This window comes from Chromohalobacter sp. HP20-39, assembly GCF_033052815.1.
Lineage (GTDB): Bacteria > Pseudomonadota > Gammaproteobacteria > Pseudomonadales > Halomonadaceae > Chromohalobacter.
In genome coordinates this window covers 1-57,671 of sequence record NZ_JAWHTP010000007.1, presented here as the reverse complement: position 1 = coordinate 57,671, position 57,671 = coordinate 1, and the positions used below count along the sequence as shown (strand labels likewise).

Annotated in this window: 44 protein-coding genes and 1 pseudogene (1 of these 45 running past the window's edge); 21 read left to right on the top strand and 24 right to left on the bottom strand. The window is 60.4% G+C overall.

The genetic code is table 11. From position 1 onward, the window contains the following. The 3 genes in view from RVY79_RS13625 to RVY79_RS13615 are tightly spaced (at most 1 nt apart) and all read left to right on the top strand, a layout consistent with a single transcriptional unit that may run on beyond the window. Positions 1 to 1,493, top strand: the 3' portion of a protein-coding gene (locus RVY79_RS13625) for a tripartite tricarboxylate transporter permease (protein ID WP_317464845.1). 22 nt of this gene lie to the left of the window's left edge; 1,493 of the gene's 1,515 nt are visible here — the last part of the coding sequence; its start codon lies off the left edge, out of view; the stop codon is at positions 1,491 to 1,493. Next, positions 1,490 to 2,557, top strand: a complete 1,068-nt coding sequence (locus RVY79_RS13620; RefSeq protein WP_317464843.1) for an Ldh family oxidoreductase — start codon at positions 1,490 to 1,492, stop codon at positions 2,555 to 2,557. Before RVY79_RS13625 ends, RVY79_RS13620 begins: the two co-directional genes overlap by 4 nt. Position 2,558: 1 nt before the next feature. Further along, a complete protein-coding gene (locus RVY79_RS13615; RefSeq protein ID WP_317464842.1) occupies positions 2,559 to 3,467 on the top strand; it encodes an NAD(P)-dependent oxidoreductase in 909 nt (302 codons plus the stop codon). 107 nt (positions 3,468 to 3,574) lie between these two features. Here the strand turns inward: RVY79_RS13615 and RVY79_RS13610 are convergent, their stop codons facing one another. Next, the gene (locus RVY79_RS13610; protein WP_317464840.1) at positions 3,575 to 4,543 is read right to left on the bottom strand and encodes a GntR family transcriptional regulator; all 969 of its coding nucleotides are present in this window, start codon (positions 4,541 to 4,543) and stop codon (positions 3,575 to 3,577) included. Between the two features lie 48 nt (positions 4,544 to 4,591). Next, on the bottom strand, positions 4,592 to 6,121 hold the full coding sequence (locus RVY79_RS13605) for an altronate dehydratase family protein (RefSeq protein WP_317464838.1): 1,530 nt from the start codon (positions 6,119 to 6,121) through the stop codon (positions 4,592 to 4,594). Positions 6,122 to 6,495: 374 nt separating this feature from the next. Between RVY79_RS13605 and RVY79_RS13600 the strand changes: the two genes are divergently transcribed. The 5 genes from RVY79_RS13600 to RVY79_RS13580 all read left to right on the top strand — a co-directional run bounded on the left by RVY79_RS13600 (position 6,496) and on the right by RVY79_RS13580 (position 12,405). Further along, positions 6,496 to 7,812: an L-fuconate dehydratase gene (locus tag RVY79_RS13600; RefSeq protein ID WP_317464837.1), complete on the top strand. Its 1,317-nt coding sequence runs from the start codon at positions 6,496 to 6,498 to the stop codon at positions 7,810 to 7,812. 205 nt (positions 7,813 to 8,017) lie between these two features. Next, the gene (locus tag RVY79_RS13595) at positions 8,018 to 9,088 is read left to right on the top strand and encodes a TRAP transporter substrate-binding protein (protein ID WP_317464836.1); all 1,071 of its coding nucleotides are present in this window, start codon (positions 8,018 to 8,020) and stop codon (positions 9,086 to 9,088) included. Between the two features lie 100 nt (positions 9,089 to 9,188). Then, a complete protein-coding gene (locus RVY79_RS13590; RefSeq protein WP_317464835.1) occupies positions 9,189 to 9,671 on the top strand; it encodes a TRAP transporter small permease in 483 nt (160 codons plus the stop codon). Further along, positions 9,668 to 10,924: a TRAP transporter large permease gene (locus RVY79_RS13585; protein ID WP_317464834.1), complete on the top strand. Its 1,257-nt coding sequence runs from the start codon at positions 9,668 to 9,670 to the stop codon at positions 10,922 to 10,924. The genes RVY79_RS13590 and RVY79_RS13585 overlap by 4 nt, the downstream gene beginning before the upstream one ends. Positions 10,925 to 10,983: 59 nt before the next feature. Continuing rightward, a complete protein-coding gene (locus RVY79_RS13580; RefSeq protein WP_317464832.1) occupies positions 10,984 to 12,405 on the top strand; it encodes an FAD-binding oxidoreductase in 1,422 nt (473 codons plus the stop codon). A 30-nt stretch (positions 12,406 to 12,435) separates the two neighbouring features. On the opposite strand, the gene RVY79_RS13575 is transcribed toward RVY79_RS13580, so the two are convergent. Then, a complete protein-coding gene (locus RVY79_RS13575) occupies positions 12,436 to 13,191 on the bottom strand; it encodes a FadR/GntR family transcriptional regulator (RefSeq protein ID WP_317464831.1) in 756 nt (251 codons plus the stop codon). A gap of 161 nt (positions 13,192 to 13,352) precedes the next feature. Here RVY79_RS13575 and RVY79_RS13570 point away from each other — a divergent pair, with 161 nt between their 5' ends. From RVY79_RS13570 to RVY79_RS13535, 8 genes are all read left to right on the top strand, one after another. Further along, positions 13,353 to 14,093, top strand: coding sequence for an SDR family oxidoreductase (locus RVY79_RS13570; RefSeq protein ID WP_317464830.1), 741 nt, complete (start codon positions 13,353 to 13,355; stop codon positions 14,091 to 14,093). Between the two features lie 146 nt (positions 14,094 to 14,239). Continuing rightward, the gene (locus RVY79_RS13565; RefSeq protein ID WP_317464829.1) at positions 14,240 to 15,082 is read left to right on the top strand and encodes a fumarylacetoacetate hydrolase family protein; all 843 of its coding nucleotides are present in this window, start codon (positions 14,240 to 14,242) and stop codon (positions 15,080 to 15,082) included. Between the two features lie 219 nt (positions 15,083 to 15,301). Continuing rightward, positions 15,302 to 16,351 (top strand): zinc-binding alcohol dehydrogenase family protein, encoded by a 1,050-nt coding sequence (locus RVY79_RS13560; RefSeq protein ID WP_317464828.1) that lies wholly within the window; start codon positions 15,302 to 15,304, stop codon positions 16,349 to 16,351. Further along, entirely contained in the window at positions 16,348 to 17,988 is a 1,641-nt protein-coding gene (locus RVY79_RS13555; RefSeq protein WP_317464827.1) for an altronate dehydratase family protein, read from the top strand. Before RVY79_RS13560 ends, RVY79_RS13555 begins: the two co-directional genes overlap by 4 nt. Beyond that, on the top strand, positions 17,985 to 19,121 hold the full coding sequence (locus RVY79_RS13550; protein ID WP_317464826.1) for a mannitol dehydrogenase: 1,137 nt from the start codon (positions 17,985 to 17,987) through the stop codon (positions 19,119 to 19,121). Before RVY79_RS13555 ends, RVY79_RS13550 begins: the two co-directional genes overlap by 4 nt. A gap of 37 nt (positions 19,122 to 19,158) precedes the next feature. Continuing rightward, complete coding sequence (locus tag RVY79_RS13545; protein WP_317464825.1) at positions 19,159 to 20,145, top strand: C4-dicarboxylate TRAP transporter substrate-binding protein; 987 nt, start codon at positions 19,159 to 19,161, stop codon at positions 20,143 to 20,145. A 95-nt stretch (positions 20,146 to 20,240) separates the two neighbouring features. Continuing rightward, a complete protein-coding gene (locus RVY79_RS13540) occupies positions 20,241 to 20,708 on the top strand; it encodes a TRAP transporter small permease (protein WP_317464824.1) in 468 nt (155 codons plus the stop codon). Between the two features lie 12 nt (positions 20,709 to 20,720). After that, entirely contained in the window at positions 20,721 to 22,004 is a 1,284-nt protein-coding gene (locus tag RVY79_RS13535; protein WP_317464823.1) for a TRAP transporter large permease, read from the top strand. Positions 22,005 to 22,029: 25 nt separating this feature from the next. On the opposite strand, the gene RVY79_RS13530 is transcribed toward RVY79_RS13535, so the two are convergent. Beyond that, a complete protein-coding gene (locus RVY79_RS13530) occupies positions 22,030 to 23,220 on the bottom strand; it encodes an ROK family transcriptional regulator (RefSeq protein ID WP_317464822.1) in 1,191 nt (396 codons plus the stop codon). A gap of 190 nt (positions 23,221 to 23,410) precedes the next feature. Here RVY79_RS13530 and RVY79_RS13525 point away from each other — a divergent pair, with 190 nt between their 5' ends. The 4 genes from RVY79_RS13525 (at position 23,411) to RVY79_RS13510 (ending at position 28,611) form a co-directional block, all read left to right on the top strand. Beyond that, a complete protein-coding gene (locus RVY79_RS13525) occupies positions 23,411 to 25,258 on the top strand; it encodes a DUF3413 domain-containing protein (RefSeq protein ID WP_317464820.1) in 1,848 nt (615 codons plus the stop codon). A 220-nt stretch (positions 25,259 to 25,478) separates the two neighbouring features. Beyond that, positions 25,479 to 26,216: an SDR family oxidoreductase gene (locus RVY79_RS13520; RefSeq protein ID WP_317464818.1), complete on the top strand. Its 738-nt coding sequence runs from the start codon at positions 25,479 to 25,481 to the stop codon at positions 26,214 to 26,216. A gap of 44 nt (positions 26,217 to 26,260) precedes the next feature. Continuing rightward, positions 26,261 to 27,667, top strand: coding sequence for a sugar porter family MFS transporter (locus tag RVY79_RS13515; protein WP_317464816.1), 1,407 nt, complete (start codon positions 26,261 to 26,263; stop codon positions 27,665 to 27,667). Positions 27,668 to 27,720: 53 nt separating this feature from the next. Continuing rightward, complete coding sequence (locus tag RVY79_RS13510; RefSeq protein WP_317464815.1) at positions 27,721 to 28,611, top strand: SMP-30/gluconolactonase/LRE family protein; 891 nt, start codon at positions 27,721 to 27,723, stop codon at positions 28,609 to 28,611. Between the two features lie 98 nt (positions 28,612 to 28,709). Here RVY79_RS13510 and RVY79_RS13505 read toward each other — a convergent pair whose 3' ends face one another. The 16 genes from RVY79_RS13505 to RVY79_RS13430 form a co-directional block, all read right to left on the bottom strand. Then, the gene (locus tag RVY79_RS13505) at positions 28,710 to 30,830 is read right to left on the bottom strand and encodes a methyl-accepting chemotaxis protein (protein ID WP_317464814.1); all 2,121 of its coding nucleotides are present in this window, start codon (positions 30,828 to 30,830) and stop codon (positions 28,710 to 28,712) included. A 3-nt stretch (positions 30,831 to 30,833) separates the two neighbouring features. Further along, entirely contained in the window at positions 30,834 to 32,033 is a 1,200-nt protein-coding gene (locus RVY79_RS13500) for an ABC transporter substrate-binding protein (protein WP_317464811.1), read from the bottom strand. A 187-nt stretch (positions 32,034 to 32,220) separates the two neighbouring features. Continuing rightward, a complete protein-coding gene (locus tag RVY79_RS13495; RefSeq protein WP_317464809.1) occupies positions 32,221 to 33,465 on the bottom strand; it encodes an FAD-binding oxidoreductase in 1,245 nt (414 codons plus the stop codon). A gap of 32 nt (positions 33,466 to 33,497) precedes the next feature. Then, positions 33,498 to 35,507: a diguanylate cyclase gene (locus RVY79_RS13490; protein WP_317464807.1), complete on the bottom strand. Its 2,010-nt coding sequence runs from the start codon at positions 35,505 to 35,507 to the stop codon at positions 33,498 to 33,500. A gap of 266 nt (positions 35,508 to 35,773) precedes the next feature. Continuing rightward, the gene (gene galE / locus RVY79_RS13485; protein WP_317464936.1) at positions 35,774 to 36,895 is read right to left on the bottom strand and encodes a UDP-glucose 4-epimerase GalE; all 1,122 of its coding nucleotides are present in this window, start codon (positions 36,893 to 36,895) and stop codon (positions 35,774 to 35,776) included. Then, complete coding sequence (locus RVY79_RS13480) at positions 36,895 to 38,040, bottom strand: glycosyltransferase family 4 protein (protein WP_317464806.1); 1,146 nt, start codon at positions 38,038 to 38,040, stop codon at positions 36,895 to 36,897. Before RVY79_RS13480 ends, galE begins: the two co-directional genes overlap by 1 nt. 201 nt (positions 38,041 to 38,241) lie before the next feature. Beyond that, the gene (locus RVY79_RS13475) at positions 38,242 to 39,261 is read right to left on the bottom strand and encodes a polysaccharide deacetylase family protein (RefSeq protein ID WP_317464805.1); all 1,020 of its coding nucleotides are present in this window, start codon (positions 39,259 to 39,261) and stop codon (positions 38,242 to 38,244) included. An 11-nt stretch (positions 39,262 to 39,272) separates the two neighbouring features. Further along, complete coding sequence (locus tag RVY79_RS13470; RefSeq protein WP_317464803.1) at positions 39,273 to 40,421, bottom strand: glycosyltransferase; 1,149 nt, start codon at positions 40,419 to 40,421, stop codon at positions 39,273 to 39,275. A gap of 93 nt (positions 40,422 to 40,514) precedes the next feature. Beyond that, positions 40,515 to 41,477 carry an acyltransferase gene (locus RVY79_RS13465; RefSeq protein ID WP_317464801.1) on the bottom strand — a complete coding sequence of 321 codons (963 nt, stop codon included), beginning with the start codon at positions 41,475 to 41,477 and terminating at the stop codon, positions 40,515 to 40,517. A 72-nt stretch (positions 41,478 to 41,549) separates the two neighbouring features. Next, positions 41,550 to 42,539 carry a hypothetical protein gene (locus tag RVY79_RS13460; RefSeq protein ID WP_317464799.1) on the bottom strand — a complete coding sequence of 330 codons (990 nt, stop codon included), beginning with the start codon at positions 42,537 to 42,539 and terminating at the stop codon, positions 41,550 to 41,552. A 38-nt stretch (positions 42,540 to 42,577) separates the two neighbouring features. Further along, a complete protein-coding gene (locus RVY79_RS13455) occupies positions 42,578 to 43,714 on the bottom strand; it encodes a glycosyltransferase (RefSeq protein WP_317464798.1) in 1,137 nt (378 codons plus the stop codon). Positions 43,715 to 43,724: 10 nt separating this feature from the next. Then, positions 43,725 to 44,846, bottom strand: a complete 1,122-nt coding sequence (locus RVY79_RS13450; RefSeq protein ID WP_317464797.1) for a glycosyltransferase — start codon at positions 44,844 to 44,846, stop codon at positions 43,725 to 43,727. Continuing rightward, positions 44,843 to 46,267, bottom strand: a complete 1,425-nt coding sequence (locus RVY79_RS13445; protein ID WP_317464796.1) for an oligosaccharide flippase family protein — start codon at positions 46,265 to 46,267, stop codon at positions 44,843 to 44,845. The genes RVY79_RS13450 and RVY79_RS13445 overlap by 4 nt, the downstream gene beginning before the upstream one ends. A gap of 71 nt (positions 46,268 to 46,338) precedes the next feature. Further along, on the bottom strand, positions 46,339 to 48,534 hold the full coding sequence (locus RVY79_RS13440; protein ID WP_317464795.1) for a polysaccharide biosynthesis tyrosine autokinase: 2,196 nt from the start codon (positions 48,532 to 48,534) through the stop codon (positions 46,339 to 46,341). Positions 48,535 to 48,633: 99 nt separating this feature from the next. Continuing rightward, the gene (locus RVY79_RS13435; RefSeq protein ID WP_317464794.1) at positions 48,634 to 49,794 is read right to left on the bottom strand and encodes a polysaccharide export protein; all 1,161 of its coding nucleotides are present in this window, start codon (positions 49,792 to 49,794) and stop codon (positions 48,634 to 48,636) included. Between the two features lie 462 nt (positions 49,795 to 50,256). After that, positions 50,257 to 51,612 carry an exopolysaccharide biosynthesis polyprenyl glycosylphosphotransferase gene (locus RVY79_RS13430; RefSeq protein ID WP_317464793.1) on the bottom strand — a complete coding sequence of 452 codons (1,356 nt, stop codon included), beginning with the start codon at positions 51,610 to 51,612 and terminating at the stop codon, positions 50,257 to 50,259. A 544-nt stretch (positions 51,613 to 52,156) separates the two neighbouring features. On the opposite strand from RVY79_RS13430, the gene RVY79_RS13425 reads away from it, so the two are divergent. Next, positions 52,157 to 54,145 (top strand): right-handed parallel beta-helix repeat-containing protein, encoded by a 1,989-nt coding sequence (locus RVY79_RS13425; protein ID WP_317464792.1) that lies wholly within the window; start codon positions 52,157 to 52,159, stop codon positions 54,143 to 54,145. Between the two features lie 87 nt (positions 54,146 to 54,232). On the opposite strand, the gene RVY79_RS13420 is transcribed toward RVY79_RS13425, so the two are convergent. From RVY79_RS13420 to RVY79_RS13405, 4 genes and pseudogenes are all read right to left on the bottom strand, one after another. After that, positions 54,233 to 54,673 (bottom strand): low molecular weight protein-tyrosine-phosphatase, encoded by a 441-nt coding sequence (locus RVY79_RS13420; protein ID WP_317464791.1) that lies wholly within the window; start codon positions 54,671 to 54,673, stop codon positions 54,233 to 54,235. A gap of 400 nt (positions 54,674 to 55,073) precedes the next feature. After that, on the bottom strand, positions 55,074 to 55,796 hold the full coding sequence (locus tag RVY79_RS13415) for an Rpn family recombination-promoting nuclease/putative transposase (RefSeq protein WP_317464789.1): 723 nt from the start codon (positions 55,794 to 55,796) through the stop codon (positions 55,074 to 55,076). A gap of 118 nt (positions 55,797 to 55,914) precedes the next feature. Next, positions 55,915 to 56,097 (bottom strand): annotated as a pseudogene (locus tag RVY79_RS13410) (Rpn family recombination-promoting nuclease/putative transposase); the annotation flags it as partial. 240 nt (positions 56,098 to 56,337) lie between these two features. Continuing rightward, on the bottom strand, positions 56,338 to 57,312 hold the full coding sequence (locus RVY79_RS13405) for a glycine betaine ABC transporter substrate-binding protein (RefSeq protein ID WP_317464788.1): 975 nt from the start codon (positions 57,310 to 57,312) through the stop codon (positions 56,338 to 56,340). Positions 57,313 to 57,671 lie beyond the last annotated feature (359 nt).

The following is a 57,671-nucleotide window of genomic DNA, read 5'->3' as shown; positions in this document are numbered from 1 at the left end:
TGGCGTTGGTCTTCAATTTCCAGACACTACTCGTTATCGGCGCCGCCGCTATTTTCGGCGTATTCGTGGGGGCCGTCCCTGGACTAACCGCCACCATGGCCGTCGCGCTGCTGGTCCCCATCACCTTTTACATGGACCCGACACCGGCCATCGCCGCCATCGTGACCACCTCAGCAATGGCGATATTCGCCGGCGACATTCCCGGCACCTATCTCAATATTCCCGGCACACCCGCCTCGGCCGCCTATGTCGGCGAGTCGCACCAGTTGGCACGCCAAGGGCGCGCGCGCGAAACGCTAGGCACCAACCTGGTGTGCTCGATGTTCGGCGGTTTGTTCGGCACCCTGATACTGGTGTTCGTCTCGCCGTCGCTGGCCGAGGTCGCCCTTCAATTCAGCTCTTTCGAATATTTTTGGCTGGCATTGCTGGGTCTGAGTTGCTCGATCTTTATCTCCATCGGGTCGAAGACCAAGGCCTTTTTGTCCTTGCTGGTGGGTTTGCTGCTTTCCACCGTCGGTCTCGACATGATGAGCGGCGCCCCACGCTTCACTTTCGGCATCCCGGATCTGATGGCAGGCGTCAACTTCATCCCCGTGATGATCGGGATGTTCGCGCTCAATGAGCTAATGAGCTTTTATGGTTCTCGCAATGAAGGACGTAACGTCCCCGCCATGCACAAGGACAAGGTTTTCAGCCACGTTCCTCAGCATCTCGGACGTTATTGGCGCAATCTTTTGCGGGGAAGCTCGATCGGCACGCTGATCGGTGCCCTGCCCGGCGCAGGCGCGGATATCGCCGCCTGGATCTCCTATGCCATGGGCAAAAGCCGCTCGAAAGACCGGGACGCCTACGGCACCGGCCATATCGAAGGCATCGTCGATGCCAGCTCGGCCAACAATTCCGGTATCAGCGGTGCCTGGGTACCGGCACTGGTCTTCGGTATTCCCGGCGACTCGATTACCGCGATTGTCATCGGCGTGCTGTACATGAAAGGGATGAACCCCGGGCCTACCATCTTCATGGATGGCGGCGGCCTCATTTATGCCCTGTTCATCGTGTTTTTCATCGCCAACTTGATCATGTTGCCCATCGGCTATGTAGCCATTCGCTCGGCCAAGGTCTTCATCCTGACGCCGCGCAAGATACTCATGCCGATCATCCTATGCTTCTGCATCGTCGGTGCTTTTGCCATCAACAACACGATTACCGACGTCTGGATCATGCTGATCACTGGCTCGGCAGCGTTCATCCTGGCCCGCAACGGCTTCCCCATGGCGCCCGCTATCCTGGGGCTGGTGCTGGGCAGCACGCTGGAGAACAACTTCATGAGCTCAATGCTCAAGAGCAACGGCGACCTGCTCAGCTTCTTCTCGCGCCCGATTAGCGCCGGCCTGGGCATCATGGTCATCCTGATCTGGCTCCTGCCGCTGTTCATTCGCCTCTACCGCCGTTATCGCGGCACCTCCCAAGACCACTCCGCGAGGACGCCATGACGACCTATGCTGCCACCCCGTTGACCGATCTCTTGACGGCGCTATTTCAAGAGGCCGGTGCCACGGCAGAGGTTGCCGCCACCACCGCCGACGTACTGGTCGAAGGCGACCTTCTCGGCCACCACACACATGGCATCAAGCTCGCGCATGGCTATCTCAAGGACCTCAAGGCCGGCAAGGCGAGCGGCGATCCCGTTGCGCTCGAGATGACGGAAAGCAGCCCCGTGGCCGCCGTGATCGACGGGCATTATGTGTTGGGGCCGTACCTCGTCAGACGTGCGCTGGAACATGCGCGGCACGCAGCGGAAGGATTCGGCATCGGCATCGTCACGCTCAAGCGATCCCATCACATTGCCTGCCTAGCGGCCTATCTGCGCCCCCTCGTCGAACGTGACCTGGTACCCATCGTGCTCAGCTCGGACCCTGCCGTGGCCTCGGTCGCACCCTATGGCGGCGTAACGCCCGTATACACGCCGAATCCGCTGGCCATCGGTATCCCGGGTCGCGACAACCCCATGCTGATCGACGTCAGCATGTCGAGCATCACCAACGGCACCGTCAACAAGACACGCGCCGAGGGCGGCAAGCTCGCGCATCCGGCCATCCTCACCAATCGGGGAACGGTCAGCGACGACCCCGAAGATTTCTTCACCACCCCCCCCGGCAGCATCCTGCCACTCGGCGGCCAAGCCTACGGCCATAAAGGGTTCGCCCTGGGGCTGATGATCGAAGCATTGACCTCGGCGCTCGGCGGTTTCGGTCGCAAGAATGCCCCGACCCAATGGGGCGCCTCGGCCACAGTGATGGTCATCGATCCGGCGCGTTTCGGCGGCATTGATGCCTTCGTCGAGGAAACCGACTTCCTCACCCGGCGCTGCCTCGACGCCGAGCGCGCCGATCCCGATATTGCGGTGCGCCTCCCTGGCCAATCGGGGCTCGCCAAGCGTCAGCGATATCTACGCGAGGGCATCCCCTTGCCGGAGGACGTCGTCGCTTCATTACGTCAGGCCATCGCCGACTCGACGCTGGCAAGCGGGTCATTGAGTCGCGCACTAGGGTTATGACATGAAACAAGGCAAGCACATGCATGACATCCATACTATCGGCGTCATCGGCACCGGCCTCATGGGCGCGCCGATGGCGCGTCGTCTCATCGAGGCGGGCTATCGAGTCCGCGCCTGGAACCGCACCCCCGACAAGACAGAGACACTGCGCGAGTACGGTATCGAAATCGCCCATTCGGCGAACGACACCGCCACCGACGCCGACCTCATCATGGTCATGCTCAGCTCGGGGCCGGTATGCGACGACATCTTGCTAGGCGACGACGGTGTCATCGCCCACATGGCGCCGAGTGCGATTCTGGTGGTGATGAGCTCGATCCCGGTCGAGACCGCCAGGGGCCAGGCCCAGGCCGCCGAGGCAGCGGGCGTCGGCTATCTGGATGCACCGGTGTCCGGTGGCGAACGCGGCGCCATCGATGGCACGCTGGCGATCATGGTCGGCGGCGAAGCCCCCACGTTTGATCTCGTCGAGGCTGTATTCGCCCCGCTCGGGCGCGCCGTTCATGTCGGTCCCGCCGGTAGCGGCCAACTCGCCAAGCTGGCCAATCAGACGATCGTCGCCAACACCATCGCTACCGTCGCCGAGGCGTTGCTGCTCGCCGAACGCGGCGGCGCCGACCCCGGCAAGGTGCGCGAGGCCTTGCTGGGCGGCTTCGCCGACTCGACGATCCTTAACGTCCACGGCAAACGCATGCTCGAGGAAGACTTCCGCCCCGGCGGGCCCGCCAAATGGCAGTGGAAGGATACGCAAACCGCTCAAGCGCTCGCGGATGAACTATCGCTTGAGCTTCCGGTATCGCGCCTGGTGGATGGTTTGTTCGGTGATCTGGTCGCGCACGGCGACGGCGAGCTGGACCACAGCGCCCTGATCCGCGAGCTGCGCCGACGCAACGGCGAACGCCCGAGCTGATCGGCACCGAGTCTTCACGCCGGGACAGGATGTCAAAAGTAGCGCCCAGGGACGGGTTTATAGCGCCCTTGCGAGAACCTGCTCCCGGCGTTTGTTTTGTCGCGCACTCAGGAAGACGCGACCTCGCGCAGGTAATCCGGCACGTCAATCGTACCGGCATCACGAAAATCAGCCAGACGCGCCTGCACTTGGGCTTCGGAGCGTGCCAGATGTTCTTCGAGGGCACGCCCCGCCGCTTCGCCGTGACGGTCACGCGCTTTTTCGAACACATGCCGGTGCTCGTCGAAGAACGGCGCCACACTGGGCAGCTCGATCGACGAGCCCAGCAGATGCTTGCTGATCAATAGAATCGGCCGTGTGCGCTGCAGCATGCTCATGATCTCGGCGTTGTTACCACGCATCAGGGCCTCGTGATGCAGGTCATTCTCGAGGGCATCGAGCAACGCGCTGGGCACCCGGGGATAATCGCGCGCGGCATCGTCCAGACGCATGAGATAACGCTGTATGTCCGCGTCGCTCAACCTCTCGGCGGCACGGGTCATCATGAACGGCTCCAATTGACGCCGCGCCTGGTAAAGATCATGCAGACGCGTATCGTCCAGCGGCACCACCGTCCAACTGCTGTACTTGACCTTCTCGACCACACCGATGCTCTGCAGATATAGCAGGATGCGGTGCGTCAGGGTCCGGCTCACCGACAGCGAACGCGCCAGTTGCAGTTCATTGAGCTCGAAACGGCCTTTCATCGAACACAGCACCACGTCACGCTCTACACCCTCAGCATGCGTGCGCCACGTATCCGTGCGCTCGATATGCGAGGCACGGAAATCGCTCTTGCCAAGCGAGCGGCGCACCACCTCGCCGGGCTGCGCGCCCACCTGGTAGCCGCGCCCCTCGAAGCGACTGATCAAGCCTTCCTCATGGAGACGCGCCAGGGTCTGGCGCACCGGGGAACGGCTCATCGCGAAATGCTCGGCGAGATGTCCTTCCAGCAGCACCAACCCCGACTCGAGGCGCCCGTCCTCGATGGCCTGGCGGACGACCCGATAAAGTTGATCCTTCAGCGCTCTGGCCATGCAGTTATCCTGTCTTCCTTGATGACGCTATCAGGCAAGTGTCGGGGTTCAGGTGATCGCGCCGACCATCCAGGGCACGAATTCATTGCTGCCATAGCCCAACGATTCGCTGGCACTGGCGTCGCCGGAGGCGATGGCGATGATCCGCTCGAAGATCGCCTCGCCCATTTCCTCCACCGACACCTCGCCATCGATGATGGCCCCGCAGTTGAGGTCCATGTCCTCACTCATGGTCTCATACATGTGGGTATTGGTGGCCAGCTTGAGACATGGGGCCGGCTTGAAGCCGGACACCGAGCCACGCCCAGTGGTGAAGCACACCACGGTCGCTCCCGAGGCGATCTGTCCGGTGACCGAGACCGGGTCATAACCGGGACTGTCCATGAAATTGAAGCCCCTCACCTTGAGCGGCTCGGCGTATTCGAGCACATCGTTGAGGCTCGATGCCCCACCCTTGGCCACCGCGCCCAGGGATTTTTCCAGAATCGTCGACAGGCCTCCGGCCTTGTTGCCCGGCGAGGGGTTGTTGTTGAGTTCCGCACCGTTGATCTCGGTGTAATGCTTCCACCAGGCAATGCGTGCCAGCAGCTTACGCGCGACGTCCACGTTTACCGCACGATCCAACAGCAGATGCTCGGCGCCGTAGATCTCCGGCGTTTCGCTCAAAATCGCACTCCCCCCGTGACGCACGATCAGATCGGCGGCATGCCCCAGCGCCGGGTTAGCGGTGATGCCGGAGTACCCATCCGAACCGCCACATTGCAGCGCCACACTCAAGTGGTGAAGCGGCGCGGGGCGGCGCTCATCGCGTCCATGCCTGCGCGCCATGTCCAGCACCTTGTCGCAGGCCATCTGAATGCTCGCACGCGTACCGCCGACCTGCTGAATATTGAAGTAAGCCAGACGCGCACCATCTTCCAGCCCCGACTTCTCGACCAGTTGCTTGACCTGGTTGGTCTCACAGCCCAGCCCGATGATCACTACATGTGCAAAGTTGGGATGCCGCGCATAGCCCGCTATGACGCGCTCGAGAAAGGCAAATCCCTCGGACTCGGTATTCATCGCGCAGCCCGAGCCATGGGTGATCGCGACGACACCATCGAAGCCCAAAGACGCGATCTCCCCCTCTGCATTGAGCCGTTCGGCGGCGACCTTGGCCACGGTCGCCGAGCAGTTCACGGTTGACAGAATGCCAATGTAATTACGCGTGCCAACCTGCCCATTGGGGCGGTGATAACCCATGAAGGTGCGTTCCGACTCGTTCACGGGCGTGCGCGGAAAAGGCTCGAAGCCCTCCAGCGCCGTATCGCGCTCGAGCATGGCAACGTTGTGAGTATGTACGTGTTCGCCGACGGCAATATCGCGGCTCGCCCGACCGATGATCTGGCCGTACTTGATGACGTTTTCGCCCTCGGCGAGCGATGTCAGTGCCACCTTGTGCCCGGCATCGATATTGTGACGCGCCACACATTCGTCGACGCCGAGCGGCAAACCTTCCGGAACGGCACGCGCGGCGACGCCCACGTTATCGGCCGCATTGAGCCTGATGACCGGCGGTGTCGTATTGATGAGCTGCATGATGGACCTCGATAACAAGGACACGCCTCGCCGCCACGGTGGGACGCATCGATTTCGGGACATTGGTTCTAAGCCCTGTCTGAAAAATTGGCGAGCGCAGGCATTTTTCAGGCAAAACGTAGGACTTACTGTCAGGCGCCGTTCAGGAAACGTCGATTAGACCAACGTCACAATATTGAATATTGCACACAATGTTCAATTAGTAGTCTAACCTACCGAAAGCCTCGTCGCGAGCACTCGTATCACGCGATAACCAGAAGAAATCAGCACAATAAAATTGCGATTGGCCTGTTATTGACGGTCGGCCTTAGCCTAAGCCTGACACACCAATGCGCGGTGTAGGCCGCGTTACCTCAGGTTCAGGACGGTAGCCAATGACGACAATCACCCATCTTCAAGCTCGGGACATCCGCTTTCCCACTTCACGTCAGCTCGACGGGTCGGACGCCATGAACGCGGCGCCGGATTATTCGGCCACTTACGTGACCCTGACCACCGACGCCGACGATGCCCATCAAGGCCATGGCCTGAGCTTCACCATCGGACGCGGCAACGACGTCTGCGTCAAGGGCGTCGAGGCGCTGGCCTCGCGCATTGTGGGGCGCGACCTCGAGGCGATCACCGCTGACATGGGCACCTTCTGGCGCGATCTCACCAGCGGCGATAGCCAACTGCGCTGGCTGGGGCCGGAAAAAGGCGTCATGCACATGGCCGGGGCGGCGATCGTCAACGCCGTATGGGATCTGTGGGCCAAGCGCGAAGGCAAGCCGGTCTGGAAGCTGCTGGCGGATATGTCCCCCGAGCAGCTGGTCCAGTGCCTGGACTTTCGTTTCGTCACCGATGCGCTGACGCCGCAGGAAGCCATCGCCTTGCTCAAGCGCAAGGAAGCCGGCAAAAGCGAGCGTGAGGCGCACATGCGCGCCGAAGGCTATCCCGGCTATACCACTTCCGCCGGCTGGCTGGGTTACTCCGAGGACAAGATGCGGCGCCTGGCACGCGAAGCGTTGGCCGAAGGCTGGACGCATTTCAAGCAGAAGGTCGGCGGCAACCTCGAGGAGGATCGTCAGCGCGCCCGCATACTGCGCGAGGAAATCGGCTGGGACCGCGAACTGATGATGGACGCCAACCAGATGTGGGACGTGGACGAAGCCATCGCCAACATGCGCGACCTGGCGGAATTCGACCCACTGTGGATCGAGGAGCCGACCAGTCCCGACGACATTCTCGGCCATGCCGAAATCCGTCGCCGGCTCGACCCCATGGGCGTCGCTACCGGCGAGCACTGCCATAACCGCGTTATGTTCAAGCAGCTATTGCAGGCCGACGCCATCGACTATTGCCAGATCGATGCCGCGCGGCTGGGCGGACTCAACGAAGTGATCCTGGTGCTGCTGATGGCCGCCAAGTTTGACGTGCCGGTCTGCCCGCACGGCGGTGGCGTGGGGCTGTGCGAGTACACCCAGCACATTTCGCTGTTCGACTATATCGCCGTCTCCGGCTCGCTGGACGGCCGCATCCTCGAATACGTCGACCACCTTCATGAACATTTCGTCGATCCGGTGCGCATCCAGGGAGGCCGTTATCAGGTCCCCGAAGCCCCCGGTTACAGCATCACCATGCATGAGGCCTCGCTCGAGCGTCATCGCTACCCCGAGGGAGAAGCCTGGCAAGAATCTGCCAACGAAAATTAATTGGCTATCTACGACTAACGAAGAAGTCTCAAAGAGGGCATCTAGGTGTATGTTCAACATTCAGATAATCAAGAGCAGACACGCCCTCTGTCGAGGACATCACGCGACCCGTCAGAAGGCAGTACTTTCTGGTGAAAAGCGCGATGATACCGGTGTCATTCGTGACACACATGCCAGCACTAACCATCAGTTTCAGGAGAAAAAGATGACAACAACCACAACGACGCGCTTTGTTTCGGTCGTCGGCGGCGCCTTTCTCGGCTTGACCGCTCTGAGTGCCTCTGCGGCGACCGAAATGCCCCCGCTGCCCGATGTCACGGGTGCCAAGGTTGAAGCTGACGGCAACTTCAAGATCAAGTTCAGCATCGGCACCACGGAATCCGGCGCGCAATATCGCGGTCTTCAGTACTTCGAGAAGATCGTCGAGCAACGCAGCGGCGGAAATATCCAGGTGGATCTCTTCCCCGGTGCTCAGTTGGGCGATGACCGCCAGGCGACCAGTGCACTGCAGGCAGGCACGCTGGAAATGACCATGCCCTCGACCTCACCGCTGGTGAACATGTTCCCGCAGTTCGCCGTTTTCGACCTGCCGTTCCTGTTCCCCAAACCGGAAATGGCGGATGCCGTGCTTGACGGCGAGATCGGCCAGCAGATGCTCGAAGATGCCTCATCTCAAGGCTTGGTTGCCATCGGCTGGGGCGAGAACGGTTATCGCCAGTTGACCAACAGCCAGCATCCCGTCGAAAAGCCGGCGGACCTCGAAGGCCTGAAGATCCGCACCATGGAGAACGAGCTCCACCTGGATATCTGGCGGACCCTGGGCGCCAACCCCACGCCGATGTCCTTCGCCGAGCTTTTCACGGCGCTTGAGCAAGGGGTCGTCGATGGTCAGGAAAACCCCTGGATCACCATCGAATCATCCAAGTTCAACGAGGTGCAGGACTACGCCACCGAAACCAACCACGTCTATACGCCGTTCATCACGCTGGTCTCCAAGCGCTTCTGGGACCGTCTGCCGGAAGATTATCAGCACCTCCTGCGCGACGCGGCCACCAAGATGGGCGACTACCAGCGCCACGTGAGCCGTACCCTTAACGATCAGATCAAGCAGGACCTGAAAGAGTCAGGCATGCAGATCACCGAGCTGAGCCCCGAGCAGGTCAAGGTCTTCCAGGACAAGCTGGAGCCGGTCTATGCAGATTGGCGCGACAAGATCGGCGGTGAGCTGATCGACGATATCCGCGCACAGGTACAGCAGGCACAAACGCAAGAATAAGCACCCCACGCCTCGGTACCACAACTCAGCAGGGAAGGTCGGCCACGCCCTTCCCTGCTTTAGGCCTCAACACGACAAGCACCCCCTCCCTGGAGGCTTCATGAAGTCACGTTCGGGTAACGCCTACTTGAACAAGCTGATAAGTGGGCTGGACATCATCATCGGGCTCCTCGTCATTGGCGTGGTCATCACTGTCTCGATGAACGTCTTCGGTCGCTTTCTATTCAGCTACTCGTTTGCTTGGGCAGCGGAAATCTCACGCCTGTTCTTCATTTGGATGGTTCTGCTCGGCGCGGGTATCGCCAGCCTGACCAACGAACACGTCGCCGTGACCCTGTTCAAGGACAAGGCGTCGCCCGCACTGCAGAAGATATTCGCCTTGGTCTCGGCGACGATCATCTACGCGGTCTGCATCAGCATTTTCATCGGTTTCGACGGCATCATTTCAGGCTATGTGGGGACGACCCCCTTCCTGGGCATTTCCAAGACCGTGCTCTATAGCGCGATGGTGGTCATGGCCGTCCTGACCCTCATCGGGAACACCCTGTTTCTCTACAAAGTCTTCAAGCGAGGTGCGGCATGATCCTTTGGAGCATTCTCTTGGGGCTGTTCGCCTGCATCGTGATCGGCATGCCGATCTCGTTTGGTTTGGCTGCGATCTGCCTGTTCATCTTCTTCATCGCCGACTACGGTCTGACCACGTTGGTCTCGCAGGCCGTCAACGGGCTTGATTCCTTCCCACTACTCGCCATTCCCTTGTTCATTCTTATCGGCGAGGTCATGAGCTCGGGCGGCATCGCCAAGCGCCTGGTACGCCTGGCAAGCGCCCTGGTGGGCTTCGTCGCCGGCGGCCTGGGTCAGGTAACCGTACTGACCTCGATGTTCTTCGGCGGCATCAGCGGCTCCGCCGTAGCGGACGCCTCCGCGGTGGGCAGCATGATGATCAACCCGATGAAGGAGCACGGCTATTCAGGGCCACGCGCCACTGCCATCGTCGTCGCCGCCTCAGTGGTAGGCATCATCATTCCGCCATCGATTCCGATGATTCTCTTCGGCGTCGTGACCGGCACCTCGATTTCAGAACTGTTCATGGCCGGCATCGTACCGGGTGTTCTGATCACCCTGGGTCTCGCCCTGGCGACGTACTTCCAGTCCAAGAAGACCGGCGCCGCACAGCCGTTCGACTTTCAGGAACTGGTCGCCGCCCTCAAGGACTCGGTGCTTGCGTTGCTGCTGCCAGTCATCATCGTCGGCGGGATCTTGAGCGGTGTCTTCACGCCGACCGAAAGCGCCGCAGTCGCCCTGCTGTACGCCCTGGCGGTATCGATGTTCGTGTATCGCAGTCTCACCTTGAAGAGCTTCTTCTCCTTGTGTGTGACCACTGGCCGCTTGACCGGTGTTGTCTTGCTATTGTTGGCGTTTGCCAGCGTCCTGGCGTGGCTTCTGACCGCCAATCTGATCCCGCAGCAGATCGTCGTCATGCTCTCGGAACTGTCCCAGAACAAGTACGTCATCCTGGGCATCCTGGCGCTGTTCCTGCTGGTCGTAGGCTTCTTCATGGATCTCACGCCGGCGATGGTCATTCTGGCGCCGCTGATGACACCCGTCGTCGTCAAGCTCGGCATCGACCCGGTCTACTTCGGCGTCATGATGTCGTTCATCCTCGGCATCGGCCTGATCACGCCCCCCGTGGGCACCGTGCTCTATGTCGGCTGTGGGGTTGGCAAGGTCAAGCTCGAAGAACTGGTCAAGAGCCTGATGCCCTACTACTTCACGCTGATCGCTTTGCTCATTGCGTTCCTGGCCTTCCCCGGCCTGGTGCTTTGGTATAAGTAGCGTTCTGGTACAAGTAGTGTTCTGGTACAAGTGATATGACAGTGGAGCAAGAGATCACAATGCCCATCGACACGGCAGAACTGCATCGCTTTCTCAGCGACTTGCTGGGTAGCAGCGGGGTCATCGACGACCCCGCGGAGTTTGCTCGCTATACCACCGACTGGGCCGGCGACAAAGGTGGCGATCCCTGGATGATCGCCCGTCCCGCCACCCCCGAACAGGTCGCCGACATCGTCGCGTTCTGTCATCGTCATCAGATTCCCATGGTGGCGCAGGGAGGCCATTCAGGCCTCGTCGGCGGCGCGCAACCCGATCCCGAACGCGGCGAACTAATGATCAGCCTCGAGCGGCTGAACCGGATTCGCCATCTCGACCCCATCAATTTCAGCATGAGCGTGGATAGCGGCTGCATCCTGCAGAACATCAAGGACGCCGCCGAAGAGGCGGATTGCTACTTCCCGCTCGCCCTCGGCGCACAAGGGAGCTGCCAGATAGGCGGCAACGTCTCCACCAACGCTGGTGGGCTCAACGTGTTGCGCTACGGCATGATGCGCCAGCTGGTGCTTGGGCTCGAGGTCGTGCTGCCCGACGGTCGCCTGTGGAACGGCATGCACGCGTTGCACAAGGACAACCGCGGATATGATCTGAAGCAGTTGTTCATCGGTGCCGAAGGCACGCTGGGCATCGTCACCGGCGCCGTACTCAAGCTCGCCCCGCGTCCGCAGACCAGCCGCACCGCACTGATCGCCGTGCCCGATATCGCGTCGGCGTTGGCGCTTTACGCCCAGGCACGGCGCAGCTGTTGCGACCTGCTCTCGGCATTCGAGTTGATTCCTCGCGTGTGCATGGAATTGGCATTCGAAGCGGCGCCGGACCTCCCCGACCCGCTCGACGAAGCGCACCCGGTCTACGTCTTGATGGAAGTCTCGGCCAGCGGCCCGGCAGATCTCGACACGATGATCGAGCATCTCTTCGAGACGGGCTCGGAGCAAGGAAGTGTGCTGGATGGCGTACTCGCCAGCAGCGAAACGCAGGCAGCTCAGCTATGGCAGATTCGTGAAAGCATGCTGGAAGGTCAGCAGATGCGTGGCGAACACCTGCGCACCGATATCTCTCTGCCCATTTCGTCGTTGACGGCGTTCTGTGACGCTGCCAATCAGGCCATGGCCGAGCACTCGCCGGAGACGCAGGTCATCGCCTACGGCCACATCGGCGACGGCAACCTGCACTTCAACCTTCTACCGCCCGCGAATCTCGACCTCGAGGCCAAGAAGGTCCTGTTGCATGAACTGGAAGAAGTCTTGTTCGACCTCGTCGGCGCCCACCATGGCAGCATCAGCGCCGAGCACGGCATCGGACGCGTCAAGCAAGCGGCTTTCCTGGCGGATCTGGGCGAGACCGAATACACCCTCCTGAAAGGGCTCAAGCACCTCTTCGACCCGGAAGGACTGATGGCCGCCGGCCGCATCCTGCCGCGTTGATCTTAGGTGTCCATCCGGGAAAGATGACAGCTACTCTGCGAAAAATACGCGCAGCACATGATCGAGGTGGACTTCCATGGCCTGCCTTGCCGCTGCGGGGTCGCGCGCCTCGATCGCCGCCACCAGGCGCTCGTGGTCTTCCTGCGAGCGCTGCGGCATGCCGGTCTCCATGAACAGCTCCTGCAAGCGCCGGAACATGACCCCGTACTGGTGACCCAGCAGATGCTTGATCAATAGCGCATAAGCCGCATTGCCCGAAGCCTCGGCGATGCGAATGTGCAAAAGCCGGTCTCCCGCCAAATTGCCACCGCCATGATTGTTATCGTAGATGTTGCGCGTCAATGCCGCGCGAATAGCCGTCAGGTCTTCGTCACTGGCGTTCATCGCCGCTAACGCCGCATTCTCGGGCTCCAGATAACGTCGCGCTTGCAAGAGGGAAAACGGGGGGATTTCTTCGTCGAGATTGAGCTCGATCTCACTGGCGAACTCAGGGTCGAGCGCCCATGGCTCCTTGCGCGCTGCGGCTTGCATCACCGACCCCGGCGGCATGGCATCGATTTCCTTTACCAATACCCCGTGCCCCACGCGTACCTCGACGATGCCCACAACTTCCAGAGCAATCAGCGCCTCACGCACCGACGCGCGGCTGACACCTAATTGCTGTGCCAGATCCCGTTCGGGCGGTAATAGTGACCCCGGGGGGAACTCACCATCACGAATCAGTTGTTGCAACTGATCGGCGATCTGCCGGTACAGGCGTTGTGAGCGAATGGTTTGAATCGGCATCGCATCGTCTCTCCGCACCGCGTTGCGACTAAAGTTGATGGCAATTGACTTGCCGCCGAGACCTAGCCCAGTAGATGATGGCCTAATCATTGGTCAGGCCTCTGGATCTTCGAATGGCTGGCCGCGTCATGTTCCCACGTTCAGCAGGGATTCGCCACACCATGAAACTTCAAAACAAGACCGCACTGGTTACCGCTGCTGGCCAAGGCATCGGTCGCGCCACGGTGGAGCGCTTCCTCGCGGAAGGCGCCAACGTCATCGCCACCGATATCGATATCGGTCTTCTCGACGATCTCGAAGGCGCCCAAGTGTATCGGTTGGATGTCACGCAACGCACTGAAATCGACACCCTGGCAAGAGAACTGGGCGAACTCGACATTCTATTCAACTGTGCCGGCATGGTCCCTGGCGGCTCGATACTGGAATGCGACGACACCACCTGGGAGCGCAGCTTCGGCCTCAACGTGACCGCCATGTTCCATATGATCCAGGCCTTCCTTCCCGGCATGCTCAATCGAGGCGGCGGCAGTATCGTCAACATGGCTTCGCTGGCATCCAGCATCAAAGGCATCCCCAACCGCTTTGCCTACGGCACCACCAAAGCCGCCGTCATCGGCTTGACCAAGTCGGTCGCGGCCGACTACATGACGCAAGGCATCCGCTGCAATGCTATCTGCCCCGGCACCGTCGAGTCGCCCTCGTTGCATCAGCGCATCGAGGCCCAGGCCCAGCAACAGGGCCGCGATAAAGCGGCGGTCTTTCAGGATTTCATCGACCGCCAACCGATGGGCCGGCTCGGGCGACCGGAAGAAATCGCCGCGCTGGCGACTTTTCTCGCCTCGGACGAAGCAGCGTTCATTACCGGCACCGCGCAGTTAATCGACGGCGGCTGGGCCAACTGACCACGGCGCTATCGTTTACAGCGCCCCGAAACCGGCGCAACGCTCGTAGCTCGTAGCTCGTAGCTCGTAGCTCGTAGCTCGTAGCTCGTAGCTCGTAGCTGACCATAAGACTCAACTCACTCACGTGATACGTAAGAGGAAATCGCATGAAACTGCTACGTTTCGGCCCCCAGGGCCAGGAAAAGCCCGGCTTGCTGGATGCCAACGGCAAAATTCGCGATCTTTCGTCGCTCATCAAGGATGTCGCCGGCGAGTCGCTTTCCGATGCTGCCCTGGCCCACATCGCACAAGCCGATCCCGAAAGTCTGCCGGAGGTACCCGAGGGCACTCGTCTGGGGCCCTGCGTGGGCCAGGTCGGCAAGTTCATCTGCATCGGTCTCAACTATTCCGACCACGCCGCCGAAACCGGCGCCGAGGTGCCGCCGGAACCTGTGGTCTTCAACAAATGGACCAGTGCCATTTGCGGCCCGAACGATGACGTGGAAATCCCCCGCGACTCTCAGAAGACGGACTGGGAAGTCGAGCTCGGCGTGATCATCGGCAAGCCTGGACGCTATATCGACGAGGCCGACGCCATGGATCATGTCGCCGGCTACTGCGTGGTCAACGATGTCTCAGAGCGGGAATTCCAGCTCGAGCGCAGCGGTAGCTGGGATAAAGGCAAGGGCTGCGACACTTTTGGCCCGCTCGGCCCATGGCTAGTCACCCGCGACGAGATCGCCGACCCACAGGCACTCGACATGTGGCTGGAAGTCGACGGCAAGCGCTACCAGGACGGCAACAGCCGCACCATGGTTTACCAGATCCCCTATCTGGTGGCGTATCTTAGCCGCTTCATGAGCCTGCAGCCCGGCGATGTCATCTCTACCGGCACACCCCCAGGCGTGGGCGCCGGCCAGAAACCCCAGGTCTTCCTCAAGTCCGGTCAGACCATGCGTCTGGGCATCGCAGGTCTCGGCGAACAGTGCCAACGTACCAAGCAGGCTTGATCCGGCCAGAGACCGCCCATGCGGCGGTCTCGGCTTTCATGACGTGGTGTTAGACCAAAGACGACCACGACTTATGTCTAGACCTCGTTACCACTAAAACGCTTGAAGTCAGGTCCATCGCTTGGGCATCTTGTTAGCCAATTGGCCTGACCTCTAGATCAAAATACCGCTGAGCAACTGGCCTGACCATCTTGCCTGGCAATGCGCGAAGGAAGTCATATGCACACGATCGTCTGCACACAGCCTCACGACATGGAATTGCGCGACGTGCCCGATCCGCAATGTGCGCCGGGCGAGGCCATGCTCAAGATCCGTCGCGTGGGTATTTGCGGTACCGACATTCATGCCTACGGCGGAAATCAGCCCTATTTCACCTATCCCCGCGTATTGGGCCATGAGCTTTCCGGCGACATCGTCGGCGTCGGGGAAGACGTCGATGACGCGCTCGTCGGCCACAGCGCTTATGTCATTCCTTATCTACATTGCGGCAAATGTCGCGCTTGCCGGCAGGGACAAACCAACTGCTGCCAGCACATGCAGGTCATCGGCGTGCATCGCGATGGCGGCATGGCGGAGTATCTCAGTGTCCCCGTCGCGCACCTGGTTACCTCGAGCACCCTCGACGCTGAGCAACTGGCGTTGGTCGAGTGTCTGTCCATCGGCGCGCATGCCGTGCGTCGTAGCGGTACCGAGTCCGATGAGCTCGTCGTCGTGGTGGGCGCGGGACCGATCGGCATCGGTATCGTGCAAATCGCTCAGAGCCGTGGAGCCCGGGTGCTGGTGGTCGATACCAACCGCGAGCGCTTGGCCTTCTGTCGCGACACGTTAGGCGCGGATGGCGTGCTGCATGCGCTGGATGACGACGTGGAAGCAGCCATCGAGCGCCACAATGACGGCGCCCTGGCCGATGTCGTGTTCGACGCCACAGGCAACCCCAAGGCCATGAATCGAGGCTTCGACTTTGCAGGCCATGGCGGGCGCTACGTGCTGGTGAGCGTGGTCAAGGCCGACATCACCTTCAACGATCCCGACTTCCACAAGCGGGAGCTCAGCCTGTTGGGCAGCCGCAATGCCACGCGTGAAGACTTCGAGACGGTGGCCCGCCTGATGGAAGAAGGCCGTCTGCAATCAACGGCGATGATCACTCATCGCGGCCATTATGCCGACCTCCCCTCGTTGATGCCGCAGTGGTGCGACCCGGCAACTGGTGTCATCAAGGCAATGGTCACGTTCGATGACGCCACCACGCAGGGAGGCCAACCGGCATGACCCAGACCATCGCCTCCGACCAGCTTCAGCAGCCCAGCCTGCGTGTCCATGCCCACGACAACGTGCGTGTGGCACTGCGCGACCTGCCCGAAGGCTTGGAGATCGACGACAATGGCCATCGACTGCAGCTTTCCGAAGCCGTACAGCACAAGCACAAATTCACATTGCACGCCATGCAACCCGATGAACTCATCGTGATGTATGGCGTAACCGTGGGGCGCGTTATCCAGCCCATCGCCGCGGGCGCCGCCATCACAACATCCAACGTCGAGCATTCCACCGCCAATGCCAAGCCGCAAGGGCACCGCGAACATTGGGATGCCCCCGATGTCAGTGCCTTCACCGGAAAAACCTTCGATGGCTATCACCGCCCCGACGGCCGCGTGGGCACCGCCAACCATTGGTTGGTCATCCCCCTGGTATTCTGCGAGAACCGCAACATCGAGGTACTGCGCCAGTGCGTCGAAGACGCCATCGGCGACGACCCCTACCGGGATTACAAGCACATGGCACGCCGCATGCTGCACGGTGAAGCGCAGGCAACTCCGGCCCCGAGACCCGATGCATCGCTGTTTCCCAACGTCGACGGCGTGCGCTTTCTGACGCACACGCTGGGCTGCGGCGGCACCGACGATGACGCCCAGGCGCTTTGCCAATTGCTCGCCGGCTACATCTGCCACCCCAACGTGGCCGGCGCCACGGTCCTCAGTCTCGGGTGCCAGAAGGCCCAGATCGAGATGCTCAAATCGGCAGTGGCCAAGCGCGACCCCGAGGGGCTGCGCCCGGTCCACTATTTCGAGCAGCAGGCCACCGACACGGAACCCGAACTGATCCGCCAGTCACTAGGCAGCATCTTCGAAGGTCTCAAGGCCGCCAACACCGTCGAACGGCGTCCTGCGCCACTTTCAGAACTCACCATCGGCGTCGAATGCGGCGGCTCGGACGGATTCTCCGGGCTCTCGGCCAACCCCTTGGTGGGCGCCGTCATCGATCGGCTGGCGGCCTTGGGCGGCAGCGGCATCTTAAGCGAGTTCCCCGAACTATGCGGCGTCGAGCATGAGTTGCTGGCGCGCTGCCACGACGACACCACAGCCTCGCGTTTCCAGCAGCTCATGGAAGCCTACCAGCGGCACGCCGCCTCGGTGGGCGCGCACTTCTCGATGAACCCCTCGCCCGGCAACATTCGCGATGGCCTGATCACCGATGCCATGAAGTCTGCCGGCGCGGCCAAGAAAGGCGGCGATAGTCCCATCGTCGACGTGCTTGATTACACCGAGCCCCAGGTACGCAAGGGCCTCAACCTGCTCTGCTCACCGGGCAATGATGTCGAATCCACAACAGCCCTCGTCGGTTCCGGCGCCAACCTGGTGATGTTCACTACCGGGCTCGGCACGCCCACCGGCAATCCCATCGCGCCTGTCTTGAAGCTAGCCAGCAACAGCGAGCTCGCGCGGCGCATGCACGATGTCATCGACTTCGACGCCGGCCCCATCATTCGCGGCGAGGCGGAAATCGCCGAGCTCGCCGATGAACTCCTGCACCTGTGCATCGATACCGCCTCGGGGCGCTATCGCACCAAAGCCATGCGCCTATCGCAGCTCGATTTCATCCCCTGGAAACGTGGAGTCTCTCTGTGACAGCAACAACGCTCGCCGACGCCGGTATCGTGCAATTCGGCACCAGCCGCTTCTTGCTGGGGCATGTCGCAGCGTTCGTACATGCTTCCCGAGAAGCCGGCTACACGCGCGACAGGGTCCTCGTGGTACAAACCTCTCCGCGTGAGGCCGGCAAGCAAAAGGCGCGCGATCTCGATACGCACCGGCATTACCCACTGGTGATTCGCGGCCGACGCGACGGCCGCGACATCGACACCCGCGAGACAGTCACCAGCGTCGCCGGCTGTCTGATCGCCGACGAGCAGTGGGCCGCACTGCAGCGGCACTTCGTCGAGCATGCCCGCTTCGTGGTTTCCAATACCGGAGACAGTGGTTATCAAATCGACGATGACAGTGCACTCACAGACGTGCCGCAAAGTTTCCCGGCCAAGCTCACCAAGCTGCTGCACGCCCGCTACAAAGCGGGGCGCGATGGCCTCACCGTGCTGCCCTGCGAGCTGGTCAGCCGTAATGGTGAACAACTCAAGACCCTGGTGCTGGACCTGGCTCATCGCGACTACACGGATACCGACTTCAACGATTGGCTTGCAACACGCTGCCTATGGGCGAACACCCTCGTCGACCGCATCGTTTCGGCGGCGTTGGAGCCGGTCGGAGCCGTTGCCGAACCCTACGCGCTCTGGGCCATTGAAGATCAGCCCGGGCTCGAACTGCCCTGCCGACACCCAGACGTGCAGTGCGTCACATCCCTGGCGCCCTACGAAATGCGCAAGCTGCATATCCTCAACCTGGCGCACACTTATCTCGTCCACCGTTGGCAACGCGAGCCACACTCAGGCATTCGCTTCGTACGAGAAGCCATGGAAGCACCGGAATGGGCGGCTGACCTTCGCCGGGTACTCGACGACGAAGTGTTGCCCACCTTGGCGGAACACCTCGAGCGTGCCGAACTTGAGGCCTATCGCGACGCGACGCTCGAGCGTTTCACCAACCCTTATCTCGATCACGCCCTGCAGGACATCGCCCAGCACCACGCCATGAAGTGCCAGCGACGCCTGCAACCCGTGGTCGAATCGGCGCGCCGACGAGGCATCGCCACACCGCGACTCGATGACGCCATATCGAGCGCACAATCCACGACGCATTCCCGGTAACCCGACCGCACGATCGACAACAACCAAGGAGCACAACATGCGTTTCAAAAAACTCACATTAATCGCCACAAGCCTTTCCATTGTCGGCCTGAGCAGTATGACTCTCGCCCAAGCCGCCACCGAGATCCGCGTCGCCTACGGCAACCAGCCGGGCGAGCCGGTCGATGTCGCCGTCAAGGAATGGGCGGAAAACGTCAAGGAAGCGAGTGACGGCGAACTCACTCTCAGCGCGTTTCCCGCCAGTCAGCTAGGTTCCGAGACGGATGTCATGGAACAGGCGCGCTTCGGCGCACCGATCATCACCATCACGGCCTATAGTAACTTCATGAGCTCGGTGCCCGACCTTTCGGTTCTCGATGCGCCCTACCTCGCCGATAACTTCGACGACAAACTCAAGGTCTTCGACTCCGAGTGGTTTGCCAAACAAAGCACCAAGGTCGAAGAAGCCGGTTATCACATCGTCATCCCCAACACGGTGTACGGCACGCGCCACCTGCTCTCTCGAGCGCCCGCCACCACGCCCGAGGAACTCAACGGCGTGAAGATCCGCGTTCAGAACTCGCCGATGTACGTCGAAGCCATGCGGGCCATGGGCGCCACGCCGACACCCATGTCGCTGGGCGATGTCTACCCGGCACTTGCTCAAGGGATAGTCGATGGGGTCGAAAACCCCACACCGGTATTGTTCGGCGGTAAGTTCTATGAAGTCGTCAAACACCTCAACCTGACCGGCCACATGAACACGGTCGCCCCCTTTATCACCGGCAAGGCTTTCTGGGATCAACTCAGCGAGGAACATCAGCAGATCTTGACTGATACAGGCCAAGACATGGCCGCCCATTTGCGTGAACTGGTCGAGCAAAAAAGCGACATCGCTTTGCAGAAAATGCGTGACGCTGGCGTCCAAGTCCACGAAGTGGATACACAGCCATTCCGCGAACGCGCCGCAGAGCAGATCCCCGCCGCTTTCCCGCAGTGGAGCGATGGTCTGTATGAGCAGGTTCGCCAAATCATCAACGGATAAACGTTGAAAGACCGTCGGCGCCACGCAGCTCAGTGGCGCCGGCACGCGTATCACGGACGGCATCACAGTGAGTTGCCGTGCCCGAGGAGTATCAAATGAAACGCGTATTCCATTGGATCGACCGCATCATGCGACTCGATGAAGTGCTGGCCAGCACGGCCCTCTTCGCGATTTTTCTCGTCGCCATCAGCAACATCTTCATGCGTTATATCTTCAACACCCCGCTGGCCTGGACGGAGGAAGTCTTGCAGCTCTTGATGGTATGGGCCACGTTCCTCGGTGCTAGTGCCTTGGTCCGGCGCAACGAGCATGTGCTCATCGGCATACTATCGGAAAACCTTCCCGCGATGCTCGCACGCTGGAACGACCGCCTCTTCAATGTCGGCATGGTCTTGATCGCCGCCATCGTGCTCGGCTACTGGGGGCTGCAACTGTTGCCCTATTCCAATTTCCGCAGCACGCCCATGCTGCAGATTCCCTACATGTGGATTCACGCCGCCATCCCGGTCAGCGCCGTCGTCATGGCATATCACTGCCTCGTGCGCCTGGCTCGCGATACCTAAAGGATAATTTCCATGGCTGTAGGAATAGCACTCGCTGCACTATTGCTTCTTTTCGTGCTAGGCACGCCCGTCGCCTTCGCACTCTTCTTGTCGACGTTCTTGTATTTCCTGTTCGGCGCCGAGCAGCCCACCATGCTGCTCATCCAGCGCCTGGCCGGAGGACTGGAATCCATCTCGCTGCTGGCGATTCCGTTTTTCATCATGGCGGGGGTGTTCATGAACCACTCCGGTATTACCGACCGCCTGCTGAAACTGGCCGAGCTCATGACCCGGCGCCTGCATGGCGGCCTGGCTCAGGCCAACGTTCTGCTGAGCACCTTCATGGGTGGGCTCTCCGGCTCGAACATCGCCGATGCCGCCATGAACGCAAAGCTACTCGTGCCCAGCATGACGGCAAGCGGCTATCCCAAACCGTTTTCCACCGCCGTCACCGCCGCGTCCTCCTTGGTGACCTCGACCATTCCACCGGGGATCGCGTTGATCGTGTATGGCTACGTCAACAACGTATCGATCGGTCGTCTGTTTCTAGCAGGCGTGGTGCCAGGCATCTTGATGGCCCTCTGCATGATGCTGCTGGTATCGCGTCAATGCCGCCGGCTGGGTTATCAACCACCACGCAAGGAGCGAGTCTCGCGGTATGAATGGGTCAGCGTAACGCGTGCCGGCATCATCGCCTTGCTGCTTCCGGTGGTCGTCATTGGCGGTATTCGTATCGGCGTTTTCACACCGACCGAAGCCGGCGCCATGGCCGTGCTGTATGCCTTGATCGTGGGAATGTTCGTCTACAAGGAAATGAACGTTGGCAGCGTCGCAGTAGCCACGCGGGAATCGCTATTCGCGTCGGTCAATGTCTTGTTTATCATCGCGGTAGCGTCGGGCTTTGCTCGTGTGCTGACCTGGGAACAGATTCCCCAAGAGATTGCGCTCATGCTCTCATCCGGGGTCGGCAGCGCCATAGCATTTCTGCTAATCGCCAACGCCTTGCTACTGATCCTGGGCATGTTCCTGGAAGGTAATGCCATCCTCATCGTGCTATCGCCGCTGTTGGCCCCCGTGGCAGCTCAGTTCGGTATCGACCCGGTGCACTTCGGGATCATCTTCATCCTCAATGCGTCCATCGGTACGATCACGCCGCCCCTCGGCACGGTGATGTTTACCACCTGTAGTATCACCGGCGTCAGGGTGCCCGATTTCATCCGTGCCATCATGCCTTATTGGGTGTTACTGGTCGGTATACTATTGGTGGTGACCTTCGTGCCCGCCGTATCGTTGACGCTACCCAATTGGATTTTCTAGCCACATTTCTCTCCGCCCCTCACTATCACGCCTCCAGCGCCGCCTTGGCCATAACCTCGGCGGCGGCCCCACGGGCGGCGGTGAAGGTGCTATCGTGAATGACCTTGACGGGTACGCGCTGCGTCCCACGCAGCAAGTCATTCTGATGAGCTTCGAAGTAGGCCAGTGCCGGCGTCACCAGAGGAACCCCCAAGCGTATCAATGAACCTCCGAGCACGAGCATGGCGGGATTGAGCGTGTGATGCAGGTTGAGCATGAGGATGCCCAAGGCTTCACCGGCACGCTGCAGGACAGCATTGACCTCGGCGTCGTCGCCCCGCGCCGCGATCGCGGCTTCCAGGTTCTGGGTATCGTCGATGCCCAACGCGGCACGAATCGCCCAGCCACTGACCAGCGTCTCGGCGCAGCCACGGTTGCCACAGTGGCAATACGGTCCGTCAGGCTGCACGATGGTATGGCCGATCTCGCCCACCAGCCCCTGCATGCCACGCAGTACCAAGGGATAATTGTCGCCGGTCACCAGACCGCTGCCGATACCGCTGGCAGCGCTGATATAGACGATGGACTCGGGCGGAATGCCATCGTGAAAGTAAAATTCACCGAAGGCCGCCGCGTTGGCTTCGTTGTCCAGCAGCCAGATCCCGTCGATATCGGGCAAATGCCCGCGCAGCACCTCGAGCAACGCGACATCGACCCACCCCAGGTTCGGCGCCAAGCGCAAAATGGGCTGCTCCGGCGACACCGGCCCCGGTACCGTCACGCCCAACCCCAGGCAATGGCGGTCGGCAATCAGCGGATCATGCCGCATGGTGCGTATCAGATCGGCCAGATGTGCCGCCGTCTCGTCGGGTGTGGTAGGCGCTTGGGTGACATAACGCTGCAGAAGCACCTCGCCGCCCAGGGTACACGCCACGATACGCAACCCCCTCACGCCGACATCCGCCCCGAGCAGCACGTGATGCGCGTCATCCAGATACAACGCCCGCCCCGGACGTCCTCCGCCACGCGGCTGCAATTCACCTTCGCGCAGCCAGCCGCGCTCCAGAAGCGCCTGCACCACGCCCCCTACGGTCGCCTTGGTCAGTTGCGTGCGCGCCGCGATATCGGCACGCGTCGCGCCGGGGTAGCGCCGCACGGTACCCAGAATCGAACTGCGATTGAGCTTCTTGAGGAAGTTGAGATCACCGGCGGCTTGGGGGGCAAAGGTACTAACCATGGCAATACAAGGTGCCTCGCTGAAATGCTATTCGGAGTCACCAATATACCAAACATTATGCGGCCGGTTTCCTTCATCGAAGCGTAAAAGAGGATTATACTAAGCGCCCTAACGATAAAGCGATATTGCTGACCATTAACCTGCAGCAGCGCTTTCATGTCTACCCAATGACGCCAGCGATACACTTTCGATGTCCGTATTCCCTCGCACTATTCCTCAACGACTCAACTGGCTTTCCTGGTTTCTGTTCGCGAATGTCCCGCTGGCCTGCCTGCTGGCCACACGCTTCTTCGTCTGGATGCCCATCGACGGGACAGGCCCCGCCGCCTATATCACGCTGACCTATATCGGCCAATATGCGCTTTTGACTTGGCTCATCGGCCTGCCCTTGGTTCTCCTCGGGCTGATACTCAAGCAACGTTGGCTGATGTTAGCGGCGATTGTCATTGCCACACTGGGGCAATTCCTCCTAGTCATCGATATCGCGGTGTTCTCTCTTTACCGCTTCCATCTGTCGGGATTCGTGCTTAACACGCTCATCAAAGCAGGGGCGCATACGTTCGATTTTTCCTGGCTGGAATGGACACTCGCCGGTGGCGCGCTGATCGCCATGCTGTTGGTACAAGGCGCTATCGCCTGGCTGCTGACACGCTTTCGCCCCCGCGCACACTGGTTGGGTGTCGGCTTTGCCGTGCTGTTTGCCGCTCAGTTGGGTGCGCATGGCTGGCATGCCTGGGCCGATGCCACCTACAACACACGCATTACCTCGCTGACCCGTTATGTGCCCCTTTACTATGCAGCGACCGCCAAGCGCTTTTTCAAGGATCAGGGTTGGGTCGATGCCAGCGCCAATCGTGAGGCTCAGTCCATGACCAGACTGGAACATGCCAAGCGTTCCGGAAGGCTCGATTATCCCACCCAGCCGCTGAGCTGCCAGCCTCCCAAGACACGCCCCAACATCTTGATGATTGCCGTGGACGCCCTGCGTGCCGACATGCTCGATCCGCGCTGGATGCCGAATACAGCACGTTTCGCCAAACGCGAGGCCAAGACATTCACCCAACACTATAGCGGCGGTAACTCCACCAAGGCCGGTGGCTTCAGCATGTTCTACGGGCTTCCTTCGACCTACTGGGATGCCTTCGAGAGCAGTCAGACGGCGCCGGTATGGATACAACGTCTCCAGAAGCTCGATTACCAGACCGAAATCCTCTCGGCGGCAACGCTGATCAGCCCCGCGTTCGATCGCACCGCCTTTGCCGGTATCTCGGACATTCGCCTCAATCCCCCAGGGGACGAGGCCTGGCAACGTGATCGACTCATCACCAACGACTGGCTCGATTTCATGGAAAGTCGCCAACAAGAGGCTTCTCCTTTCTTCGGCTTCTTGTTCTACAAGTCGGTGCATGGATACGACGTACCGCCTGATTTTCCGCGCATCAAACCCTATTGGAAAACCATCAATCACCTAGCGCTGGATGACGACTTCGACCCCGAGCCGTACTTCAATCGCTACAAGACCGCGACACGCTATGTCGACCAGTTGATCGGTCGAGTCCTCGACGATCTCGAGCAACGCGGGCTCTTGAACGACACCATCGTCATGATCACCTCGGATCACGGTGAAGAATTCAACGACAACGGCCAAGGCTATTGGGGACATGGCAGCAATTACAGCGATGCTCAGCTCAAGGTGCCGATGGTGGTCCACTGGCCAGACAAGGGAGCGGGAAAAGTGTCCTATCACACTTCTCACGCCGACATTCCCGCAACGTTCATGCAAGCGCTGGGATGCCAAGCCACCCCACCCAAGACCTATGCCATGGGTAATGGCCTGTTATCCAAGCGAAAGCGTGACTGGATGATGGCGGGTAGCTACATGAACTACGCCATGGTCACCGACGACCATCTCGTAGTGACCTATCCCACAGGGCGCTTCGAGACCATGACGACGGAACTCGAGCCAGCCCCCGATTATCAGCCTCCCGCTGACATGCTCAATCAGGCACTCCAGGCCATGTCACGCTTTTATCGCTGAAAACCATCACCGGCACTGAAACACACGTCTTCGCCACATGGTCGCCATGTGGCGTTCCCCACACCTTTTCGAAGCCTCCCAACAACGTCGGCCTATGACCATGGTCGCATGGAAATCCTCTGGGCTCTGAACGATCATTTACTTAGTTAAATCTATTAACTAAAGAGTCGTCATACGACGGTCTGCCCCCAATGCAATCCCGATGCAATAGAGGTTCTGCATGAGTTCCGCGATTTACCCCAGCCTCAAGGACAAGACGGTCGTCATCACCGGTGGCGGTTCCGGCATCGGCGCCGGCTTGGTCGAGGCTTTCGTCAACCAGGGCGCGAACGTCCATTTCCTGGATGTCGCCGAGGCGCTCGCCAAAGAACTGGTCGAGAAATGCAATGGTGCGCCGCATTTCCACTACTGCGACCTGACTCAGCCCGACCAGCTCTGCGCCACGCTGAGCGACATCGATCACGTCGACGTGCTGATCAACAACGCCGCCAACGACGACCGCCATAAGCTCGAGGACGTCACGCCCGAATACTGGGAAGACCGCATGAACGTCAACCTGCGCCACCTGGTGCTCGCCGCGCGTGAGGTGGCGCCCGCCATGCGTCGTCAAGGCCAGGGGGCGATCATCAACCTGGGGTCGATCAGTTGGCACCTCGGGCAGTCCGACATGCTGCTCTACGAAACCGCCAAGGCCGGTATCGAAGGTCTGACCCGGGCCCTGGCGAGCGATCTGGGCAGCGACGGCATCCGTGTCAACTGCATCATCCCCGGCAACGTCAAGACACCACGCCAATCGCGCTGGTATAGCCCCGATGACGAGGAACAGATCGTCGCCGAGCAAAAGCTCAAGGTACGCATTCACCCTCATCACGTGGCCGCGATGGCGCTGTTCCTGGCGTCGGATGACGCCGCCGCCTGTACCGCTCACAACTACTGGGTCGATGCCGGCTGGCTGTAACCCCTAGCCCCTGGCAACCGCCACCAACAACAACGGAGCACATCATGCCAACATATAGTGATTCGCAACGTTCCCTGATTGTCTTTTTAACATGTTGTGTCGCCGCCATCGGCGGCTTTCTGTTCGGCTTCGACAGCGGGGTCATCAACGGCACCGTCGATGGCCTGCAATCCTCGTTCAATTCCGACAGCGTAGGCACCGGCTTCAACGTCGCTTCCATGCTGCTGGGGTGCGCGGTCGGCGCTTTCTTCGCCGGTCGTCTGGCGGACAAGTACGGTCGGCGTACTTTGCTGCTCGTCGCCGCCGTGTTCTTCATCGTCAGTGCCTGGGGATCGGGTGTTGCCGGCAGCTCGATGGAATTCGTCATTTATCGTATTCTCGGCGGCCTGGCCGTGGGCGCCGCAAGTGTCATGGCACCGGCATATATCAGCGAAATCGCCCCGGCGCACCTACGTGGGCGACTCGCCACCATTCAGCAGATCGCCATCATCGGTGGGTTGTTCGTCTCGTTTCTGAACAACTACATCCTCGCCGATATCGCAGGCTCCTCGACGACTGAGTTATGGTTCGGTTTCACCGCCTGGCGCTGGATGTTCTGGATGGAATTGATCCCCGCCACCATCTTCCTGGTCGCGCTTTTGTTCATTCCGGAAAGCCCCCGCTATCTGGTCAGCGCGCGTCGCGATGAACGTGCCGAACGCGTCCTGCACATGGTCTACAACGAAAGCGATGCCCAGGAGCGTCTGGCCCAGATTCGCGAATCGCTATCGCAGCAACGCAAGCCGCGCTTCAGCGACCTGATCAATCCCAAGACCGGAAAAGTGCTGAATCTGGTGTGGGCCGGGATCGGCCTCGCCGTGTTCCAGCAATTGGTGGGTATCAACGTCGTCTTCTACTACGGCGCCGTGTTGTGGCAGGCCGTCGGCTTCTCCGAAGGCGATGCCCTGCTGATCAATGTCATCAGTGGCGCGGTGAGTATCGCCGCCTGCTTGCTCGCCATCGCCCTGATCGACCGCATCGGCCGCAAGCCGTTGCTATGGGGCGGCTCCGTCGGCATGGCCATCACGCTGGCCATCCTCGTCTATGCCTTCTCCACCGCAGAGATGGTAGACGGTAGCCTGAATCTTTCACCAAGCAATGGCGTGCTCGCACTGATCGCCGCCAACGCCTATGTATTCTTCTTCAACAGCTCCTGGGGCCCGGTGATGTGGGTCATGCTCGGCGAGATGTTCCCCAACCAGGTACGTGGCTCGGGCCTTGCCATCGCGGGTCTGTTCCAGTGGGTCAGCAACTTCGCCATCACCATGACGTTCCCGATCATGCTGGCCTCCATCGGTCTGAGCGGCGCCTATAGCTTCTATGCTATCTGCGCGGTCATCTCGATCTTCTTCGTTATCAAGTGCATTCGCGAGACGAAGGGACGTGAGCTCGAGGACATGGCTTACGAATGATCGTCTGGGATGCCGGGCGTCTTGCTCGGCATCCCTTCCTAGGAGAAGAAACTATGTCTCTCTTGATTCCCGCCAACACAGCACCACGCGTCGTCCATCCGGCTCAGAATATCCTGGGTGAGGGGCCGCTATGGGACGTGGCGGAACAAGCGCTTTACTGGGTGGATATCAAAGGCCATCGCCTGCAGCGTCTCGACGCCGCAGGCGTTCGTCATTGGCAATTCGACGAGGAAATCACCAGTGTGCATCGTCACGCCGAAGGTGGCTTCCTCGTCACACTGCGACACGCCATCGCCCGTCTGCACCTGCCCGACGGCACGCCCGAAAAGTGGCTCACGCCCGAACCCGAGCTTTCCGGCAACCGCTTCAACGATGCCGTCGTCGATGCCAACGGCAATCTATGGTGCGGCACCATGGACGACGCCGAACACGACACCAGCGGTTCGCTCTATCGCGTGCGTCCTGACGGCGACTGCCAACGCCAGGACAGCGGTTACGTCGTCACCAACGGCCCGGTGCTCTCTCCCCAAGGCGATTGGCTCTACCACACCGACACGCTGGAACGCCGCATCTACCGGTTCGCCGTGGATGCACGCGGCCATCTCGGGGACCGCGAACCCTTCATTCGCATCCCGCAGGATCAGGGCTGCCCCGACGGCATGACTACCGACCGCGACGGCAACCTCTGGGTGTGCCAATTCGGCGGCTGGCGTATCAGCATATTCGACAGCCAAGGTCGGCTCCTCGAGGAAATCCCCATGCCCGTCGCCAACATCACCAGCTGCACCTTCGGCGGCCCCGACCTTTCCACCCTGTACATCACCACTGCCCGCAAGGGGCTCGACGACGCAGCGCTCGCAGCGCAACCCGATGCCGGTGCGCTGTTTGCCATCGACACGCAAGCACAAGGCCTGCCGGCCGTGGCTTTTGCAGCGCAGACGTAACACCCCCTCCCTGAAAGCAAAACGGCCCCACTGCCTTGGCAGCGGGGCCGTCGTTTGTCAGCCCGGGGAGCGACTTTTCAGCCCCCACGGACCTACGCTCAAGTGGCGGGTAGCGCCTTGGTCGAGGTGCTGTCGTCCGTGTCGTCGTCTTCCTCGTAGGCCGCGTTGCTGACCTTGAAGCGTCCCACCAGCACGTGCATGTCGTTGGCGCGTTCATCCAGCGACAGGCTGGCCGATGACGCTTCCTGCACCAGCGAAGCGTTTTGCTGCGTCACCTGGTCGAGCTGGGCAATCGCCTGATTGATCTGGTCGATCCCCGTCGACTGCTCTTGCGTCGCCTCGGCGATTTCGGAGACGAACTGCGACACCTTGTCGACGCTCTCGACGATCTCGCGCAGATGTCCGCCGGTTTCCTCGACCAGTTCAGCGCCCTCACCCACCTTGGTCACGCTATCCTTGACCAGGTGGCGAATCTGCTCGGCCTCGTCGGCACTGCGGCTGGCGAGACGGCGCACCTCGTCGGCGACGACGGCGAACCCCCGGCCGTGCTCGCCGGCACGCGCCGCTTCCACCGAGGCGTTCAAGGCCAGCAGGTTGGTCTGGAAGGCGATGGAATCGATCGCCTCGACGATCGTGGAAATCTTGGCGCTGGACTCGCGAATCTCCTGCATCGCGCGATGCGTCCGATCGCCCACATCACCCGCTTCACGCGCGCGCTGACCGACACCCTGGCTCATGTCACGCGCCTGGTGGGCATAATCGGCAGTCTGCTTCACGGTCGCGGTGATTTCCTCGAGGCTGGCTGCCGTTTCAGCCAACGACGACGACTGCTCGTCGGTGCGTTGCGCCAGGTCCTGATTGCCCGAGGCAATCTGACGGCTGCTGGAGGCCACCGACTCGGCCCCGTCGCGAATCCGCGCGATCAGGCGCTCGAAGGTCACCATCATCTGATTGAAGGCCTGCGCGGTATGCCCGATTTCATCGCCGTGACGCACTTTCAAGCGCATCGACAAGTCGCCGGTTTGGCCTGCCGCCCCGCTGATGCTTTCCATCTGGCGACGCATTTCACCGATGGGCTTGAGCACGCGAGTCATCACCCGCCAGCCCACGGCCGCCAGAATCACGATCACGATCAACAGTACCACTAGCTGCAATATACGTCCGGCCTGTGCCGTCGCAGCGGCTTGTTGGGCGACATCATCGGCACGCTGGGCGGCATAGGCTTCGACACGTTCGAGGCTTTCGCCCATGCCATCCATTGCCTGGGAAACGCCGGCCAGTGCTTGTTGAGAGCGCTCACGCAAGCCCAGCTGGCGATCCCGCAGCGCATACACGGCACCGTCGCCCGTCAACATCAACTCGTTGAGTTCGGTCACGACATCATCCAGCTGCGCGGCACTTTGCTGCTGGGCCGGGGTTGCGCCCACCGCGCCCTCGATACTCGCCAACGCCTGATGAATACGTGAAATCTGCTGGGCAATCTGGTTATAGCGCAGATCGACCAACGCATCGTGGCTATCGACCTGCATCAATTGACGCCCCTGATCGGCCAGTTGCGCCACCAGCATCTGTACGTCGCCGCTGAGCCCCGCAATGTCGGTGCGCTGCCCCATCAAGGAATCGAGCATCGCCATCGGCACCACCGACAGGCCCTGGTCCTGCAGGGTCTGGATACGCTGCGCCAGCGCGCGCTGCTGACGCACCTCGCCGAGCGTGGCGCGTCCGGCCATCGACTCGGCAGCGGTCAATACTTCGGCGATCTTGGCCTGCATTTCGACGATACGCGCCTGCATGGAGGCGGTCAGCGCGACGTCTTCGCGGCGGACTTCTTCCAGGGCCGCGTCGGCCTGCTGCAAATCGGCATAATCACTGTCCAGCGTCTCCAGCAACGCCTGTTTATCGGCCGTCATCAAGGACGCCAACCGTTCGCGGCCTGCCATGAAACGCTCATTGGCACTGGCTTGTGTCGGCGCCGCGTCGAGTGCTGCCTCGCTCTCGGCGGCAAGCAGATCCATCTGCCGCTCGCGATAACGTGTCAACGCATCGCTCATGTCACGACTGGCCGACTGCTGCGGCAGTATCTCATCGGTGAACAGGCTCTGTGCCTCAATCAACCGCTGGTTGGACAGAAACCCTGCCACTGCGGGGATCACGGCACCCAGTACGGCGGCCACGAACAACCCGATCAACATCGCCCGTAGGCTCAAGCTCTTCTTCATGGGTTACTCCTTGGCCGCGCCGTTATCGAGCAGGGTGAACCAATCGACCGGCACGAACTGGCCGTCGTCAATGCGCGTGGCCCACACGGCGTCGCTGGCTTGATGATCCTTGGGGCCCAACGTCAGCGATTTGCCGATGCCTAGCTCGACATCTCCCAGGCCTTCCAGACCATCGACGAGTGCCTCGCGGTCGGCATCGGCACCAGCCGCCTCGAGCCCCTTGATGAACAGCGACGCCGCCAGATAGCCCTCCAACGAGACGAAATCGCCGTTGGCGCTATCATTCTCGGCGCGAAGTGCCTCGCGGTAGGCCTTGACGCCCGGCAACTCGGCGTTGTAAGGCGGCACGACCTGGGTGACGATCACGCCCTCGGCCTCCTTGCCAAGCTCATCGAGCAGTGCCTGGCTACCCACGAAAGAGACGTTGAGAAACAACGCATCGGGTAGATCCTTGCGGGCTTCGCGGATGAAATCCGCCGCCGGCCCATAGGTACCCACAATGATCACCGCGCGGGGCGTGACAGGCGCCTGCAGAATGCTCGCGAGTCCGCGATGAACGTTGCGCGTGCCGCGCGTATAGCGGCCATGCGCCAAGCGTTCGGGGTGGGCATAACCGTGATTGGCCAACGCACGCAATGCCCCCTGATAACCGGCATCGCCGTAACCGTCGGCCTGGGTAAAGAAGGCGATCTCCTCGGGTTTGATGCCTGCCAGCAGCAACCCCTCGATCATCGTCGCGGTTTCCTGGGCGTAACTCGCGCGATAGTTGAAGACATAGCGGTCCGGCGGGGACTGACGCAGGACGCCGCTACCGGTGAACGCCCCGATCAAGGGCATTTCATGTTCCAGCAGGATCGGCAGATTGACGATGGCCGTCGGCGTGCCGACATTGCCCAGCATCGCCAATATATCGTCGTCTTCCAGCAGCTCACGAGTCGCCTTGGCCGAGCGCAACGGCTCGTAACCATCGTCACGTGCCACCAGCGTCAGCGTTTCGCCATGCACGCCGCCCGCCTCGTTGGCCTCGGCGAAACGCGCCTCGATGCCCTGTCGCATCCCCTCACCGAGCGATGACGCCGCGCCACTGAAGGGCGCGACCATCCCGACCTTGACCTCCGCCATGGCCGGCGTCGCCATCAACGCGAGCGACACGACACTCACCAGCGACCCTAAGCCCGCCAGCCACCTGTATTGAACCTTCATGTATCCCTGCCTCTTGATAGTGATGCGTGCTATCGCGGGAGCTTATCGGTTCACCCGCGATGCTGATGCAGTCACTATCGGCAGAGGATCAGAAAAGTTGAATGCAGTAATTTAGCCCGTCGGAGATTTGTTCGAAACATCGGCAGGCGTAGACGCTTCTCGAGACACGACAACCCACGCGCCACGCTTACAGGAAGCGCTCGGCGCGGAAGGGCGCCATCTCGATGGCCGGCACCTCGCCTTCCATCATCGATGCAAGGAGCTGTCCGGTCGCCGGCCCCAGCGTAAAGCCTTGATGGGCGTGACCGAGGGCGAACCACAGTCCCTTGTGACGCGGCGCCGGACCGATGATGGGCTTCATATCCGGCGTGCATGGACGCGCGCCCTTCCAGGGGCGTGACTCGAGACGCTCCCCTAGCGGGAACAACCCCCGCGCCGCCGTCTCTGCATCTTCGAGCTGGGCATACCCTGGCGGCGCATCGCGCGGCGCCAGCTCCGCACCGGTGGTCAGGCGAATGCCCGCGCGCATCGGCGACAACAGATAACCGGTATCGGCATCCAGCACCCAATGGTGCAACGTCGCCTCGCCTCGCGCAGCGTAATGCATGTGATAGCCGCGCTTGACGAACAGCGGCAAGCGATAGCCCAGCGTCGCCAGCCAGTCATCCGCCCAGGGTCCCAGCGCGAGCACGATATCGCGGGCCTCGAAGGCGCCGGCGTCCGTGGTCACACGCCAGCCCTCACCATGGCGTGAGATCGCCTGAATTTCGCCGCGCAGGCATGCTCCCCCTTCGGCTTCAAAAGCCTCCGCGTAGGCCGCCACCAAGGCGCCGGGGTCGGCCGCGCTCCAAGGGTCGCGCCAATGCACGGCGCCGATGGCCTGAGCATCCAGATCGGGCTCCCGCTCGCGCAAGGCGCGCGCATCCAGGGCCTCATACGCCAGGCCGAAACGCTCGCCCAGGTCACGGACCTCGCCGAGACGAGCCTCCAGCGTTTGCGGGGTGCGAAAGACTTCCATCCAGCCGTCGCGACGTATCAGTCCCTCGGCCCCCGCCGCCGCGATCATTTGCGCATGCGTGGTGATCGAGAGTTCGATCAACGCAGCATATTCGGGGACGATCCGCGCATAGGCCTCCGGCGCGCTGTGCTGCCAGTACTGCCACAAGGCACGCCCCGCCTGCATCACGCCACGCGGCGTGTAACGAATATCCACGCCCTGGTTGCCCAGCACACGCCACAGAGTGCGCATGTCACGCGGAAAGGCATGCGGCGCCACCGCCTCGCGCTGGATGATGCCGGCATTACCATAGGAGGTCTCACTCCCCGGCGCGCGACGATCCACCAGCCCCACTCGGCGCCCGCACCGCGCGAGATGGTACGCCACGCCGACGCCCACCATGCCCGCACCCAACACCAGGGTATCGTGCTTCATCGTGGTTCCTCTTCATTCGCAACGCGCATCGTTTATTCGCAACGCGCGTCGTTCATCATGCGATTCTTGCCCTGCGCCTTGGCGTCATAACTCGCGGCATCGGCGCGTTTCACCATTGCTTGCGCATCGCTGTCATCGGCACCCAAGCACGAAATACCCAGGCTCACGGTGACACGGTAGCGCTTATCCTGGCGCAGCACCGACAACTCGCTTACGGCATGACGCACCTCTTCGGCGATACGTATGGCTTGTGGGTTGGCACAGCCTGGCAACAAGATGGCGAATTCATCGCCGCCCAGGCGCGCCAGGTGGTCGTCACGGCGCACGCAACCTTCCAGACACCGAGCGATCGCCCGCAGCATCTCATCGCCCAGGGCATGGCCGCCCTCGTCGTTGATCGGTTTGAAACTGTCCAGGTCGAAGAGGATCAACGACGCCGTTTCGCCATGTTCGCGAAAGCGCTGGAAGGTCTCTTCGAGACGCCGCTCGAAACCGCGCCGGTTGAGGAGTCCGCTCAGCGGATCGTGCTCGGCCTCCCAGAGCTGGCGCTTCTGTTGCTCGCGCAGATGGGTAATATCCTTGACGAAACCGACCACGCCTTGCGGCTGTTCACCGTTCATCACCTGACTGGTGTAAAGCTCCAGCCACATCATTCCGCCATCGCCACACTCAAAGCGTAACTGACGATGCAGCTCGTGGCCGCCGTCTACCGCATCGCGCCATAATGCGAACAGCAAGGGGCGATCCTCGGGATGCAGCCGACGTAGCCAGGCGCGATGCCGGAACGATGCCGCCGACAGCCCCGTCAGGGATTCCAGGGCCGGATTGACGTAGCTGATACGCCCCTCGATATCAGCCAGGAACATCGGCAGTGGCGACGAATTCAATACCGCGTCGAGATAGGCCTGGCGGCGGCGGCGTTCCGTACGCTCCCGGCTACGCTCGAACTCCACCGTATTGAAGGTCTGCGCGATGCGTTGCAATTCCTCCAGCGGGGTATCCAGGGAGATGCGCGCGATATCGCCTTGCCCTACCTGCGCGATCTGTCGCGCCAGGCGCCGCAGCGGGGAAAGCCCCATGCGCAGCAGCCACCACAACAAGGGCAGCATCGACAGCACCACGACCACCGCCACCCACCACTGGCGACGCACGTAGTCGACGATGGGTTGATGGATTTGGCTCTGCGGCACGAAAACGCCCACGATCCACCCCGGCCGCCAGACCTGATGGTAACTCATCAACGCTTGCTCACCGTCGAGAACGCGTCCGGTGCCGGTCCCCTGCCAACCGTCCAGCGCCTGTTCGAGCAACGGGCTATCCAATTGGGTCGAAATGTCCTGCATGACCAGCGAATGGTCGGGATGGCTGAGTACCGTACCGTCACTGTCCATCAATACCGCATAGCCCTCTTCACCGATGCGCAGGCTGCGCAAGTCAAGGAAAAAGCGCCCATCGCGCAGGTTGACCACGCCACCCAGCATGCCCGCGAACTTCCCCTGCTCATCATGCAGTGGCACACCCATCACCACCACGGGGCGGTTATCGTAAAGCTGGCTGACGATCGGACGGCCCACGAAGGGGCGCCCAACCTGGCGAATGAAATGAAAATAATCGCGACCCGCCACATTAAGCCCCACGGCGCCAGGTAACCGCGGTGAAAAAGCCATGACGTCACCCTGGGCATTGGTGACGAAGGCCGAATCGAACAGTGTCATCAACGCCGAATGCGCATTCAGGCGTGCCTGGATGTCGGCGGTGTCTTGCTCCTCCAGCGGTTTGCCCGCTTGTAATGCACTGACAGGCGAGTCGGCGATGCTCTCGAGCGTCTCGAGCCGCAACGAAATGGCTTGCTGAATATTGCGCGCAATCAGCTCCGCCTCGTAATCCAGATGCGCTCGATTGATCTCCTCGGCAAGACCACTACCGCCACGCAACGACACCCACAGGATGGCGATGACCAACACACTCCACCCCACGCCGATGCCGAGAATCAAACGTCCCAGCAGTGTCTTGGGCAGCAGTGTCTTGAATAGTCGTTTCATGCGATTTGACCATATTCGCATCATGCCCCGCCGAACCCGTGTCATTATTTAGTGGTAGTGACAAGCGTATCCCAGCGGCTTCAGCGAGCAAACCCTGCGCGCCTCACAGCCCTTTGCGCGTCGTTGTTGTCCTCTCACTTTTCAGCACACACCATTTTCAGCACGCCACATAAATAAAAAACGCTGGTGCACGAGGCACCAGCGTCAAGGCCAAACACGATCGAACGCTTTTTCGAATCAAACCATTATGTTCTCTGTTCGAATCATCACGATGCCACTCGGTTGGTACGTGTGGTGTCGATGAGGTAGATCTTCGGCAAGGCGTTGGCCATACCGCCGGGCTTACCAAGGCTGTCGCGTCGCACCACGCGTTTACTTGGGTACCCTTCAGGATTATGCGATTGCCAGCGCCAGGTATCGGCAATCATGTCGGTCAAGCCGCGCTTGGCTTTCCAGCCCAACTCCTGCGCGGCCAGCGATGCATCGGCCCAGCATTCAGCGATGTCTCCGTCGCGGCGCGGCACGATGCGATACGCCACGTCGCGCTGCGAGACTATCTCGAAGGCACGGACCATTTCGAGCACGGAATAGCCCTGTCCGGTGCCCAGGTTCCAGACATTCACCCCCGGACGATCCGCCAGCACCCGCATCGCCGCCAGATGCCCCTCGACCAGATCCATGACATGGATATAGTCGCGCACCCCCGTCCCGTCCGGCGTGGGGTAGTCGTTGCCGAAGACCGATAACGCCGGCAGACGTCCGATCGCCACCTGGGAGATAAACGGCAGCAGGTTATTGGGCGTGCCCGACGGGTCCTCACCGATGAGCCCACTGGGATGCGCGCCCACGGGATTGAAGTAGCGCAGCAGTGCGATCGACCAGCGCGGGTCGGACCGCGACAGCTTGCGCAACACCTCTTCGACCATCAGCTTGGAATGCCCGTAGGCATTGGTCGGCTGTCCGGTCGGCGCGTTCTCGCTCAACGGCATGCGCGTGGCATCGCCGTACACCGTCGCCGAGGAGCTGAACACCAGACGGAAGACCCCCGCCGCTATCATGGCCTGACACAGCGTAATGGTCCCCGCGACGTTGTTCTCGAAATACGCCAACGGCTCGTTGACGCTTTCCCCCACGGACTTGAGCCCGGCAAAGTGCAACACGTCGCTGATCGCGAAGTCCGTGAACACGTAATCCAGCAGCGAACGATCGCGGATATCACCCTCGATGAACGTCACTTCCTTACCGGTCAACTGTGAGACGCGCTCCAGCGACTCGCGCGAAGCATTGCAGAGGTTATCGATCACGACCACGTCGTGGCCAGCCTCCATGAGTCGCAGCACCATATGCGAGCCGATGTAACCGGCGCCGCCCGTCACTAATATCGTCATCATGCCTCCATTTTCACGCGTTGGTGATTCATCAGGCCGGCCTCCAGGCAGGCCAGATATCCCGCCACGACGATGTCCTGCGAGAATTCCTTTTCGGCGCGTCGACGTGCCGCCACGCCCACCCGGGAGAGCGCCCAGGGCGTCATTACCAGGCACGCGCGCATACGAGCTGCCAGCGACTCCACGTCCTTGACACGACACAGCCAACCGGTTTGGCCATCGGCCACGGCATGGCGGCACCCCGGCACATCGGTGGCGATGGTCGGCCGTCCCATCGCGCCCGCTTCCAATACGGTGGTCGGCAAGCCCTCGCGATAGGACGGCAGCACCAGCACATGGGATTGCGCGAGCCAAGGACGCACGTCGTCCTGAGCGCCGACGTATTCGACGACGCCCCGCTCGTGCCAGGCCTCGATCTCGTCATCCTCGATCGCCGTGCGGTTGCTGATCCCCTTGGGTCCGACGATCAAGAAGCGCGTCTCGGGATTATCAACAATCACTTGCTCGGCTGCCGCGACGTACTCGCGCACGCCCTTGTCGCCCAGCAGCCGCGCGATCAATACAAAGGTGAAAGGGTCGTTCTGTGGCAACGGCGTGAACGCAAAGCGCGCCACATCAACCCCGGCGCCGGGTAGCATGTCCCAGTCGACTTTTTGCAACATGCCTTGGCGCTCGAAGACCTCTCGGTCATCGGGGTTAAGAAAAAACACTCGCCTCGCCCCGGCGTTGGCGAAGCCGTAAAGGCGTCGCACCTGACGAAACAAGTGGCTTTCATGCAGGAACGCCGTCCCCAGACCGGTGACGGTATTGGCATACGGAATTCGCAGGGCACGGCATGCCAGGCCCGAATAGATGTTGGCCTTGACCGTGAAATTGAATACGAAGGCGGGACGCAGCCCGCGCAACTGCCCGTACAGCCAGAACAAGCACTTCCCCTCCCGCGTGGGCGCGGTGCTCTTGCCATCCATGGGCATGGTGCGCAGGGTCACGCCGAACTCTTCGTGCAAGCGTTGCGAATAGTCGTCATGGGGCACCAGGCACACCACACGAAAGCCGCGTTGCTTGAGTACCCTCAAAAACCCCTGGCAGAAGTTGTAGAGAGACCAAGACGTGTTGGAGACCAGCACAATCGTTTTATCGTTCATGGAAACAACTCCTCTGCAATGGCGATCGCATATGGCGCAGCGTTCTTCGGCGGCACGTTCTTGAAGACGCTCTTGAAGACGGTTTTGAAGACACAGGGGCCCCCACCCCTCACGCGAAAGCGCGTGGGAAAGCAATTGATCAAGCGTTATAAAGGCGCCGGACACGTGTGCGGCTAGCGCCCATGGGCTAGGGACGAGAGGCTAGGTCGATGATGGGGCCGTCATGGCCTGCTCATGACGCGCCAGCACATCGCTCATCGACATCGAGCGCATGCCGTATTCGATGGAAAGCACCTGGAAATAGCCGATGATGGCGGCCAAATCACGCAGGTGAGCATCGGTAGCCTCACCGAAGTTGTGCGGATGCCACCACAGATGGAAGATCTCGCCACGCTTGGCGGCACGTCGCATGGCCTGCTTGATGCGTCGTAGCCGCAATGCATCGAACTGCGGTATCCCACGGCGCGGGCGCAGAAACATGCTGGCCGGAATATTCAGCGGGTCGCCCTTGAGGTCGCGCCACTTGATGCCGTGATGGCCGGTCAAGTTGATGTAGCTGTCCAGAAAGCGCAATGCACGCCGGGCGGTCGCATCGCGTTGATGACGCGAGAATCCCGCGCGACGCGGATTGCCGCGATAACAATGAAAGCCGACGTCACGCATCGGCGCCAGATAGGCATCGTCGATCTGATTGCGTGGCAGGACCAACGAACGGGGGTGATGCCCGGTATGCTCGGCGATGGCCATCGCCGCCGCGAGATCGGCCTTGAAGTCCGCCGGCGTCTGGCCCTCTTCATGGCAGTAGTAATGCGAAAAGGTATGCGAGGCGATCTCCTGGCCTGGCGTCTGCGCGATCAGATCGACCAGGGAACGCGCGTAATGCAGTGGATCGCTGGCCTCATCGTCTCCGATCTCCTGCCGATAGTTATCACGCGCCGGATTGGCATAGCGCGGACGCCGCACGGGCGAGAAACGCGTCAACGTTTCGCGGTCCTCGGCGAATAGATAACCCACCGTGGCCCAGGTCGCGCGGATATGGCGTTCACGAAAGAGATCGAGCATCGCCGGTACCGCACGGCGCGCACCGAGCAATTGCCGCATATACGGATGCTCAGGCGTGGTCACGATATCGGACATACCCCAGTGCAATTCGAAGTCCAGCGAAATCACAAAGGCCGGCGGACGCAGCGGCTCGCCTTCGGAGCGGGCTAAATAACTCATCCAGTTAGCATTCATACGTGGCACGCCTGATGCCAGGAAGCGCTGTAACCGTCGATCATGCGTTGCACACTGAAGGAATCGACGACCCGTTGATGCGCGCGCTGCTTACGCGCTTGCCACGCCAGCGCATCCGCGTGTTCATCGAGCGCCAGGGCGAGATGATCCGCCAGCGCGCGAGGGTCGCCAGGAGGCACGATCCAACCGGTATCGCCAACGATGAAAGCCGCGTCGCCGACATCGGTCGACACGCACGGCGTGCCGCAGGCCATGGCCTCGGAGAGCACGTTGGGAAAGGCCTCGCCGAAACGCGACGACAGCACATGCACATCGAGTGCGTTCATCACCGCCGGAATATCGCTACGTCGCCCAACCAGCAGTACCCGGTCACGCACACCGTGGTCTTCCAGCAGTTGGACCAACTCCTCGTTATCGGCATCTAACCCCGCGCCGATCAGCGCACAGCGAAAGTCCCAGCCCAGGCCCTTGAGCTGTGTCAGAGCCGCGATCAGATTGGCATGATCCTTTTGTGGGTCGAAGCGGGCCACCATCCCGAACAGCGGCATGTCAGCGTCGAGTCCCCATCCGGCACGCACCCGTTCCCGCGCTTCGGCGTCAGGGGTGAGCAGCGACAGATTGTAGCCATTGGGCACGACCACGAACTTCATAGCCGCATAACGCAGCTTGCGATGCACCTCGACCGCATGTTGCGAACAACTCACGATGCGACTCGGCACTACGCGCGACAAAGCCCCGCACGCCTTGGCCACCCAGATCGTGCTGCGTTTGGTGACGCCCGGCATCAAATTACTGTTGTGAATCCCCCAGCAGATGGCCTTGACGCCTGCCAGCCTCGCCATGACACCCCCCACCAGGTTGGCGTGATACATCCACGTCTGCACCACATCCGGCCGGAGCGTGCGAATGGTCCGCCACAGCCGCCACAAGCCCGCGAAGGTCACGCGGCCAGGCGACATGTGCAGGTACACGACCTCGATACCGGCCTCGTCGAATCGCGGGCCGTATTGCCCGGCATCCATCAGGCACACCACGCGATGCACGTTGTGACGATCGTTATTGCAAAGTTGGTAAAGCGAATCCTCGGCACCGCCATCGGTCAAGCCGGTGATGACATGCAGGACATTCAGTGGTTTGGCTAGCATAAGAGATTGCATCCTCTCGATTGGCCGACGCCCGACAACAACTGGGCACGGCGGATATGATCTTGAGCAAGCGTCGGTGGTCCGGTGACTTCCTTATCCCCCGAACGCAAACCCCAAACGCTTACGGCTCCCTTTGAGCAACACCACCGCCAGCAGCGACGACGCCAGCGCCAACAGCGCCAGCGTGTTGCCCGGCCGATACGAAAGCGCCTCGAATAGCGAAATGAAAAGCGGGTGGATGAAGTACAACGCGGTCGCGTAATACGCCAGGGACGTGCTGTCGCCGGGGACGTGCATCGACGACACCCACAGAAAAAGTCCCGGGCAAAAGATCAGCAGACTCAAGTACATATCGAACGCCGGCTGGCCTTCGAGCCCGATATAATTGAGGTACGACTCCCCCAGCAGCAGCAACGCGCCGCCCAGGCTCCATAGCATGAAATAGCGACGATCCCACTGGCGCAGCCCTTCACAACGGCGCAGCAGGTAGCCGGTGCAAAAGAAAGGAAAGCCGAAGAACAGGAAGTTGCGGTAAAACCATATCTCGTTGAAGAGCGCATCCAGCGGCGTGCCGGCAAACAGGTGATAATGACCGGCATAAATGAAGAAGGTGCCCATCCCATAAAGCGTCAACGCCAGCACCAACAACGCTTTCAAGGGCAGGTTGCGCAGCATGTACAGCATAATGGCGGCGCCGATCAGCGCGGATAGAAACCATAGATGGTGGTATCCCATGACGGCCACGCGCAGTAACTTCAACAGCTCATAAGGCGTCATCGCCGGAATATCCAACCAAAAATACAAATAAACCAGCATCCAAAAGGCGTACATCGCCACGACCTTCTTGAGCCACGCGACCAGTGACCGTGAGCGAATCACGCTAATGAAGAAATACCCGCTGGCCATCATGAAAATCGGCACTACGATGCGAAACAGACCCTGCACCGTCAGCTGATACCCCAGGTCGCTATACCCCATTAAAACCTGGGCATGTGAAATCACTACAATAACGGCCAATGTCAGCTTAAGCACATCCAACGAAACATTGCGCTGCATTTTTACCTCCCCCTCGTTTCCCCTCGCCCCGAATAAAAATGCTGACGCATCTTCATCTCTCATAAAGCACTTTTACATGGTTCCGTCGGCAGCCCAGCCGTAACCAGGAACCCCCAGCACCGGGTACCACTGCATGCAGAAATAGAAGGCATATAGCGCATAGACCGCATAACGTCGCCAGTCACTTAACCCCAAGGATGCCAACAGCACCACCAACATGCCGCTCTCGAAAACACGCGCAGTCACGGGCAACAGAAAGTAGGTCGACAAATAAAAGACCAGAATGGTCGCCGCAAAAAAATTGTTTTTAAGAAACTCCTTGCCCTCCATAAAGAAAATCACGGTAAACATGGCCCAGAATACAAATGCCAACCCCGACCCGTCGGAACCCATGGCACTATACTCGGCACTCTCGCCTTGCCGTGCCCCAAGTGCACCGGCCAGCCACATCCCCAACGCCCCCAGCACGATGCCCATGCCCAAGGTGTACGCCACGCGCCATACCGTCGAAATTCTGAATGTCGAAAAGGCGATATTGAGAAGAAGCAAGGCATCAATGAAGAAAAAAGAGGCATGCACTAACGGCGCCAACCCGATGAAGAAGATACGCAGAGGCAAGTAACGACACCACCAACCGATAAAGAACACCGTAATCCCCAAGCCCTGGCGCAAATGAATGATGTGGTTTTTCAAAACCTGAGGCATCAGGATAAAAAGTATCAACAAGAATGCGTATTTTGGATAGCTTCGCAACACCAGAAACGAGACCCAAAACGAAGAAAAGAAAATTATCAAGCGTAAAGTATCTTCCGGCGTAAAATGTCTTGACGCCCAGATATTCAACAACAGCCATATCGGCTCGTTAGTAATAATCGTCTTGAGGCTACTAGCGGCATACATCACGAATATTTCATCGGAGTGCTTGGCGTAGATGAGATAATTGGCACGATCGATATAGCCGTCGATATCCAATCCCATCAGAAACCAGGCATAAAAACCGGCCAGGGCCAAACACATGACCTTGTAACCGAACGAGCCATTGGTGGGTATCAGTAATTTCATCATTTGCCTCGACGTACGGGGCGCTTGCGCGCCTGAACTCAAATGGACTGACGCTGCATGACGTGTAAATAGGCCTGAACGGCCTGACCGAGATCGAATTGCTGCGCGCGTCGCTCGACATCGGGACGGGGGTTACCGCTGAGGCCCGCCAACATCGCCTCATGTAACGCCACCGAATCTCCCACCGGCACCAACTGTCCCCAGGCACCGTCTTCCAGAATTTCCGCCGGTCCGCAGGGGCAATCGGTACTCACCACAGCTGTTCCACAGGCCATGGCCTCAGCCAGTACATTGCCGAAACCTTCCCAGGCCGAAGACAATACGAATAGCGAGGCTTGGCGCATCCAGGCATAGGGATTGTCGACGAAGCCCATAAAGGCGACGTCATCACTCAACCTGAGCGACGCCACCATTGCCTCAAGGCTCTCGCGAAGCTCTCCCTCGCCGAGGATCACCAACCGCGCTTCGCGGTGGGCACGCAAAGCAGCAAAGGCCTTGATCAAGGTGGGATAATCCTTTTGCGCGGCGAGTCGCCCCACCGCCAGAATCACCGGCGGCTCGTCGGGTGCGAGCCAGGGATGCGTCACCGTGAGCATGCTCAGTTCGCGCAGACGCTCTGTGACCGCCGGGTTGTAGATCACATCGATACGCTCGCGCGGCAACCCCAAAGCCTTGGATAGTTCATCGGCCACCCCGCTGGAAACAGCGACGATGCCGTTCGCCCAGGGATAGCAACGACGCATCAATAACGGGATGAGCCACGAGCGCCCCATGGGCTCGGCGCGCATATCACGCGTCACGTTGTTGTGCTCGGAGATCACCACCCGCGTGCCCACGTTCGCCAGCCGGCTGGCCCACAACGCCACTACGTTGGCGTAATTGAGCGCCGACAACAGCACCGGCGGCTGCTCACGACGCAAGTAACGTACCAGCACCGGTACGCTGTAGAGCACCCGAGCAGCCCGCAAGTCGATCAAGCGCACCGCCGACGAGACATTCTTCACGTAAGCCCCGGTGGCATGTGCAACGACAAGATCCACCCGCCAGCCTTGCGCAGCGAGCCCATTGGCCAGAGTCACCATCACCATTTCGGCGCCGCCGCCTTCCAACGAAGGCAAGAACAGCGCAATCGCCACGCCGCTCGTCTCACCCAACGGGGATTCGGCAGTCGCCATGCATTGAACGCTACCCAAAACGTCGCTCCTTCGGCATGGTCACGCGTAGTGCATGCAGATAGCCATGCAGTGCCTGATGAAGGTCGAAACTAAGCGCCCGGTGGCGAACATCGGGATGCGTTTCATCGTTGAGCGTCGCAGCGATGGCCCGCGCCAACGCCGGAGCATCGCCCACCGGCACCAGCCGCCCCCACTTGCCATCTTCGAGGATCTCCGCCGAACCACTGGGACAATCGGTACTCACCACCGGCGTACCGCAGGCCATGGCCTCGGCCAGCACGTTGCAAAAACCTTCCCACGCCGACGACAACACGAACAGCGACGCCTGACGCATCCACGGATAGGGGTTATCGACAAAGCCCGGCAACGCCACGTCATCGCCGATACCCAATTCGGCGATGCGCGCCTCCAGCACCGAGCGCAGTTCGCCCTCGCCGAGAATCACCAGCCGCGCCGTATGTGTCTTGCGTACTTCGGCGAAGGCCTCGATCAGGGTCGCGAAATCCTTCTGCACAGTCAGCCGCCCCGCCGCGACGATGACCGGTGGCTCGCCATCGGCCAGCCAAGGATGCACGACCGGCGCCTCGCTAAGTTGAGGTAGATTCGAATTGATAGGGTTATAGACGACATCGATGCGCTCACGGGGCAAGCGCACCGTCTGCGCCAGATCATCCGCCACCCCACCAGAAACCGCGACGATAGCGTCCGCCGAGGGATAGCTCAGGCGCATCAACCACGGCACCAGCCGCTCGAAGCGATCACTCGACATATCGTGCGACAGCGTATTGCGCTCCGAGACCACCAGCCGAGTCTTGGCCCCCGACAGCTTGCGCGCCCACAGCGCAATAATGTTGGCGTGGTTGAGTGCCGAGAGTAAGGCGTGCGGGCGTTCGCGACGCAGGTAGCGCACCAGCGCCGGCAAGCTGAACAGCACGCGCGAAGCACCGAGCTCCACCAAACGCACTTGTGGCGAGACATCCGCCAGATACGCACCCTTGGCCGCAACCACGACGAGATCCACCGGCACACCGCGTGCAGCGAACCCATTGGCGAGCGTCACCATCACCCGTTCCGCGCCCCCTCCCACTAACGAAGGCAAAAACACCGCAATGCGCTTATCGTCATCTTTCATTTGGCCGTCCATCGCTTGGCGAACACCCACTCGCGTACATTCGCCACGTTCATCGAAAATGCGCTAACGGTATAAACTGCCGCTCCCCACAGCACTTGCTCGGCCAGGGCCAGCGCCCCACTCGCCTCACGCAGTGGCCACAGGCACGCCACCATGATGGCGCCGCATAATAGAATCTTGAGGTTGTCCCGCGTGACCAGGGAGATCGCGAACAAACGTCGCCCCAGCAATATGCTCAGCGCCAGCGCCACGCCATACGCGATTAGCGTGGCGTACGCCGCGCCCACCAGGCCTAAGGCCGGAATGAACAGCAGATTGAGCGCCACATTGACCAACGCCGCACCACCGTTGATCCACACTTGATAAAGCGTCTTTTCGCTTAGCTGAAAGGCCAGATCGAAGTGAAAGGCACGGATGCAGCACATGAAGATGGCCAAGGCGACCCACGGCACCAGCTGCGTCGCGCCAGCATGGAACGCCTCGCCCAACATCAACGCGACGATCTGCGGCGCCAGCACGATAAAGCCCAGCGTCACCGGTATCGCAATCAAGAGCAGCATGCTGCCGTTGCGGTCCAACTGTTCCCGCGCCGCCTCGCGACCGTGATGCTCGAGCGCGCGCACCACCAAGGGATACGCCGCCAGATTGACCGTCACCAGCAGGAGGTTGATGACATGCGCGACCAGATCGTAGCCCGCCGTATAGATGCCCACCGCGTCGTTGCCCAGCATCCACGCCAGCAGAAAGCGATCGGAACTCGAGACCACGAACTCCAGGGCGAAGGTCGCAGTTAACGGCAACCCATAGACCAGCAATGGCTTCAACGCCGGCACTAGTGCCAGCGACGGGCGTGCCTCCCGCCACAGCGACGCCCCCAGCACCAGCACGGCCGCGAGCATCCCCACCAGCATTGCCAACAGGGGCCCAAAAGACCCAAAGCCCCAGGTGATCAACAGCACGCCGAGTCCCAACGCGATGACCGCCCGCACCCCTGCCATCAAGCCATAACGCAACGGATTGAGCTGGCTGCGCATCAGCTCCAGGCTCAGTTCGAACCCGGCCTGCACCCAGATCAACGGCACGGCGATCAGCACCAACGACTGCAGCGCGGGGTCGCTCACCGCCAGCAACACCCCCACGCCCACCACGCCAGTGATGAGCGCCACGCTGGTATACGCCAGCAACAGCGTGCTCAATAGGCGCCGTGGATCGTCCATGTTGGCCGGAAAGAACCGCAACAATGAGAGGCGAATCCACTGGAAGCACACCACATTGACCAACCCCACCCAGACCACCACCAAGGCGTAGATCCCGTAGTCGCTGGGCGACAACATCCGGGTATAGATCGCGATGGCCAGGAAGTTCAGTAGCCCCGGCACACCGCGCGCCAAGCCGTAATAAGCGGTATAGCGAATCAGCAAGGTTCACTCCTCGAACGCGTCTAGCGCGCGCTATGGCGACGTAAGACCGGTTAACGGTACGCATGGTGAGGTCAGTGATAGGAATAGTTGTAATAACCATAGGTGTACGCCGTGGCCGCCTTGCGCTCCAAGCCGTTGAGAATCGCGCCCTTGACGCGTACCCCACCGGTATCCAGGCGACGCATGGCCAGCTCGACTTCCTTGGGCGGGTTGACCTGGAAGCGTGCCACCATCAGCGTCGTGCCCACGCGCTTACCGATGACCGTGGCATCGGTCACCGCCAGCACCGGCGGCGAGTCGACGATCACCAGGTCGTAACGCTCGCTGGCCGTGGCCAGCAACTCGGTGAAACGCGACGACGCCAACAGTTCCGAAGCATTGGGCGGCACCACGCCGCGCGCCAAGTACTCGAGGCCATCGACACTCTCTACCACGCGCACCATCTCTGCCAGGCTATGGCGGCCGGCCAGCACTTCGCTCAAGCCATCCTCGGAGGACCCCTTGAAGATCTTGTGCATCTGCCCCTTGCGCATGTCGCCGTCGATCACCAACACGCGCTGTCCGTTCTGGGCACACACCGCCGCCAGGTTGGCCGCAATGAAGCTCTTGCCCACCCCGGGGCTCGGCCCGGTGATCATCAAGCGATTGTCGGTGCTATCGAGCATCGCGAAATGCAGGCTGGTACGCAGGCTGCGCAACGCTTCGATAGACACATCCAGTGGCCGATGCCAGGCCAGCAACCCCGCCGGCACGCTCTGCGAACGGCTGCCACGACGAATACGCCGATTGAGTTTGTTCTGGTCATCCGACTTGGGCACGATGGCATAGACAGGCAGGCCCAGTTGTTCGAGCTGATCGGGGCTTTCCAGGCCGCGATTGAACATTGCCCGCAGCATCACCACCGCCACCGCGAATACGGCGCCCAGTATCGTCGCCAGAGCGATGATCATGAGCTTGTTGGGCGCCACCGGGCGCGGAAACGCAGCCGCCTCATCGAGTACCCGCACGTTGCCTACCGTGCTCGCCTCGGCGATCTGCATCTCCTGCACCTTGTTACGCAGTTGCACATAGATTTCCTGGTTGACCGAGACATCACGCTGCATGCGCAAGACCTCCTGCTGGGTCTCCGGCATACCGTTGATACGCTCTTCCAGGGCGCTCAACTCGTTCTTGAGCTGCGCTTTCTTCTCCAGCAAGGCGGCATAGGTCGGGTGGCTCGGCGTGAAACGACGAGAAATCTCCGCTTCGGAAAACTCGAGTTCATTAAGCTGGCTTTCCAGATTGACCACGCGGTCTAGCACCGACTTGGTTTCCATGGAAATATCCACGCTATCGTGTTCCGAGCGATAGGCGTTGAGTTGCTGCTCGGCATCGACAAGTTTATCCCGCACGGCGGGGACCTGCTTATTTAGAAACTCAAGGCTCTTGCGCGCCTCTTCGGACTGACGCTGGATATTCTGCGTGACGTAGATATCGCCGATGGTCGTCAATATCCGCGCAGCCAATGCAGGCGAAGGATCGGTCAGGCTCCAGGCAATAATGCCCGTGCCGTTGCCTTGTTCAGCCACGCCGAAGTTGTCGCGCAGCATGTCGACAGCGACCACGCGTTGCTCATGCGCTAGCTCGAAGGTCGCGCCCGGCGAAGCCGAGATCGATGCCACTTCGACGCCCACCGCTTTACCCAGGAAATAAGACACCTCACCGACGCGCCCCTCACCCAGACGCTCGCCGCGATAGTGCAAGGCATAGCGCTGCTCATCGAGTACCTCGAGGATGAACGTGTGGCCAAGATAAGCATCGTCGACCGGCATCGACGCCAACTCGATACTGTCGTCCGCCCAGGCATAGCCCCAGTCCTGCGCGAACGCGGGCGCAGCGATGTGATGACGTTTCAGAAAGTTGCCGATGACCGGCAGGCGCACCGGCTCAACACGAAGATCCAGATTGAGAATGCCCACCGCTTGCCCCAGTACCATGCGCGATTGCATGATCTGCATTTCGGCACGCGACGGCGGTAACTGCGGCATCATGGCGGCGGCTGTCGCATCCGCCAATGGATTCTGAGGGGTCTTGGTTTCCACCTGCACCAGCGAATCGGCCCGGAATATCGGCGTCGCGAAGTAGGCATACGCCGTCCCCACGAGCGCGAACAGCACGATCAAACTGATCATTAACCCCTTGGCATCGAACAATAAACCCAGAATGCGACCCAACTCCATATCATCGGAGGTTTTAGTCGCTTGCGGGGCCGGTACATTGAGATTCATAGAATTCCCACTCCATGAGAATGTGGGTCCAAGACCCGGCACCGTATCGAGCCAATTGTATTGGTCGGCAGCGGTGTCGGGGCTCGAGACAATGACGGCTTATAAGTTGTCGTCGATGTCCTGGATGTCACGCGTGGCCTGCGTCAGCTCGTAGATCGCCGTCACACTCGGCAGAATCTGGCTGATGACGCGGTTCCAGCGCGCGATCGGGGCGGCAGTGACATACACCACATCGGTAGGCTGCAGGATGAACTCCGCCCCCAGCGCGAAGGAGATCGCGTTATTGGCGTTGAGCTGATAGACGGTGGCGAAGGTATCGCTATCGACATCGTGGTTGCGGCGAATCACGAAGATACCCGAGGCATCGGCGCTGTTCTCGTTGATACCGCCGGCCTGGGCCAAGGCATTGGTCAGCGAGAAGCGCGTATTGGGCATCGGCACAGCCGCCGGCGCGTTGACTTCACCCATCACATAAACCTGCTGATTGCCGACCACCGGCACATGCAATACGTCGCCATCCTGCAGCAACAAGTTTTGCCCCATATGGCCATTGACCAGCATGTCGTACACCGAGAGATGCATCTCTTCGCCGTTACGCGTCAGCACGACATTGTGCCAATCCCCACCCTGGGTAAGACCGCCCACGCTACTGAGTGCATCCAGTACCCGCAGCGGCACGTTGGTGATGGGCTGCGCGCCGGCCTGCTCGACCTGCCCCGTGACGTAGGCCTTCTGAGCATTGAAGGCAGCGACTTTCACATCCACCTGGGGCTGTGCGATGTAGCCCTGCAAGCGGCGCTGAATTTCCTCGCGAACATCACGCACCGTCCGTCCCGCGACGTCTACCTGGCCGATATAGGGATAGAAGATGGTGCCGTCCGAATGCACCACATTGCCCGACTCCTCGGCGCTACGCTCACTCCCGGCGGGAATCGTCAGTTCAGGATGGTCATATACCACCACACTGAGAATATCGCCGCGTCCTATCAGGTAGTCATAATCGAGATCGCTCTCGGGGACGGCATTTTCGCTGTAATCGAACAACGAATCGCGCAACTCATCTTCTGTTGCGGCCAGCGTCTTGACCAGACTCGGCGTAATCGGTTTGATCTCGATATTATCGGAAAGATTTTCCCCCTGCGTGTCGTATCCCATATGGCTACCGGGCGCGAACGCACAGCCCGACAGAGCCACCACCAAAGAAAGCCCCAGCAGCGGCTTTCTCCACCCCGAACGATATTCCATGCGGCTTACAGTCATGCCGATTCCCTCACTCGTCATTTTGTTAGGGCTTAAGATTCTTTTACCCACGCTACCGCCCTGGAGCGACACCACATCTCCCGGGCCATAACCACTAACTTTCAAATACCTATCTTGCTTATATCCTGCGGCACGTATGTCTCGCGTTACGCAATCATTTAATTACGCACCTTTTGAATTACGCGCAGCTTTCCTTGGTTACATTCTTATCTGCTTGCGAATTTCATTCTATGCGCTGTGTAACGTTTCATAGACTGAATTCACACAATGTTTACATTGGATTTTACTCGTTACTAAATCGCGCCTTTTAATCAGAAAACTCATCCACCCGATGTGAGAAATCAACCTACAGGAGCACGATAAACTAACCCTTAAACTTAAACGCATAGAATAAAGCGCCCCCGCACAAAGACGGGGGCGACATACGCCATGCTTCAACTCAATAGTCAACGCGGACGCGCCTCAACGTGCCCCAAACCCAGTGCCGATCGTTTTCAACGTACGCAGAAGAATCAGCACATCGAGCCATAGCGAGAAATGCTTGATGTAATAGAAGTCGTATTGCAGCTTGATGGCCATGTCATCGACCTCCGCCGCATAGCCCTGCTCGACTTGAGCCCAGCCCGAAATCCCCGGTTTGACGACACGCCGGTAGCTGAAAAGCGGTATGTCCTGCTCGTACCACTGCGAGAGATCCACAGGCTCGGGGCGGGGGCCAATGAAGCTCATGTCACCCTTGAGCACATTGAATAGCTGCGGGAGTTCATCCAGGCGGTACTTGCGAATGATCTTGCCCACTGGCGTGATACGCGGGTCGTCCTCACCGGAGACGAACTCTTTGCCCTTGATATCGCAGTACATGCTGCGGAATTTGTAGATGCGAAACGGCACGCCGCGATGGCCCATACGACGCTGCACGAACAGCACCGGCCCTGGGCTGTCATGGCGTATGGCCCAAGCCGTGGCCAGCATGATCGGCGCCAACAGCGGCAACAACAGCAACGCGCCGCATAGATCCAGGCCGCGCTTGCAGGCGCTATACAGCGGCGACGGCAACAACGAGGACAGCTCCGTATCCGCGAGATGTTCCAACTTGACACGCCCGGTGCGTGACTCGTCGAGCTGCTTAAGTTGATACACCGGGATCCCATGCAGCATGCACTTGGTCAAAAAGTGTATCCACTCGTGATTGAGGGCGTCGCTGCGCAGATCCGCAACGATGCCGTCGATACGCTGCGCCCCCAGGCGCGGCACATCGAGACGGTACAGTTCGCCGCCTTCGAGCTCGCCAAGATGGCGCGCGTCACCCAACGGCACCACCGCAAAACGCGGCCGCCGAAAGCGCTGCACCGCGGCGTAGCCGATAAAAAACCACACCAGGCTCGCAGCGTAGCCCCCCCACAAAACACGCGTGTCCAAACGCTCGATACCCAACAGAAGTGCCCAGGCCCCCACGAACACCATGCTGACCAGCGGCACGGCGAACATTGAGGCCTGCGTACCGGGGAAACGCGTCATGCGGCGCAAGAAGAAAAGCGTGACCAGAAACGCCGCCCCCACCGCCCATAGCGTGGTGGCGAGCCCCGGCGCCATGCTGCGCCAGAAGCCCCCGCCATGCACCATCAAAGGCGGCACCATCACAACCAGCGGCAACCCCACGACGAAGTGCAAAGGTGTCCCCATCAGGCACTGCTCATACCAACGTGAATGGCGCCGCTCGTAACGCGTATCGAATGCATCGCTACTCGACAGTAACGACTCGCTCCCCACCCATGCCGAACGATCAAGCTTCTCGAAGACTTTATGCTTATTGAACATGATTGACGCCACCTTTATCAGTGTCCCGTACCGCCCATTAAAGGGCATCAAATAACCGGGTTTTCGCCAAACAAGTTACAAAGCGTCCACATTCAAAGCCAGACGGTTTTAGTGGTAAACATGCCCCATATTACTAATGCTAAAAATCGCAAAATTCGTAGGTCAATTCTCAGTCGCACCTTATACTCAAAACGCCACCATGATTTCATATCAAAAAAACCATCACAGATGACAAATAATTACAATCTCATCGTCATAAAGATAACAAAAATAACCAGAATAATTAAAAATGAGAAAAATACGCTTCCCGATGGGAAATATTTCACCTTATCGCGCAACACAACCTCCTCTACGCTAGGCCTCACGTTAGGGGGATGATATGAATACTTCGAGAAGACGACTTTTGGTTCGCCTACTCCACGGCGGCGTCGTACTGACCGCCTCCGGTCTATTGCCGGCTCACACTATGGGCATGGAAAAAAACGCAGCAGACATAGAAAAAAGAGAAAAGAAGGGGCAAACAATCCCGGGGGGAGCGCAGGCTGTGCATGCCGATTCCATCGCCGACATGCAGGCGCTGGACGTTGCCCACCTCCATGATGGGCAACGCGTCGAGGTGGCCAGTTTCCACGCGGGGGGAACACTCGGCGGGGGAAGCTTCATCTGGTACGCCAATGAACAACGCGCCGAAGACGGCGGCACTTGTTTTCGTGCTCACGACCAAGCCGGAGGACGCTTTCTGAGACGCCTCGACGACACGCTGACGCCGGCCATGTTTGGCGCACGCGGCGACGGCAGCGACCAGTATCCCGCCTTGAAGCAACTGGCCCAGGTCGCCAGTACCCAGCAGCGCGATGTCATCTTCCCCGAGGGCGACTTCGCCTCATCGGGTACGGGGTTACGCTTCACAGGCATCCGCGTGACCGGGGCGGGCGTCACGCGTACGACCATTCGTTATACCGGTGACGCTCGAGGTTCACTGGTGGAGATCGATGATGGCGCCACCCTCTCCGGCATGACACTGGATGGCAATGTCAGTGACGACCCCGCCCATTGGAGCGCCTCCAATCACGACGCCTTTACCGGCTGCCTGCCACTGGACCTCATGGGCCACGACGTCACCGCCCACGACCTCGTATGCCGCCGCTCTCCCCTTGCCTGCCTCCGCGTTGGAGCACGCAATTTCGTGCTCCGCGATGTCATCGCCGAGCATGCGCGCGGCAACTACGGCGACGGTATCTTTATCGTCGACGCCCACGACGGCATCGTCGAACGCTGCCAGGCGCGTGACTTCACGCGTATCGGCTTCGTCTCCGACACTTACGGCGAAAGCCCGGAGCACATCCTCAGCGAGCGCATCGACTTCATCGACTGTCTCGCCGAAAACGGCCACCACGCCAGCATCGATTACGGAGATGACGAGTACAACGCCGGCTTCTGGGCCGAAAACAGCCACGACGTGCGTTTTATCAATTGCCGCTCACGCAATACGACGCATCACGGCTTCGTCGCCACCACCGGACGTATTCCTACACTGGGTATCGGCCACTTCACCCTGCGCGGCTGCATCGCCGAAACCACGGGCGATGGGTACCTACTCAGCGACTTGCACGGCATTCCCGTACGCCATACCGTCGACGACTGCCTGGCACGCGACGTCGCCAGGGGCTTCTGCATCGAGATGGACCTCGCAGCCAGCCGACTCACGGGACAACGATTCACCACGTTCCTGCGTGGCAGCCGACGCAGCGGTAACACACTATCGCTCACAGGCGACGGGCATATCGACATCCGCCATCTCGATGAAACCTGGCAAACCTTCTATCCACGCCGCCATGAGAGCATTCGGGCCAGCTACGCGTCGGTCGTCGCCGCAGACGGCTTCAAAGGCGCACTGCAGCTCGCCCACTTTCAGAGCCGACACGGCGTTACCGACAAACCCACCGCCGTGGGCTTCAAGCTGATCGGGCAATCGCACCTGCACGATTTCACATTGACCGACACTCACGCACGGCTCTTTCATGTCCCCGCCGAGCGCATCACCCTGCACGACTGCGAGATCCCCTCCGGCTGGGTCAAAGCCTTCGACGCGCTCGACGTAGATACCTGCCGGCTCGGCGACGGCGTGCCGCGCTTTGATATCTTCGAGACCACGCAGCAGCATCGCTACCGGCACTGCCAATTCGACTTCACCCCCGGCGGCGGGCACCTCTACCTGCACAACAGCGACAAGCGCAATTCCCGGCATGTAGTGCGCTTCGAAACATGTCACTTCAAGAAAAACCTGACCGAACACGGCTACATGATCACCCTCGATGCCGCGCCGGGGGTCTTCCTGGCCAAGGAAAGCAACTACCTCACCTTCCGCGACTGCACCTTCGAGAACACCGGCCAAGCCACCAACATTCCCGCGATACGTACTCATCAGCGCCCACCGCAAGCAGCGCTCATCGGGCACGGCAACCGCAAGAACGCCACACTCAACACCCTCACCACTTTCGAACTCGACGACGGGCTCATGGCGGAGGGCTAACGGCGTAACCACATCCCACCCCACAAACGCCAACGGCCCCATAAAGGGGCCGCTGTTCATACATCACCACATTAGTTTAAACCAACGCTACAACTTTCCCGCCCATGCCTCGGCCGCGTTGACCAATTGCCGGTGTACGTGAGTAAACGCCTCGTCGCTCTTGCCATAGGGGTCGGAGATTTCCGGGTTGGCCAGCCAGCGCCCGAACAGCATGGTCTTGCCCAACGCCGAGGGTAACAACTCCCCCACCGCACGGCGTTGGCGCTCCGTCATCACCAGGACAAGGTCCGCCTCACGCAGCATCGTTTCATCGATCTGGCGTGCCGAATGCGCCTTGAGCGCCTTGGCGATCTCGGGCTGCTCGGCCTCCGCCAACGCACGGGAATGCGCCTCGACGCCTTCGCCCACCCGTGCGCCAAGTCCCGCCGTGGTGATCGTTCGTTCAGGATACTGCCGCTGCAACAGCGCCGCCGCCACCGGGCTACGACAGATATTGCCCGTACACACCACCAGAATACGCTTGAACATCAATGCCGAGCCCCATTTCGCTTTGCATAACGCCCTATCGTGACGCCAAGGCGCCCCAACAGGAAGATGAAAAGCCTCGCCAGACAAGTATGATCACGCTCATCCCCCGGCCACAAACGACAACGGCCCCAAAAGGAGCCGTTTAAAACACAGTTCATGATCAAAAGCCGGGATAGGTCAATGCTTATCATCGAGGCGCAACTCGTAATCATTGGAGGGGTCGAGTAACTCGCCATACGCGCTCCTGTCTCGATCCAGAAAGCCTACCGCGTTGCGGGTATCTGATGACAGGAGAATATCGCGAATAAATTCGCTTCCACTAATATCCATTCACAACCTGGGTGGATGCTCTTGTAGGAGGGACTTCAGTCGCGATTATATTAACGCGAGCGTCGCGCGATTAGGGCGTGCCTTGCTCGCGCAGTCCTTCCACGTCGGCCACCGTCAGCCCCGTGGCCTCGGCGATCTGTTCATCACTGAGTACACCCAGCTTGATCAGGTTGCGGGCGGTCTTCTCGATGCCCCGTTGTTCGCCTTCCTGACGCCCTTCCTGACGCCCTTCTTGCCGCTCTTTCTCGGCCCAGGTCCGCAAATTTTCTGCCAACATATCTTTATCCTCCACCAAACTGTTGAGCCGATCCAGGTCGACCTCGGCCCCGAGTCGTTGAAGGTGGCGCTTCAACCAGCGGGTAATGATCGTGTCGATACGGTTCTTGTTCGGATCAGCCTGGATGATCGCCACGATCCGGTCCACGGCTTGCTGGAGACTCCGGCGATCCTTGGATGCCTTCTCGACACTGAACACCCCACTCAGCGGCGTCTGTACCAATCCCAACTCTTGGTCAGTATAGCGCCCTTCGTCGACCAGGTAATAGCGCAGGTGTGGTTGATAGACCTGCAGAAAACTCGGGGGTTCCGGGGCGATCATGCGATAGACATCCAACGGCGCCGCCCAACGGTCCAAGCCATTGTAGAGCACCACCGGAAACACCGGCGGCAGGCCTAGGCGGGGCGTGGTGACCTTCTGCTTGAGTAGCTCGCTGTAGAAGCAGGCGACGTAGTGCATCAGACGGATCGGCATGGTGCGATCCACCGACGACTGAAACAGATGTGCGCCATCCATGGCGCCCACCCTTCGGGCGCACTGAAGTGCGCCCAAATTCATTCCCGATGAATTTGTCAAGCAAGATGTACAAATACACTTCTTGCATCACCCCGTCCCACGTCACCTCAACCGACCACACCACATCCTCGATCTTCTCTTCGAACATCGGCGTGATGTAATGGCCGTTGTGCTGCCTGAGCGTCGTGAAGTCCATCAGCGCGGCAATCTCGGCAGGTGCAAAGCCTTCGATCAACTGCTGCACGAACTCCGGGTGGCTGAACAGCTCCTTGTAGCCGGTATCGTGGTGTTGACTCGCCATGCGTGCTCCTGTCTCGATCCTGAAAGCCTACTGCGTTACGGGCGCCTGCGACAGAGACTATCACGAATAAATTCGATCCCACTAATGTATTATCACAACCTGGGTGGGCGCCACGCCTCGGCCGCGTTGACCAATTGCCGGTGAACGTGGCTATTGACGCAACGCCCTATCGTGACGCCAGGGCGCTGCGGCGGGCTTTATGCAGCGTTTCCATAGTATGCAAACTTCAGGAAGCGGGCTTCAGGGAGCGGGCTTCGCCAGATCGCTGATCTTTTCAAGATCGTAGCGCTGCGCGGTCTCGGCGGTAACCACGAAGCCGTTCTTGTCTTGCGCAGGGGCTGGCTTGAAGCCCACCAGGTCGTGTTCGGGCAGCAATGCCGATAGGGGTTGTCCGCTCGTGTCGGCGAGCGTGTTCAGCCAGCCACCCAGACTGCCGGTGTATTCCGGAAACAGGTCGATCTCGCCACTTTCGAGCAGGGGCAGATAAGTGGCGCGGTTGCCGATTTCCCGCCGATGCCGGGTCGGGTATCCCGCCTGATCAAGCGCCTGGTGGTACATTTCCGCCAGGATGATGCTCTCGGCGAAGTTACCAGAGCCGACCACGATGGTGGGGCCCTCTTTTGTCGGCGCACTCTCCGAAGGCGCGGGCGCTCCGTGCTCCTGCAGCCACTCCCGGGCGATGGTCTCCGCCGCCACCCCGTCGAGCGCGAAGCGCCGATTCATCTCGGCCAGCTCCGGGGTCGTCAGGTCTGCGCTGAGCGGATTGAGTACCTTACCGAGCCCGGGATAGGCGTCGGCGATGGACTGGTGGGCCACCGGGATGATGTTCTCCGCCGGTTGGGCGTGACGGTCATCCTCCAGCAAGACGAAGCGGTCAGTGGCAAGATACCCATTGGTGGTGAAGAGCACGCCGATCTGGATGTCTCCGTTCAGAAGCGCCTCTCGTGTGCGCGGCCCACCGGGGTCGGTGACCACGAAGTCGGCGAAGTGCAAGCCGTACTCTTCCTCGAGCGCGGGCAGGCAGTACGGCTCATGGGGACACTCCTTGCCGGAGCCGAACACGAACTGGTTGGCGATGGTTTCCGGCCCGTGCTTGCCGGCCGACTCGTCCTGCTCGGCCTCACTGGCCGACAAGGACGGCGTTGCCAGCAGCAAAGCGGCCAGGGCCGTGCTGAACATCAGGGAGCTGCGTCCGGTCAGTAGCTGGTTGCTCAATTCGATCACCCCGTCATATTGAAGTTGTAAGGCAGATTGTTAGGCATTGTCGAAGCGCCGAGGCCCATCGCCAGCATCAACGTTCGACACGAAATGAACACACACCCTATATAGCTATCGCTGTCGTTACAAAATCCTGGGGGCATAACTCGCCGATGCGTCTCGCCGGCCTCTCCCACACGCGCGCCAAGACCCGTCGTAGCGATCATGCTACGGCCACACACAAAAACGGCCTCAAAAGAGGCCGTCATCAAACACCTGTTCAGGGTCAATTAAACTAGGTGTCGGGTCCCGTGTGATTGACTACCCGCTTGGTAAATAACTCAGGACGCTTGGTCTGCCATTCCTTCATCATCGCA

Bases quoted from the DNA above. Each gene is read 5' to 3' on its own strand.
- RVY79_RS13620 (WP_317464843.1), top strand. From the start codon at position 1,490: ATGACGACCTATGCTGCCACCCCGTTGACCGATCTCTTGACGGCGCTA.
- RVY79_RS13480 (WP_317464806.1), bottom strand. From the start codon at position 38,040: ATGAACGATAAAACGATTGTGCTGGTCTCCAACACGTCTTGGTCTCTC.
- RVY79_RS13540 (WP_317464824.1), top strand. From the start codon at position 20,241: ATGAAACGCGTATTCCATTGGATCGACCGCATCATGCGACTCGATGAA.
- RVY79_RS13495 (WP_317464809.1), bottom strand. From the start codon at position 33,465: ATGAAGCACGATACCCTGGTGTTGGGTGCGGGCATGGTGGGCGTCGGC.
- RVY79_RS13455 (WP_317464798.1), bottom strand. From the start codon at position 43,714: ATGGCGACTGCCGAATCCCCGTTGGGTGAGACGAGCGGCGTGGCGATT.
- RVY79_RS13545 (WP_317464825.1), top strand. From the start codon at position 19,159: ATGCGTTTCAAAAAACTCACATTAATCGCCACAAGCCTTTCCATTGTC.
- RVY79_RS13460 (WP_317464799.1), bottom strand. From the start codon at position 42,539: ATGAAATTACTGATACCCACCAATGGCTCGTTCGGTTACAAGGTCATG.
- RVY79_RS13595 (WP_317464836.1), top strand. From the start codon at position 8,018: ATGACAACAACCACAACGACGCGCTTTGTTTCGGTCGTCGGCGGCGCC.
- RVY79_RS13450 (WP_317464797.1), bottom strand. From the start codon at position 44,846: ATGAAAGATGACGATAAGCGCATTGCGGTGTTTTTGCCTTCGTTAGTG.
- RVY79_RS13475 (WP_317464805.1), bottom strand. From the start codon at position 39,261: ATGAGTTATTTAGCCCGCTCCGAAGGCGAGCCGCTGCGTCCGCCGGCC.
- RVY79_RS13465 (WP_317464801.1), bottom strand. From the start codon at position 41,477: ATGCAGCGCAATGTTTCGTTGGATGTGCTTAAGCTGACATTGGCCGTT.
- RVY79_RS13510 (WP_317464815.1), top strand. From the start codon at position 27,721: ATGTCTCTCTTGATTCCCGCCAACACAGCACCACGCGTCGTCCATCCG.
- RVY79_RS13500 (WP_317464811.1), bottom strand. From the start codon at position 32,033: ATGAAGGTTCAATACAGGTGGCTGGCGGGCTTAGGGTCGCTGGTGAGT.
- RVY79_RS13565 (WP_317464829.1), top strand. From the start codon at position 14,240: ATGAAACTGCTACGTTTCGGCCCCCAGGGCCAGGAAAAGCCCGGCTTG.
- RVY79_RS13515 (WP_317464816.1), top strand. From the start codon at position 26,261: ATGCCAACATATAGTGATTCGCAACGTTCCCTGATTGTCTTTTTAACA.
- RVY79_RS13420 (WP_317464791.1), bottom strand. From the start codon at position 54,673: ATGTTCAAGCGTATTCTGGTGGTGTGTACGGGCAATATCTGTCGTAGC.
- RVY79_RS13525 (WP_317464820.1), top strand. From the start codon at position 23,411: ATGTCCGTATTCCCTCGCACTATTCCTCAACGACTCAACTGGCTTTCC.
- RVY79_RS13520 (WP_317464818.1), top strand. From the start codon at position 25,479: ATGAGTTCCGCGATTTACCCCAGCCTCAAGGACAAGACGGTCGTCATC.
- RVY79_RS13585 (WP_317464834.1), top strand. From the start codon at position 9,668: ATGATCCTTTGGAGCATTCTCTTGGGGCTGTTCGCCTGCATCGTGATC.
- RVY79_RS13600 (WP_317464837.1), top strand. From the start codon at position 6,496: ATGACGACAATCACCCATCTTCAAGCTCGGGACATCCGCTTTCCCACT.
- RVY79_RS13470 (WP_317464803.1), bottom strand. From the start codon at position 40,421: ATGCTAGCCAAACCACTGAATGTCCTGCATGTCATCACCGGCTTGACC.
- RVY79_RS13610 (WP_317464840.1), bottom strand. From the start codon at position 4,543: ATGGCCAGAGCGCTGAAGGATCAACTTTATCGGGTCGTCCGCCAGGCC.
- RVY79_RS13505 (WP_317464814.1), bottom strand. From the start codon at position 30,830: ATGAAGAAGAGCTTGAGCCTACGGGCGATGTTGATCGGGTTGTTCGTG.
- RVY79_RS13575 (WP_317464831.1), bottom strand. From the start codon at position 13,191: ATGCCGATTCAAACCATTCGCTCACAACGCCTGTACCGGCAGATCGCC.
- RVY79_RS13535 (WP_317464823.1), top strand. From the start codon at position 20,721: ATGGCTGTAGGAATAGCACTCGCTGCACTATTGCTTCTTTTCGTGCTA.
- RVY79_RS13555 (WP_317464827.1), top strand. From the start codon at position 16,348: ATGACCCAGACCATCGCCTCCGACCAGCTTCAGCAGCCCAGCCTGCGT.
- RVY79_RS13615 (WP_317464842.1), top strand. From the start codon at position 2,559: ATGAAACAAGGCAAGCACATGCATGACATCCATACTATCGGCGTCATC.
- RVY79_RS13490 (WP_317464807.1), bottom strand. From the start codon at position 35,507: ATGAAACGACTATTCAAGACACTGCTGCCCAAGACACTGCTGGGACGT.
- RVY79_RS13435 (WP_317464794.1), bottom strand. From the start codon at position 49,794: ATGACTGTAAGCCGCATGGAATATCGTTCGGGGTGGAGAAAGCCGCTG.
- RVY79_RS13605 (WP_317464838.1), bottom strand. From the start codon at position 6,121: ATGCAGCTCATCAATACGACACCGCCGGTCATCAGGCTCAATGCGGCC.
- RVY79_RS13415 (WP_317464789.1), bottom strand. From the start codon at position 55,796: ATGGATGGCGCACATCTGTTTCAGTCGTCGGTGGATCGCACCATGCCG.
- RVY79_RS13430 (WP_317464793.1), bottom strand. From the start codon at position 51,612: ATGTTCAATAAGCATAAAGTCTTCGAGAAGCTTGATCGTTCGGCATGG.
- RVY79_RS13440 (WP_317464795.1), bottom strand. From the start codon at position 48,534: ATGAATCTCAATGTACCGGCCCCGCAAGCGACTAAAACCTCCGATGAT.
- RVY79_RS13590 (WP_317464835.1), top strand. From the start codon at position 9,189: ATGAAGTCACGTTCGGGTAACGCCTACTTGAACAAGCTGATAAGTGGG.
- RVY79_RS13530 (WP_317464822.1), bottom strand. From the start codon at position 23,220: ATGGTTAGTACCTTTGCCCCCCAAGCCGCCGGTGATCTCAACTTCCTC.
- galE (WP_317464936.1), bottom strand. From the start codon at position 36,895: ATGACGATATTAGTGACGGGCGGCGCCGGTTACATCGGCTCGCATATG.
- RVY79_RS13560 (WP_317464828.1), top strand. From the start codon at position 15,302: ATGCACACGATCGTCTGCACACAGCCTCACGACATGGAATTGCGCGAC.
- RVY79_RS13570 (WP_317464830.1), top strand. From the start codon at position 13,353: ATGAAACTTCAAAACAAGACCGCACTGGTTACCGCTGCTGGCCAAGGC.
- RVY79_RS13580 (WP_317464832.1), top strand. From the start codon at position 10,984: ATGCCCATCGACACGGCAGAACTGCATCGCTTTCTCAGCGACTTGCTG.